The sequence below is a fragment of the Aeromonas sp. S18(2024) genome (assembly GCF_041402525.1).
In the GTDB taxonomy this organism is placed as follows: Bacteria; Pseudomonadota; Gammaproteobacteria; order Enterobacterales; family Aeromonadaceae; genus Aeromonas; species Aeromonas enteropelogenes.
Window position 1 is genome coordinate 517,504 of record NZ_JBGLQV010000001.1, and the last position, 55,030, is coordinate 572,533.

Annotated in this window: 52 protein-coding genes and 8 tRNA genes (2 of these 60 running past the window's edge); 31 read left to right on the forward strand and 29 right to left on the reverse strand. The window is 60.9% G+C overall.

Annotated elements, in window-relative coordinates; translation table 11 throughout:
- The 4 genes from ACB034_RS02205 to yjjG form a co-directional block, all read left to right on the forward strand.
- Positions 1-29, forward strand: a tRNA-Met gene (locus tag ACB034_RS02205) (it extends 48 nt beyond the left edge of the window).
- An 87-nt stretch (positions 30-116) separates the two neighbouring features.
- Positions 117-193 (forward strand) — tRNA-Met (locus tag ACB034_RS02210).
- 169 nt (positions 194-362) lie between these two features.
- Positions 363-1,862 carry a leucyl aminopeptidase family protein gene (locus ACB034_RS02215; protein WP_371172067.1) on the forward strand — a complete coding sequence of 500 codons (1,500 nt, stop codon included), beginning with the start codon at positions 363-365 and terminating at the stop codon, positions 1,860-1,862.
- 14 nt (positions 1,863-1,876) lie between these two features.
- Entirely contained in the window at positions 1,877-2,554 is a 678-nt protein-coding gene (gene yjjG / locus ACB034_RS02220; RefSeq protein ID WP_371171970.1) for a pyrimidine 5'-nucleotidase, read from the forward strand.
- Between the two features lie 182 nt (positions 2,555-2,736).
- Here yjjG and ACB034_RS02225 read toward each other — a convergent pair whose 3' ends face one another.
- Together ACB034_RS02225 and dusC are read right to left on the reverse strand one after the other, a co-directional pair.
- On the reverse strand, positions 2,737-3,105 hold the full coding sequence (locus ACB034_RS02225) for a TraR/DksA C4-type zinc finger protein (protein ID WP_026457127.1): 369 nt from the start codon (positions 3,103-3,105) through the stop codon (positions 2,737-2,739).
- 97 nt (positions 3,106-3,202) lie between these two features.
- Positions 3,203-4,147 (reverse strand): tRNA dihydrouridine(16) synthase DusC, encoded by a 945-nt coding sequence (gene dusC / locus ACB034_RS02230; protein WP_224209745.1) that lies wholly within the window; start codon positions 4,145-4,147, stop codon positions 3,203-3,205.
- A 176-nt stretch (positions 4,148-4,323) separates the two neighbouring features.
- Between dusC and ACB034_RS02235 the strand changes: the two genes are divergently transcribed.
- The 5 genes from ACB034_RS02235 (at position 4,324) to nfo (ending at position 9,743) form a co-directional block, all read left to right on the forward strand.
- Positions 4,324-4,701 (forward strand): YbaN family protein, encoded by a 378-nt coding sequence (locus ACB034_RS02235; RefSeq protein ID WP_371171971.1) that lies wholly within the window; start codon positions 4,324-4,326, stop codon positions 4,699-4,701.
- A 131-nt stretch (positions 4,702-4,832) separates the two neighbouring features.
- The gene (gene apt, locus ACB034_RS02240) at positions 4,833-5,378 is read left to right on the forward strand and encodes an adenine phosphoribosyltransferase (protein WP_042027371.1); all 546 of its coding nucleotides are present in this window, start codon (positions 4,833-4,835) and stop codon (positions 5,376-5,378) included.
- Positions 5,379-5,551: 173 nt separating this feature from the next.
- Positions 5,552-8,128 carry a DNA polymerase III subunit gamma/tau gene (gene dnaX, locus ACB034_RS02245; protein ID WP_371171972.1) on the forward strand — a complete coding sequence of 859 codons (2,577 nt, stop codon included), beginning with the start codon at positions 5,552-5,554 and terminating at the stop codon, positions 8,126-8,128.
- A 114-nt stretch (positions 8,129-8,242) separates the two neighbouring features.
- Positions 8,243-8,572, forward strand: a complete 330-nt coding sequence (locus ACB034_RS02250) for a YbaB/EbfC family nucleoid-associated protein (RefSeq protein ID WP_371171973.1) — start codon at positions 8,243-8,245, stop codon at positions 8,570-8,572.
- A 328-nt stretch (positions 8,573-8,900) separates the two neighbouring features.
- Complete coding sequence (gene nfo, locus ACB034_RS02255) at positions 8,901-9,743, forward strand: deoxyribonuclease IV (RefSeq protein ID WP_042069203.1); 843 nt, start codon at positions 8,901-8,903, stop codon at positions 9,741-9,743.
- Between the two features lie 104 nt (positions 9,744-9,847).
- On the opposite strand, the gene ACB034_RS02260 is transcribed toward nfo, so the two are convergent.
- The gene (locus ACB034_RS02260; RefSeq protein ID WP_225632566.1) at positions 9,848-10,753 is read right to left on the reverse strand and encodes a LysR substrate-binding domain-containing protein; all 906 of its coding nucleotides are present in this window, start codon (positions 10,751-10,753) and stop codon (positions 9,848-9,850) included.
- A 102-nt stretch (positions 10,754-10,855) separates the two neighbouring features.
- Here ACB034_RS02260 and ACB034_RS02265 point away from each other — a divergent pair, with 102 nt between their 5' ends.
- The 4 genes from ACB034_RS02265 (at position 10,856) to ACB034_RS02280 (ending at position 15,178) form a co-directional block, all read left to right on the forward strand.
- Positions 10,856-11,836: a TDT family transporter gene (locus tag ACB034_RS02265; protein WP_042027365.1), complete on the forward strand. Its 981-nt coding sequence runs from the start codon at positions 10,856-10,858 to the stop codon at positions 11,834-11,836.
- Between the two features lie 187 nt (positions 11,837-12,023).
- On the forward strand, positions 12,024-13,016 hold the full coding sequence (gene lpxM / locus ACB034_RS02270; protein WP_371171974.1) for a lauroyl-Kdo(2)-lipid IV(A) myristoyltransferase: 993 nt from the start codon (positions 12,024-12,026) through the stop codon (positions 13,014-13,016).
- A 153-nt stretch (positions 13,017-13,169) separates the two neighbouring features.
- Positions 13,170-14,156: a lauroyl-Kdo(2)-lipid IV(A) myristoyltransferase gene (locus tag ACB034_RS02275; RefSeq protein WP_371171975.1), complete on the forward strand. Its 987-nt coding sequence runs from the start codon at positions 13,170-13,172 to the stop codon at positions 14,154-14,156.
- Positions 14,157-14,317: 161 nt separating this feature from the next.
- Positions 14,318-15,178, forward strand: a complete 861-nt coding sequence (locus ACB034_RS02280; RefSeq protein WP_042069208.1) for a PA4780 family RIO1-like protein kinase — start codon at positions 14,318-14,320, stop codon at positions 15,176-15,178.
- 98 nt (positions 15,179-15,276) lie between these two features.
- On the opposite strand, the gene ACB034_RS02285 is transcribed toward ACB034_RS02280, so the two are convergent.
- Positions 15,277-15,768 carry a prolyl-tRNA synthetase associated domain-containing protein gene (locus ACB034_RS02285; RefSeq protein ID WP_371171976.1) on the reverse strand — a complete coding sequence of 164 codons (492 nt, stop codon included), beginning with the start codon at positions 15,766-15,768 and terminating at the stop codon, positions 15,277-15,279.
- A gap of 197 nt (positions 15,769-15,965) precedes the next feature.
- Between ACB034_RS02285 and ACB034_RS02290 the strand changes: the two genes are divergently transcribed.
- Together ACB034_RS02290 and ACB034_RS02295 are read left to right on the forward strand one after the other, a co-directional pair.
- Positions 15,966-18,395: a DNA polymerase II gene (locus tag ACB034_RS02290; protein ID WP_371171977.1), complete on the forward strand. Its 2,430-nt coding sequence runs from the start codon at positions 15,966-15,968 to the stop codon at positions 18,393-18,395.
- Positions 18,396-18,482: 87 nt separating this feature from the next.
- Positions 18,483-18,734, forward strand: a complete 252-nt coding sequence (locus tag ACB034_RS02295) for a DinI family protein (RefSeq protein WP_201939772.1) — start codon at positions 18,483-18,485, stop codon at positions 18,732-18,734.
- A 225-nt stretch (positions 18,735-18,959) separates the two neighbouring features.
- On the opposite strand, the gene ACB034_RS02300 is transcribed toward ACB034_RS02295, so the two are convergent.
- From ACB034_RS02300 to dcuC, 5 genes are all read right to left on the reverse strand, one after another.
- Positions 18,960-19,769, reverse strand: coding sequence for a DUF2927 domain-containing protein (locus ACB034_RS02300; RefSeq protein ID WP_371172068.1), 810 nt, complete (start codon positions 19,767-19,769; stop codon positions 18,960-18,962).
- A gap of 37 nt (positions 19,770-19,806) precedes the next feature.
- Positions 19,807-20,310, reverse strand: a complete 504-nt coding sequence (locus ACB034_RS02305; protein WP_225632560.1) for a M48 family metallopeptidase — start codon at positions 20,308-20,310, stop codon at positions 19,807-19,809.
- A 131-nt stretch (positions 20,311-20,441) separates the two neighbouring features.
- Positions 20,442-22,085, reverse strand: a complete 1,644-nt coding sequence (locus ACB034_RS02310; RefSeq protein WP_224209737.1) for a hypothetical protein — start codon at positions 22,083-22,085, stop codon at positions 20,442-20,444.
- Between the two features lie 147 nt (positions 22,086-22,232).
- Positions 22,233-23,888: a bifunctional UDP-sugar hydrolase/5'-nucleotidase gene (locus ACB034_RS02315; RefSeq protein ID WP_371171978.1), complete on the reverse strand. Its 1,656-nt coding sequence runs from the start codon at positions 23,886-23,888 to the stop codon at positions 22,233-22,235.
- 87 nt (positions 23,889-23,975) lie between these two features.
- Positions 23,976-25,328: an anaerobic C4-dicarboxylate transporter DcuC gene (gene dcuC, locus ACB034_RS02320; protein WP_026456207.1), complete on the reverse strand. Its 1,353-nt coding sequence runs from the start codon at positions 25,326-25,328 to the stop codon at positions 23,976-23,978.
- Positions 25,329-25,605: 277 nt separating this feature from the next.
- On the opposite strand from dcuC, the gene ACB034_RS02325 reads away from it, so the two are divergent.
- Together ACB034_RS02325 and ACB034_RS02330 are read left to right on the forward strand one after the other, a co-directional pair.
- Entirely contained in the window at positions 25,606-25,989 is a 384-nt protein-coding gene (locus tag ACB034_RS02325; protein WP_371171979.1) for a hypothetical protein, read from the forward strand.
- A 181-nt stretch (positions 25,990-26,170) separates the two neighbouring features.
- Entirely contained in the window at positions 26,171-26,770 is a 600-nt protein-coding gene (locus ACB034_RS02330) for a DUF922 domain-containing protein (protein ID WP_026456209.1), read from the forward strand.
- A gap of 70 nt (positions 26,771-26,840) precedes the next feature.
- Here ACB034_RS02330 and mnmC read toward each other — a convergent pair whose 3' ends face one another.
- Positions 26,841-28,859 (reverse strand): bifunctional tRNA (5-methylaminomethyl-2-thiouridine)(34)-methyltransferase MnmD/FAD-dependent 5-carboxymethylaminomethyl-2-thiouridine(34) oxidoreductase MnmC, encoded by a 2,019-nt coding sequence (mnmC, locus tag ACB034_RS02335; protein WP_371171980.1) that lies wholly within the window; start codon positions 28,857-28,859, stop codon positions 26,841-26,843.
- Between the two features lie 90 nt (positions 28,860-28,949).
- Here mnmC and fabB point away from each other — a divergent pair, with 90 nt between their 5' ends.
- Complete coding sequence (gene fabB / locus ACB034_RS02340; protein ID WP_224209732.1) at positions 28,950-30,161, forward strand: beta-ketoacyl-ACP synthase I; 1,212 nt, start codon at positions 28,950-28,952, stop codon at positions 30,159-30,161.
- Positions 30,162-30,415: 254 nt separating this feature from the next.
- On the opposite strand, the gene ACB034_RS02345 is transcribed toward fabB, so the two are convergent.
- Positions 30,416-32,101 carry an aspartate:alanine antiporter gene (locus ACB034_RS02345; protein ID WP_042026458.1) on the reverse strand — a complete coding sequence of 562 codons (1,686 nt, stop codon included), beginning with the start codon at positions 32,099-32,101 and terminating at the stop codon, positions 30,416-30,418.
- Between the two features lie 536 nt (positions 32,102-32,637).
- Here ACB034_RS02345 and ACB034_RS02350 point away from each other — a divergent pair.
- Positions 32,638-32,820: a hypothetical protein gene (locus ACB034_RS02350; RefSeq protein WP_371171981.1), complete on the forward strand. Its 183-nt coding sequence runs from the start codon at positions 32,638-32,640 to the stop codon at positions 32,818-32,820.
- Positions 32,821-32,874: 54 nt separating this feature from the next.
- Here the strand turns inward: ACB034_RS02350 and ACB034_RS02355 are convergent.
- A tRNA-Asn gene (locus tag ACB034_RS02355) sits at positions 32,875-32,950 on the reverse strand.
- 133 nt (positions 32,951-33,083) lie between these two features.
- On the opposite strand from ACB034_RS02355, the gene uvrB reads away from it, so the two are divergent.
- The 3 genes from uvrB to ACB034_RS02370 all read left to right on the forward strand — a co-directional run bounded on the left by uvrB (position 33,084) and on the right by ACB034_RS02370 (position 36,153).
- Positions 33,084-35,096, forward strand: coding sequence for an excinuclease ABC subunit UvrB (uvrB, locus tag ACB034_RS02360; RefSeq protein WP_371171982.1), 2,013 nt, complete (start codon positions 33,084-33,086; stop codon positions 35,094-35,096).
- Entirely contained in the window at positions 35,093-35,350 is a 258-nt protein-coding gene (locus tag ACB034_RS02365) for a YkvA family protein (protein WP_201977853.1), read from the forward strand. The genes uvrB and ACB034_RS02365 overlap by 4 nt, the downstream gene beginning before the upstream one ends.
- A gap of 152 nt (positions 35,351-35,502) precedes the next feature.
- Positions 35,503-36,153 (forward strand): DedA family protein, encoded by a 651-nt coding sequence (locus ACB034_RS02370; protein ID WP_042069224.1) that lies wholly within the window; start codon positions 35,503-35,505, stop codon positions 36,151-36,153.
- Between the two features lie 104 nt (positions 36,154-36,257).
- Here the strand turns inward: ACB034_RS02370 and dsbB are convergent, their stop codons facing one another.
- Both dsbB and nhaB read right to left on the reverse strand, forming a co-directional pair.
- Positions 36,258-36,779 (reverse strand): disulfide bond formation protein DsbB, encoded by a 522-nt coding sequence (gene dsbB, locus ACB034_RS02375; protein WP_042026041.1) that lies wholly within the window; start codon positions 36,777-36,779, stop codon positions 36,258-36,260.
- 99 nt (positions 36,780-36,878) lie between these two features.
- Positions 36,879-38,459 (reverse strand): sodium/proton antiporter NhaB, encoded by a 1,581-nt coding sequence (gene nhaB / locus ACB034_RS02380; protein ID WP_061477489.1) that lies wholly within the window; start codon positions 38,457-38,459, stop codon positions 36,879-36,881.
- A 332-nt stretch (positions 38,460-38,791) separates the two neighbouring features.
- Here nhaB and fadR point away from each other — a divergent pair, with 332 nt between their 5' ends.
- The 5 genes from fadR (at position 38,792) to ACB034_RS02405 (ending at position 43,569) form a co-directional block, all read left to right on the forward strand.
- The gene (fadR, locus tag ACB034_RS02385; RefSeq protein WP_042026044.1) at positions 38,792-39,505 is read left to right on the forward strand and encodes a fatty acid metabolism transcriptional regulator FadR; all 714 of its coding nucleotides are present in this window, start codon (positions 38,792-38,794) and stop codon (positions 39,503-39,505) included.
- A gap of 274 nt (positions 39,506-39,779) precedes the next feature.
- Entirely contained in the window at positions 39,780-39,920 is a 141-nt protein-coding gene (locus ACB034_RS02390) for a TIGR02808 family protein (RefSeq protein ID WP_082037484.1), read from the forward strand.
- 179 nt (positions 39,921-40,099) lie between these two features.
- Positions 40,100-40,657 (forward strand): YaeQ family protein, encoded by a 558-nt coding sequence (locus ACB034_RS02395; RefSeq protein WP_338609929.1) that lies wholly within the window; start codon positions 40,100-40,102, stop codon positions 40,655-40,657.
- 12 nt (positions 40,658-40,669) lie between these two features.
- Positions 40,670-41,554, forward strand: a complete 885-nt coding sequence (locus ACB034_RS02400; RefSeq protein ID WP_371171983.1) for an AEC family transporter — start codon at positions 40,670-40,672, stop codon at positions 41,552-41,554.
- Between the two features lie 179 nt (positions 41,555-41,733).
- Complete coding sequence (locus tag ACB034_RS02405; RefSeq protein WP_371171984.1) at positions 41,734-43,569, forward strand: sigma 54-interacting transcriptional regulator; 1,836 nt, start codon at positions 41,734-41,736, stop codon at positions 43,567-43,569.
- Positions 43,570-43,699: 130 nt separating this feature from the next.
- Here the strand turns inward: ACB034_RS02405 and ACB034_RS02410 are convergent.
- From ACB034_RS02410 to ACB034_RS02440, 7 genes are all read right to left on the reverse strand, one after another.
- Positions 43,700-43,776 (reverse strand) — tRNA-Val (locus ACB034_RS02410).
- Positions 43,777-43,808: 32 nt separating this feature from the next.
- Positions 43,809-43,885, reverse strand: a tRNA-Val gene (locus ACB034_RS02415).
- A 32-nt stretch (positions 43,886-43,917) separates the two neighbouring features.
- Positions 43,918-43,994: transfer RNA gene (locus ACB034_RS02420), tRNA-Val, on the reverse strand.
- Between the two features lie 17 nt (positions 43,995-44,011).
- Positions 44,012-44,088, reverse strand: a tRNA-Val gene (locus ACB034_RS02425).
- Positions 44,089-44,099: 11 nt separating this feature from the next.
- Positions 44,100-44,176 (reverse strand) — tRNA-Val (locus tag ACB034_RS02430).
- A 171-nt stretch (positions 44,177-44,347) separates the two neighbouring features.
- Positions 44,348-45,727, reverse strand: a complete 1,380-nt coding sequence (locus ACB034_RS02435) for an MATE family efflux transporter (RefSeq protein WP_201977840.1) — start codon at positions 45,725-45,727, stop codon at positions 44,348-44,350.
- Between the two features lie 154 nt (positions 45,728-45,881).
- Positions 45,882-46,088: a YaeP family protein gene (locus tag ACB034_RS02440; protein ID WP_026457486.1), complete on the reverse strand. Its 207-nt coding sequence runs from the start codon at positions 46,086-46,088 to the stop codon at positions 45,882-45,884.
- A 132-nt stretch (positions 46,089-46,220) separates the two neighbouring features.
- On the opposite strand from ACB034_RS02440, the gene ACB034_RS02445 reads away from it, so the two are divergent.
- The gene (locus tag ACB034_RS02445; RefSeq protein WP_026457487.1) at positions 46,221-46,838 is read left to right on the forward strand and encodes a riboflavin synthase; all 618 of its coding nucleotides are present in this window, start codon (positions 46,221-46,223) and stop codon (positions 46,836-46,838) included.
- Between the two features lie 144 nt (positions 46,839-46,982).
- Here the strand turns inward: ACB034_RS02445 and ACB034_RS02450 are convergent, their stop codons facing one another.
- The 4 genes from ACB034_RS02450 to ACB034_RS02465 form a co-directional block, all read right to left on the reverse strand.
- Complete coding sequence (locus ACB034_RS02450) at positions 46,983-47,186, reverse strand: CPXCG motif-containing cysteine-rich protein (RefSeq protein WP_026457488.1); 204 nt, start codon at positions 47,184-47,186, stop codon at positions 46,983-46,985.
- Between the two features lie 370 nt (positions 47,187-47,556).
- Entirely contained in the window at positions 47,557-48,216 is a 660-nt protein-coding gene (gene hxpB, locus ACB034_RS02455; RefSeq protein WP_371171985.1) for a hexitol phosphatase HxpB, read from the reverse strand.
- Between the two features lie 128 nt (positions 48,217-48,344).
- Positions 48,345-49,523, reverse strand: a complete 1,179-nt coding sequence (gene purT / locus ACB034_RS02460; RefSeq protein WP_371171986.1) for a formate-dependent phosphoribosylglycinamide formyltransferase — start codon at positions 49,521-49,523, stop codon at positions 48,345-48,347.
- An 88-nt stretch (positions 49,524-49,611) separates the two neighbouring features.
- The gene (locus ACB034_RS02465) at positions 49,612-50,499 is read right to left on the reverse strand and encodes a DMT family transporter (protein ID WP_042070002.1); all 888 of its coding nucleotides are present in this window, start codon (positions 50,497-50,499) and stop codon (positions 49,612-49,614) included.
- Positions 50,500-50,724: 225 nt separating this feature from the next.
- Between ACB034_RS02465 and ACB034_RS02470 the strand changes: the two genes are divergently transcribed.
- Entirely contained in the window at positions 50,725-51,312 is a 588-nt protein-coding gene (locus ACB034_RS02470) for an FMN-dependent NADH-azoreductase (protein WP_371171987.1), read from the forward strand.
- A gap of 137 nt (positions 51,313-51,449) precedes the next feature.
- On the opposite strand, the gene ACB034_RS02475 is transcribed toward ACB034_RS02470, so the two are convergent.
- The 4 genes from ACB034_RS02475 to ACB034_RS02490 form a co-directional block, all read right to left on the reverse strand.
- Positions 51,450-51,623, reverse strand: a complete 174-nt coding sequence (locus ACB034_RS02475) for a hypothetical protein (RefSeq protein ID WP_167335313.1) — start codon at positions 51,621-51,623, stop codon at positions 51,450-51,452.
- A gap of 169 nt (positions 51,624-51,792) precedes the next feature.
- Entirely contained in the window at positions 51,793-51,981 is a 189-nt protein-coding gene (locus ACB034_RS02480) for a DUF4250 domain-containing protein (protein WP_026458375.1), read from the reverse strand.
- A 2-nt stretch (positions 51,982-51,983) separates the two neighbouring features.
- Positions 51,984-52,448: a MarR family winged helix-turn-helix transcriptional regulator gene (locus tag ACB034_RS02485; RefSeq protein ID WP_026458376.1), complete on the reverse strand. Its 465-nt coding sequence runs from the start codon at positions 52,446-52,448 to the stop codon at positions 51,984-51,986.
- A gap of 170 nt (positions 52,449-52,618) precedes the next feature.
- Positions 52,619-53,833, reverse strand: coding sequence for a UPF0149 family protein (locus ACB034_RS02490; protein WP_371171988.1), 1,215 nt, complete (start codon positions 53,831-53,833; stop codon positions 52,619-52,621).
- 231 nt (positions 53,834-54,064) lie between these two features.
- On the opposite strand from ACB034_RS02490, the gene ACB034_RS02495 reads away from it, so the two are divergent.
- Together ACB034_RS02495 and ACB034_RS02500 are read left to right on the forward strand one after the other, a co-directional pair.
- Positions 54,065-54,919 carry a S1 RNA-binding domain-containing protein gene (locus ACB034_RS02495; protein WP_371171989.1) on the forward strand — a complete coding sequence of 285 codons (855 nt, stop codon included), beginning with the start codon at positions 54,065-54,067 and terminating at the stop codon, positions 54,917-54,919.
- Positions 54,920-55,030, forward strand: partial view of a DUF1289 domain-containing protein gene (locus tag ACB034_RS02500; protein ID WP_371171990.1) — the 5' portion only. The gene runs 201 nt beyond the window's last position; only the first 111 of its 312 coding nucleotides appear in the window; the start codon lies at positions 54,920-54,922; its stop codon lies off the right edge, out of view.

The window sequence follows — 55,030 nt, forward strand, 5'->3', positions numbered from 1 at the left end:
CGTCGGTTCAAATCCGGCCCCCGCAACCAACTTTTTCGTCGGTGTGTCGCCTGTTTAGGCAGAGATGCAGACAAAACGCCACAGACATCTGCTCGGTCTGCTGGTGACAATTCGGACGCGGGGTGGAGCAGCTCGGTAGCTCGTCGGGCTCATAACCCGAAGGTCGTCGGTTCAAATCCGGCCCCCGCAACCAACGCCTTCTTTATTTTCTTTTATCAATTCCCTCTGATGACGCAACGCCCACGATCTCGCTGTCGTGCAGGCGAATATTGTCGTTTTCGGCCGATGGTCAGGACAAAACTGGCCGCAGCCGCCCTTTGTTCGGTATCATCAGGCATCTCTTATGGATGAGGCGCCTTCCCGTGATCACTCCCTTTACCTATCTTCCTCCCGCTATCGATACCCTGGATGCCAGCCTGAGCGAAGTGCTGGCACAGCCCCGGCCGCTGCAGCTGCTGCTTCTCGCCGAGGAGCACAAGGAGTCGCTGCTGGCTCGCCCCGAACTGGCCGGTGTCGCGACCCAGCTGGCCCTTGGCAAGAAGGCCCCTTTTACCCTGATGCAGGGCGGCAGCCTGCTGCAGATCTGTTTCGTGGCCGGCAATGTGGCGCGGGATCATCGCCTGTACAAGCAGATCCGGGAGTGGACGAGCTCCTTGTCCGGACTTAAAGTCGAGCGGGTCGGCCTGCATCTGGAGGGGTTTGCTCCCGCAGAGTGCACCATGCTGGCCGAGCTGATGCTCTCGGCCCTGCTGGCCGCCAATGTCCCGCTGCCCACCAGCAAGAGCCGCAGCGAGGGGAGCTGGGCCTATCAGCAGATCCGGGTATCCCCAGCGGTGGTGCTCGATCTGGCTCGTCTTTACAGCGAGGCCGGGGGCAACGGGCTGGCGCGCCATCTGGCGGTGCTGCCGGCCTCCGAGCTGACCGCCGCCAGTTATCGTGAATTCGTCAGCCAGCTGGCCCAGGAGGAGGGGTGGCAGTGCCATCACTATGATCAGGCCCAGCTGGCCGAGCTGGGGGCGGGGGCATTTCTGGCCGTGACCCGCGGCTCGGAAGACAACCAGGGGGCCCTGGTCAAACTCAGCTATTGCCCGCCCCAACCTGTGCGGCGCCTGGCCCTGGTGGGCAAGGGAATTTGCCACGATTCCGGCGGCTACAACCTCAAGGTCTCCGGCAGCATGTATGGCATGCATCTGGACATGGGGGGCAGCGCGGTGGCGCTGGGAGCGCTCTACGCCATCAGCCGGGCCCGCCTGCCCTACGAGGTGCACTGCTGGCTGGCCATCGCCGAGAACCACATCGGCCCTCATGCCTATCGGCCGGGAGAGGTGGTGACGGCCAGCAACGGCCTCACCATCGAGGTGGTGGATACCGATGCCGAGGGGCGCATGGTGCTGGCGGATGCCCTGGCCATGGCGGTGCAGGATACCCCGGATCTGCTCATTGACTACGCCACCCTGACCGGTGCCTGCAAGCGGGCACTCGGCAGCCGTTACAGCGGCGTTTTCACCAACCGCAGCGAATGGCTGACGCCGCTGATCGGCCTGGGGCAGCACAGTGGCGAGCGGGTCTGGCCCTTCCCGCTGGATGAGGACTATGACGACAACATAGAGAGCGAGTGGGCGGATCTGCTGCAGTGTGCCCCCGGCAGCTCGCCGGATCACATTGATGCGGCCCGTTTCCTCGCCCATTTCGTGCCCGAGCAGACTCCCTGGGTACACCTGGATCTGAGCGGTTTTCGCAGCAAGGGGGGCAATGGCGTGGTCGCCAGCGAAGTAACCGGGTTTGGCGTGCGCCTGACCCTGGATCTGCTGGCAAGCCCCCTCGGCAGGGCACAGGCCCGCGCCGCCACACAACCTGAATGATGACAAGGATCCCCGTGAAACAACCAAGTTATGACTGGGTGCTGTTCGATCTGGATGAAACCCTGCTCGATTTCCCGGTGGCCAAGGCGCTGGAGCAGACCCTCCAGCACTATGGCGTTGCCCCCGATGCGACCGATATGGCCCGCTATCACGAACTGAACCATGCCCTCTGGCAGCAGTACAACAGCGGCGAGATTGATGCGGCGACCCTGCAGCAGACCCGTTTTTCCCTGTTCGCCGGGCAGGTGGCGGTTGACCCCATGGCGATGAACAACACCTTCCTGACCCGGATCATCGCCCTGAGCGCCCCCCTGGATGGGGTGGTCGAGACCTTGCTGCAACTCAAGGATCGGGTCCGGATGGGGATCATCACCAATGGTTTCAGCGTGCCCCAGCGCGGTCGCCTGGACAAACTGGGCTGGGATCAGTGGTTCGAACCGCTGGTGATCTCCGATGAAATTCAGGTGACCAAGCCGGCTCCTGCCATCTTCCAGCACACCCTGTCCCTGATGGGGCAGCCGGATCCGTCGCGGGTCTTGATGGTGGGCGACAATCCCAAGACGGATATTGCAGGAGCGGCGGCGCAGGGGCTGGCGACCTGCTGGTACAACCCGGCCAAAGCGTCGCATCCGTGCGAGGCAACCCACGAAATTCACCATTTCTCCCATCTCTCCCGCATCGTGCTGGGGTAACCCGGGCGGACAACCAGCAAGCGGGGAGGCCAGAGGCTCTCCCCGTTTTTTTCGGGTGTCAGCGAGCCCGGCCAGCCATGCGAGATGACAGCAGGGGTGTTCCTACGCAGGACGAGGCGAGCGGAATGGATTGGGGATGGGATCGCGATGGCGGTCGTGAAGGTGCACCCTGGGTGCATCCCTCACAGTTCGTGGGCGTGGAATCCCTTGCGATAGCGGGCTTCACAGCGGGGACAGCGCTGCAGGGTCGGATCCTGCTCCAGCTGTTCGATGGCCAGAGGTTCTTCGCAGTCGGAGCAGAGACCATAGAGGCCGAGATCCATCTGGCAAAGCGCCGCATCGATCCGCTTGAGGCGCAGTACGCTCTGTTCCACCTTGGGCAGATCCAGCCGGCTGGTGAGTTCGACCAGCTGATCCTGTTCGCAGTGATCGACCCGTTCTGCCCAGTCGTCACGGCGCGAGGCTTTGAGCTGAGCGATCAGCGTTTCACGTTCTTGAGCCCAGTCGGACAGCAGGCGATTACGCCAGACAGCCAACTGTGCTTGCGTCATTTCACACACATTATCCCCCACAGGACATACCACAGATGCGAGGCAGTATAGGGAACGGATAAAGCTATCAAGATGACATGCGTCAAGTTAAACGTGGTTAGCCGTGGGTTTTGGCCGCTTGCAGCAAGGCATCGCGAATGGGAGCGGTCTCTTTCAGCACCCGGATATCACGAAACAGCAGATCGGCCTGCGGGTATTCTCGCTTGAGGTAGCTGAACCACTGCTTGATGCGGCTGGGATAGTAGTCGGCCTTGTCGCTGGCCAGATCCTGCTCGGTGTAGCTCACCATCAGCTGCAACACTTCGCCCCAGCTCATGTGGGCGCATCCCGTCTTCATCACGTTGGCGAGGTTGGGCAATGAGATGGCGCCGCGGCCCACCATGAGGGCATCACAGCCGGAGACCCGGGCGCAGGTCAGGGCATCATCATGGTTCCAAATCTCGCCGTTGGCAGTGACGGGGATGGGCAGGGCGCGGCGAATGTCGTCCACATATTCCCAGTGGGCGGGGGCCTTGTAACCTTCGCGCTTGGTGCGGGCGTGGACCGCGAGCTCGTCGGCGCCAGCCTGATGAACCGCCCGGGCATTGTCCAGATAGAGCTCCTTGTCATCGTAACCGAGGCGGATCTTGGCGCTGACCGGCAGATGAGCGGGCACCGCCTCTCGTACCGCCTTGACGATGCGATAGATGGTCTCGGGTTCTTTCAACAGCACGGCGCCCCCCTTGCTCTTGTTGACCGTGGGGGCGGGGCAGCCGAAGTTGAGATCCACCCCGGGGGAGCCGAGCTCAATGGCGCGCAGCGCATTTTCGGCCAGCCATTCGGGGTGCTGTCCCAGCAACTGCACCCGCACCGGGGTGCCGGCGCGGGTCTTGCCATCCTGCAACAGCTCCGGACAGAGGCGGTAGAACACCTTGGCAGGCAGCAGCTGATCCACGACCCGGATAAATTCACTGACACACAGGTCGTAATCATTGACGGAGGTGAGCACCTCCCGCATCAGGTGATCCAGCACCCCCTGCATGGGGGCCAAAATAACGCGCATAACCGGTTCCGAAGGCAAGAATAAAAAAGAGCGCAGATTGTAGTGGGAATGGGGGGCGCTGTCAGCCGTTGGCCGGCGAGAAAACCCGCACCTGCATCGCGAGGCGCAGGCAATTGTGCCAGCCGTGAGTCAAACTCTGTTAGGCTTGCACCAGGCAATAGATATGAGGGGTTTGCATGAAACGTTGGTGTCTGATGGCATTGGGCTGGCTGGCATTTGTGACCGGTATCGTCGGCATCGTCTTGCCGTTGCTGCCGACCACCCCCTTCATGCTGCTGGCTGCGGCCCTGTTTGCCCGCTCATCGCCGCGCTTTCATCACTGGTTGCTGACCCACCCCTGGTTTGGCCCGCCCATCGTCGACTGGCAGCAGTATCGCGCCATTCGCCGGCACGCCCGGCGGCGGGCCGTGCTGTTTATCCTGCTCACCTTCTCGGTCTCCCTCGCCGTGGTGCCTCTGCTGTGGGTCAAGGGGCTCCTGCTGGCCATCATGGCTGTCCTGCTTACCTGGTTAATGCGCCTGCCGGTGCTGGAGCCAGTTGCAATGGCGAAGTGAAGTCCCTAAGCTATTGCGGCAATAATGCTTGGAGTCGGCCCGTCATTTTTGCATGACGGGCCTTTTTATTTTCCCGCAGACGGGAACTGAGAAACGGCCACTCCTGGGTCAAAAAAATAAGCGGTCAACAAATGAATCCGGAAACTCTGAAATTTATCGAAGCGAGCATCAAGACCATCCCCGACTATCCGAAGCCGGGCATCATGTTTCGCGACATCACCAGCCTGGTAGAAAACGCCGAGGCGTTCAAGGCCACCATCGATCTGCTGGTCGAGCACTACCGTGATCAAGGTTTCACCAAGGTTGTCGGTACCGAAGCGCGCGGTTTCATCTTCGGCGCGCCGGTTGCCTGTGCGCTGGGCGTCGGTTTCGTGCCGGTCCGCAAGCCGGGCAAGCTGCCTCGCGAGGTGATGGAAGAGTCCTACGAGCTCGAATACGGCACCGATACCCTGCAGATGCACACCGATGCCATCGTGGCCGGTGACAAGGTGCTGGTGGTGGACGATCTGCTGGCCACCGGCGGTACCGTCGATGCGGCCGTCAAGCTGATCCGCCGCGCCGGCGGTGAAGTGACCGATGCTGCCTTCGTTATCTCCCTGCCTGCGCTGGGTGGCGATGCCCGCCTGACCGCCGCCGGCGTCAAGGTGCTCTCTCTAGTCGAATTCGACGGCGAGTAACCTCTCTTCGGGCCCAACCTGCCGGTTCGGGCCCGGTTGCAAACCGGTGCCTTGGTGGCATCGGTTTGAAAATCAAGCGATCCCTCCCGCCTCGGCCGATAGCCGATACAGCAGGCCCCGCATTTGTGTTAGCATCCGGCCTCAATGCCCTGTCTTCCCAGCATGATGGATTTATGAGCTATCAGGTTCTGGCGCGTAAATGGCGCCCCCATACGTTTGAACAAGTGGTAGGCCAGCAACATGTGCTGACCGCCTTGACCAACGCCCTGGATCAGGGACGACTGCATCACGCCTATCTGCTGAGCGGTACCCGCGGGGTCGGCAAGACTACCATCGCCCGCATCCTGGCCAAGAGCCTCAACTGCGAGCAGGGGATCAGCAGCCACCCGTGCGGCGTGTGCGACACCTGCCGCGAGATCGATCAGGGCAACTTCGTCGACCTGCTGGAGATCGACGCGGCCTCGCGTACCAAGGTGGAAGATACCCGCGAGCTGCTGGACAACGTGCAGTACCGTCCGGCCCGTGGCCGCTTCAAGGTCTATCTCATCGACGAAGTGCACATGTTGTCGCGCCACAGCTTCAACGCCCTGCTCAAGACTTTGGAAGAGCCGCCCCCCTATGTGAAGTTTCTGCTGGCCACCACGGATCCCCAGAAGCTGCCCATCACCATCTTGTCGCGCTGCCTGCAGTTTCATCTCAAGAGTCTGGATCAGACCCAGATCGCCAAGCAGCTCGAATGGGTGCTGGATCAGGAGGGACAACCCTTCGAGCCGCGCGCCCTGCTGGCCCTGGCCAAGGCGGCGGACGGCAGCATGCGCGATGCCCTGAGCCTGACCGATCAGGCGCTGGCCCACGGCAACGGCAGCGTGCGTCTGGATAGCGTACTGGCCATGCTGGGGACCCTGGATCACCGTCATCTGCACCAGTTGCTGGAGGCGATCCTGCGCCAGGACGCGCCGGCCACCATGGCCAAGATCACCGAAATCGCCACCCTGGGCCCCGATTTTGATCAGCTCCACGCCGAGCTGGAAGGGCTGCTGCACCGCATCGCCATGGCCCAGCTGCTGCCTGCCAGCGTGCAGGAGCAGGGAGCGGATGCCGATGCCCTGCTGCAACTGGCCAAGGCCATGAGCCCGGAAGAGGTGCAGCTCTGCTACCAGATCGTGCTGGGGGGGCGCAAGGACTTGCCCTGGGCCCCCGATGGCCGCACCGCGCTGGAGATGACTTGTCTGCGGATGCTCGCCTTCTCGCCCCGGCGCGAGGTGCTGCATCCTGCCAGCCTGAGCGCCTTGCCTCCCTCCATGGCGCCCGCGCCAGTGGCTGAGATGGGAACCCTGCCGGGAAAGCTTCCGGCCGCTGAGCATGGGGCGCTGCCAGCCGCCAGCGAAGCGGCGAGCGTTGCTGCACCCAACCCGCAGGCTGCGGCACCGGTTGTCGAACCTGCTGAGGTCGCGAGCTTTGAGGAAGAGGCTCAGGCCGCCGAGCTCTTCAGCCAGCAGGATGAGTTATTGCGCGAAGCGGCCGGAATGGGGTATCAGCCGGATGCAACTCTGGCGGATGACGCCGTTTCTTCGGGCGAACTTCAGGCTCCGGCTCACGGGGATAACCCGGGGGAAGGGATGGATCCTTTGGCAAGCGGCCCTGCCGGACAGGCGCCAGCCATGGTTGTACCTGTGGCCTCGATGGCTTCCCAGGTTGAGGCCGAACCGGCCCCGGTGTCGATGGTTTCGAGCATGCAGAGCCTGCTTGGCAAGCGCAACATGCTGCGCAGTCGCCAGCGGGGTCAGGATCCGGTCGTGACGACGCCCGCGCCACGAGCGGTGCCCGTGGCCCCGGCTCGCTCAGCCGCCGCGATGCCTGCCGCGCCAGCCATCCCGCCGTCGCAGCCTGCGCCTCAACCTTCACCTCAATCCCAAAGCCGTCAGTCGGCCGCTCAGAGGACGCCCGCCATGGGTCAGTATGGGGAGCTGCCGCCGGTGGATCTCTATGTCGATGGCTATGACGAGGGGGGCGATAACGGGGACTATGAAGAGTATCTGAGCCAGAGCTTTATGGCCTCGCCCATGCCGACGCCTTCCGCGGCTCCTGCCGGTGGAAACGCTGCCGCTCAGGTCAGTCAGTCAGCCCAGGCGAGCGATCTGCCCCCCTGGGATCTGGAGGGGCAGCCAAGCTATCAGCCGGGTGTGCAGGCCGCACCTGCCGCCGCCGAGGTGCCGCCGTCTGCAATAGCCACGCCGGCATCGGTGGCCGACAGCGAACCGGCCCAGCCAGTTATGGAGACCATCGACTGGGATGAGCTCGAGAGCGACGACATTCCGCAAGAGGGGGAGGCGAGCCGCCTTATCCCTTCCTCCCTGCTGAGCAATTGCGGCGACCCTTGGGCCGAGCTGATTGCCCACACGCAAGTGGGTGGACGGCTACGCCAGCTTGCCATCAACTCAGTGATGACCCGGGAGGGGGACAGGGTGCTACTGACCCTGAAGCCCGAGCAGCGCCACCTGGTCAGCGACAAGGCGCGCGCCGATCTGGCCGAGATCATCGGCCCCGCCCTCGGCCAGCCCGTGCAGGTGGAGGTGACCCTGGGCGTGGTGCCTGAGCAGGAGACGCCTCTTGAGATCGAGCATCGCCTCTATCTGGGGGTACGCGAACAGGTAACCCGGGATCTCGAGCAGGATCCCAATATCCAGTTTCTGATCCAGCGGTTTGGGGCCGAGCTTCACAGAGAGAGCATCGAGCCCCTCAACCGCTAACTTCCATGGCCGGGAGCCTGCTCCCGGTTGAAAAGCCGCTTGGCTGTCCCCATCTAGGACAGACAAGCCCACAGCCCGGCGCTGGATGCCGGATTTCAAGACGAGAGACGACATATGTTTGGTAAAGGTGGAATGGGGAACCTGATGAAACAGGCCCAGCAGATGCAAGAGCGCATGCAGAAGATGCAGGAGCAGCTCGCCCAGATGGAAGTGATCGGCGAAGCCGGTGCAGGCATGGTCAAGGTCACCATGACCGGCAGCCACAGCGTGCGTCGCATCGAGATCGATCCCTCCCTGATGGAAGATGACAAGGAGCTGCTGGAAGATCTGGTCGCCGCTGCCTGCAACGATGCCGTGCGTCGTGTAGAAGAGCAGAACAAGACCAAGATGGGCGAACTGACCGGTGGCATGCAATTGCCGCCAGGCTTCAAGATGCCGTTTTAAGGCGCTTCTCGCCACGCATTCCCGCTCCCCGTCGTGACAAGCTGAAGTTTGACTGCCTGGTTTGACAGCATAGGGGGAGATGGCCGAGAAGAGAGGAACGCAGCCACCGCCGCGCAAGCGACAAGGCTGCGTTTTTTTATGCCCGCTCACCGTATCTGGCCGCCGCCACCGCAGTCCAACCTGCATTGCCGATGTCGGCTATCGGATATCCCGGTTTGGCGAGGGCGGACGGGATCGGCATAATGGCGCCTTATCAGAGAGGCCCCATCCTCCCCATGCCCGTTTGCAGGCGCAAGAGAGGATGGACAGCCACCCCAGAGGAGATCCCATGAAATATATCGGAGCCCATGTCAGCGCCAGCGGCGGGGTGGAGAACACCATTGCCCGCGCCCAGGCCATCGGCGCCAACGCCTTCGCCCTGTTTACCAAAAACCAGCGCCAATGGCAGGCTGCCCCCCTGTCCGAGGCGAGCATTCGAGCCTTCAAGGCGGCGTGCGAGAAGGGCGGTTTTCTCCCCGAGCAGATCCTGCCCCACGACAGCTACCTCATCAATCTGGGTCACCCCGACCCCGACGCGCTGGCCAAGTCCCGCGATGCGTTTCTCGACGAGATGAAGCGTTGCGAGCAGTTGGGCCTTTGCTACCTCAACTTTCATCCCGGCAGCCACCTCAAGCAGATCCCCGAGGCCGTGAGTCTGCGGCTCGTGAGCGAATCCATCAACTGGGCGCTGGAGCGCAGCCAGGGGGTGACGGCGGTGATCGAGAACACCGCGGGGCAGGGCACCAACCTCGGCTGGTCGTTCGAGCACCTCGCCACCATCATCGAGGGGGTGGAAGACAAGAGCCGGGTCGGAGTCTGTTTCGATACCTGTCACGCCTTCGCCGCCGGTTACGATCTGCGCACGCCAGAATCTTGCGCCGAGGTCTTTGCCGAGTTTGAGCGGACGGTCGGCTTTCGGTATCTCAAGGGGATGCATATCAATGGCGCCAAGTGCACCTTTGGCAGCCGGGTCGACCGCCATCACAGCCTGCGTGAGGGTAATCTCGGCGAGGCGGTGTTCCATCACATCATGAATGACGATCGCTTCGATCGCATTCCGCTGATCCTCGAGACCATCGACGAGTCCATCTGGGGTGAGGAGATCAGCTGGCTGCGCAGTCTGGCGAAGTGATAATCAGCGAGAGCGAATCAACGAGAGGGAGCCACGGCTCCCTCTCTGCTTTTTGCGTTTTTGCCATTAGCGTGTTGGTTTGCCACCAGAGCTCTGGTCGAGCGTTACTCCGCGCGGATCACCTCGGCATCGTTCACCTGAGTCCGGCAGAAGTGGATAAAGTGGCGCAGGGAGGCGGAATGGTATTTCTGCTTGTGCCAGATGAGGGAGAGCTGGCGCGGGAAACGCTGCTCGAGGGGCAGTACCACCAGACGCCCCGCCTGCAACCGATCCGAAACCGCGAGGCGAGAGATGAAGGAGATCCCGAGCCCCTTTTCCACCGCCAGCATCACAGCCTCCAGGGTGTTGAGTTCGAGCCCGGCCTGCCAGCGGGGCAGGGCAGGCTGGATCTGCTGGATAAACTGTTCGCGGCTGCCCGATTGCAGCTCCCGCAGCACCCAGGTTTCGTCAGCCAGCCGGGGCAGGGTGAGGGTACCCTGGTTGGCGAGGGGGTGATCCGGATGGGCCACTACCAGCATCTCGTCCTGCAGCCAGGGTTCGGCGATGAGATCCGGATGATGGTTCTCCCCCTCGATCAGCGCCAGATCCAACTCGAAGTTGGCCAACGCATGGCAGAGTTTGTGGGTATTGGTGATAGTCACCTTGGGCGGCAGCCCCAGCTCCTGCTTGCGGTTCGCCAGCAGGGTAGGCAGCAGGTAGTTGCCAATGGTCTGGCTGGCACCAAGGCGCAACTGGCCGCTCGGTTCGGCATCCGGGCTGAACAGGTTTTCGATATCCTGCATCCGGGTCAGCAGCTCTTCGGCGGCGGGTTGCAGCAGACGTCCCTCGTTGTTGAGCTGCAACCCGGGGTGGATGCGATCAAACAGCGGGGTACCCAGCTGGCGTTCCAGCTCCTGCAACGACTGGGAGACGGCGCCCTTGCTCAGGCAGAGTTCGTTGGCGGCGAGTCCCAGGTTGCCGTAACGGGCGATGGTGGCGAAGACCTTGAGTTGTTGCAGGGTCAGCTTCATGGCGTTTGATCTTCCTGAACATATGATTCAATTCATTTGGATATCCTAAACGACATGTGGCCATTATCCTATCGCCATCGTCTGATAGAGAAAGGTGTCGTCATGATCGCAAGAACCCGTAAATCCTTAGGCAAAGCTCCGACCCCCATGGCGGGTCTGGCGCTTGGCATCGCCAGTCTCGGTTGGTGTTGGGAAAATGCCGGTCAGTTCGATGGGCGCATGCAGCTGCTGGGTGCCGCTGTGGCCGCCGTGCTGCTGCTGATCCTGACCTTCAAGTTTTTGCTTCATCCCCGTCTCTTGTGGCAAGACCTGGCTCACCCCGTGGTGGGTAGCGTGGTGCCTACCTACGCCATGGGGACCATGGTAGTGTCAAAAGCGCTGGGGATGATGGCGCCGCAAGCGGGTGAGGCGCTCTGGCTGTTTGCCGTGGCCATTCACCTGATCTTCCTGGCCACCTTTATCTGGCACCGTGCCAAAGAGTTCGAAATTCACCACATGGTGCCGAGCTGGTTCGTGCCGCCGGTGGGCATTATCGTGGCCGATGTCGCCTTCCCGGGTGGCCAGTTTGCCGCGCTGGCGAACGGGTTGCTCTGGTTTGGCATCATCTGCTACGGCCTGATGCTGCCGCTGATGCTCTATCGCCTCATCTTCAGTCATGAAGTACCGGACGCAGCCAAGCCGACCATCGCCATTCTGGCGGCCCCTGCCAGTCTCTCCCTGGCCGGTTACCTGACCGTCAGCCAGGATCCCTCCCTGCTGCTGGTGGCCGTGCTGCTGGGGATCGCCATCCTGATGACCGGCATCATCTATCTGGCCTTCATCAAGTTGCTGCGCTTGCCGTTTTCCCCCGGCTATGCAGCCTTCACCTTCCCGATGGTGATCGGCGCCACCGCCTTGTTCAAGGTGGCCAACCTGGTCAGTGGCTGGCCGCAGGCAGCACACTATGTGGAGCAGATCAGATTGCTTGCCCACGTCGAGCTGGGAATTGCGACCGTGATCGTCGGTTATGTGGCTCTGCGTTATCTGATGTTCTTCCTGCCGCAGCGGGAGCCCGCAGTCGAGGGAGGCATGGCGCATCGCTAACCCCGTTTGATGCTCTGCCGCCCCTGATGAAAAAATCGTCAACATGCCCCGCCAAGCGGGGCATTTTTCATTATTTTGTCGCAGATTAATGAATTCACGGCACTTTTATTCGTTTGTCTGAGAATTCACTGGTATTACCTGTCAGGCCAACTACAATGCCTCACCACTTTTCGCTTGACTCCAATCGATGACCGTCCAAGAAGACCCCGTATTTCACGCCTCTTTCAAACCCAGTTTGTTGCATCCCCGTTACTGGTTGAGCTGGCTGGCGCTGGCGATCTTGATGGTGCTGGCCTTTGTGCCGGTTCGTCTGCGGGATCGCCTGGCTGAAGCTCTGACGCCCCTAGTGTTCCGATTTTCCAAAAAACAGATCTATATCGCCAGAACCAACCTAGCTATCTGTTTTCCCGAGAAGAGTGCGGCCGAGCGGGATGCCATTGCGATGACCTCCATCCGGGTCGGTTTCAAGAGTCTGCTGGGATTTGGCGAGTTCACCGTGCGCAGCCCCCGTTACCTGATGAAGCGGATCCAGGTCAGCGGCTGGGAACATATCGAGGCCGAGCGTCAGGCCGGCCGTCCGGTGATCCTGGTGGTACCCCATACCTGGCCGGTGGATGCGGCCGGTTACTGCTTCACCCAGCGTGGCGTGCCCATGTGCACCATGATGAAGCGTGCCCGCAATCCGGTGTTTGACTGGCACCTCAACCGGGCCAGGGCCAAGAATGGCTGCCGGGTCTACGAGCGCAGCGCCGGGATCAAGGCGGTGATCAGAACCATCAAGGGGGGGCATAGCTTCTTCTACCTGCCGGATCAGGATCACGGGCGCGAGAAGAGCATCTTCGTTCCCTTCTTCAACTATCCCAAGGCGACCCTGCCCGCCCTGCCACGACTGGTGCAGGTGAGTGGTGCCAAGGCCGTGCCGCTGCTAGCGGGCTACGATGAAGCCGCTCACTGTTACCGTCTGGAGATAGAAGCACCGTTTGACAACTATCCCACCGAGGATGTGATAGCGGATACCCGGCGGATGAACGACATGGTGCAACAGCAGCTCACCCGCCATCCCGGCCAGTACATGTGGTTTCTCAAGATCTTCGATACCCGCGAACACCAGGAGGGGCCGGACGGCCTCTATGAGGCGGGGATCCAGCGGATCCGCAAGGGGTTGTCACCCCAGCCCTGATTTACTTCGTTGCAAAAATGGCCCCATGTGGGCCATTTTTAATTATTACTAGTCCGATCAGTGCCTTGCCATCGGCGATGGGGTGCCCCCGGAGTAGAAAAAAATGTCAGGATAACTACAATAACCGTTTGTTTTTATGAACCGAGGGCAGGTATGTCCGCATCCGATCCGGTATTTGATACCTCATTCCAAACCCGCCTGCTGCACCCCAAATGGTGGGGCAGCTGGTGTGCCCTGGGACTGCTCTCCCTGCTGGCCTTCATCCCTGCCAGATGGCGGGATCGCTTCGCCGATCTGGTCGCGCCGACCCTGCTGCGGGTCTCGAAAAAACAGGCCTACATCGCCGATACCAACCTCAAGATCTGCTTTCCCGAGCTGGACGTGGCCGGGCGCCAGGCGCTGCTGCTCAAGTCTATTCGGGTCGGCCTCAAGACCTTCATGGGCTTTGGCGAGCTGACATGGCGCAGCCGTGCCAGGTTGACCCGCCGCATCAAGGTGAGCGGCTGGGAACATGTTGCAGCCGAGCAGGCGGCAGGCCGGCCGATGATCCTGGTGGTGCCCCATACCTGGGCGGTGGACATGATTGGCCGCTACTTTTCCCTGATGGGGATAGAGATGTGCACCATGATGAAGAGCCCCAAGGATGCGGTATTTGACTGGTACATCAACCGCGAGCGGACCAAGGGGGGCAAGGTGTACGAGCGTAGCGTCGGCATCAAGCCCGCCATCAAGGCGATCCGCAGCGGGGCCAGCTTCTTCTACCTGCCGGATCAGGATCATGGTCGCGAGGCGAGCGTGTTCGTTCCCTTCTTCGGTCACCCCAAGGCGACCCTGCCGGCCCTGCCCAAGCTGGTGAAACTGGCCGGCGCCAAGGCCGTGCCCATCTTTGCCAGCTATGACGAGGATGCCGGTTGCTACCTGCTCGAAATTGAGCCACCGTTCGACCCTTATCCCGGCGACGATCTGCTGGCTGACGTCAACACCATGAACCGGATGGTCGAGCAACAGGTGGTGCGCCATCCCGAGCAGTACATGTGGTTTCTCAAGATCTTCGAAACCCTGGAACACCAGGAGGGGCCCGATGGCCTCTATGAGGCGGGGATCCGGCGCATTCGTGAAGGCTTGCCGCCCGACCCTTGATCCCATGGCCCGGTTGCGGGCCATTTTTGTGGCCAAAGGTGTGCGCCGCAGTGGACAGCAAAGGGTCAAACAGGGGATAACTGTGGCCCACGAACAAACAAGGAGCGGGGAAAGAGGCGAGATGCTCTCTTTCGGCGCGCAAATAGGGTGAAAGGGCGGTCATGAAAATTCCGAATCGAATCCAGCCCCTGGTGGATGATGGCCTGGTGGACGAGGTCGTCAGCCGGCTGATGAGCGGCAAAGAGGCCGATGTTTATGTGGTGCGTTGCGGCGACGAGATCCGTTGCGCCAAAGTCTATAAAGAGGCGTCCAAGCGCAGCTTCAAGCAGGCTGTGGTCTATCAGGAGGGGCGCCGGGTGCGCAACAGCCGCAATGCCCGGGCCATGGAGAAGGGCTCAAAATACGGTCGCAAACAGCACGAGGAGGTGTGGCAGAACACCGAGGTTGACGCCCTGTTCAAGTTGGCGGCCGCGGGTGTGCGGGTACCCAGACCTTATGTCTGCCTTGATGGCGTCTTGCTGATGGAGCTGGTGACCGACGCCGACGGCAATGTCGCCCCCCGTCTCAACGATGTGGCCCTCTCCCGCGAGCAGGCACTCATCGATCACGGCAAGGTGATCCGCTACGTGGTGCGCATGCTCTGCGCCGGCCTCATTCACGGGGACCTCTCCGAATTCAACGTGCTGGTGGACGAGCAGGGCCCCGTCATCATCGATCTGCCCCAGGTGGTGGATGCCGCCGCCAACAACCAGGCCAGGGCCATGCTGGAGCGCGACGTCAACAACATGCGCAACTACTACGGCATGTATGCCCCCGAGCTTCTCAAGACCCGGTACGCCGCCGAGATGTGGGCGCTGTTTGAAGAGGGAAAATTGACTCCGGATAGCGAGCTGACCGGCCTGTTTGAAGAGAGCACGGCTGCAGTCGATCTCGATGCCGTGCTGCACGAAATCGAGAGCGCTGAGGAGGAGGCGCTGGCCCGCCAGGCGCGGATGCGAGCCGAACAAGAGGGGAGTTACTGACCCCTGCCTTGTCACCTAAAAGAGCGCCATCAGGCGCTCTTTTTGTCGGGCGGGTCACGGGCAATTGACGTCTAGACAAGATCACATTGCGAAGTGTGTCAGTCAGCCCGTTCGGGCAGTGCCATGACATTCGCCTGACGCCCCAGATGAGCCAGCAGGTGGCGCACATCGTCGAGCTTGAGGATCAGGGTAGCGGTATTGACCAGCGGATGGCACTGCACCTGCTCGGCCTGCCAGATGGTCTCGTCCACCACCAGCTCCACCGCTTGTGCCGTGTCGCGCACCACGGCCAGCAGGGTCACCGATCCCGGGGTGAGGCCGAGGGCGGCTTCCAGTCGCTCGGGGGAGCCAAAACTCAGGCGCTTGACCCCGAGGCGAGCGGCCAGCGCCTTCAGATCGACCCGGATCGCCTCCGGGGCCACCACCAGAAACAGCCGCTCGCTTTTCGGATCGCGCAGGAAGAGATTCTTGGTCTTGGCGGCGGGCAGGTCGGGCAGCAGGTCGCTTGCTTCCTCGCAGGTGAAGACGGGAGCATGGTCGAAACGCTGGTAGGGGATGGCCAGCCGATCCAGCAGGGCATAGAGGGCCACAATGATCTCCTTGTGTTGAGGGTACCGATAGCTGAGTACCAAAGCCGGGCAGGGGGACGCAGGCAACCGTGCCGGCGTCGCAGGCGAAAGACCAGCTTACCAGCTCGCCCCTTCGCGTGCAGCCGCTCTGGCGATTGCGGGCCGATACTGTATGAACGTACAATACTCCCATTCCAGGACAGACCCCGTTAGCTTGCATGACCGAGTTCCAGCCCACGCCCCCGGCGATGCCCCCCCAGGAAGGTTTTATCCTGACCCGTCACGGGCGGGATGTACGTGGGCGCGGCGCGCAAGGGGAGCGCACCGAAATCGTGATGTGGCTCTGGAGCGAGCAGGGGCCGGTGCGGCTGGTGGTGCCGGGGCAGGAGCCGGTCTTCTTTCTGCCGCAAAGCCATATGGAAGAGGCCGCCGAGCTCTTCAAGGGGGCCGGAGTGAGCGGGCGGTTTCGCCGCCTGCCGATGCACACCTTCGATGGTCGCGCCGTAGTGGGCTGCTACTTTGCCACCCTGAGCGCCTTTCACCGCGCCATCGAACTGCTGCTTATTCGCGGGCTGGAGCACTTCGAGGCGGATATCCGCTTGCCTGAGCGTTTTCTCATGGAGCGCTTTATCACCGCCGGGGTGCGCTTTGGTGGCAAGGCGGTGAGAAAAGGGAGTAAACAGGGTTACTGGGAGGTGCAGGAGGCGCGCTGCGCCCCTCAAGCGGTGACGCCCGCCCTCTCCTGGGTGTCGCTGGATGTGGAGTGCGCCATGGACGGGGCGCTCTTCTCGGTGGGGCTTTACAGCCCCGAGGATGCACGGGTCATCATGATAGGAGCCCCCGAGGCCGGTGCCGAGGAGTGGGAGACCCGGATCGAATGGGTGGTGGATGAGGATGCTTTGCTCAGCGCCCTGGAGGGGTGGTTCAGCCGCCACGATCCGGATCTGGTTATCGGCTGGAACGTGGTCAACTTCGACTTTCGCCTGCTGCTGCGCCGGGCCGAGCTCAACAAACGGCGGTTGCGGCTTGGGCGCGGGCGTGAGCTCTGCTTCTGGCGCTCCTCCCGCAGCGATCCCCAGACCGGCAACGTCATCATCCCGGGGCGCATGGTGCTGGACGGCATCGATACCCTGAAAAGTGCCACCTGGCAGTTTGCCAGCTACAGCCTGGATGCGGTGGCGAGCGAACTGCTCGGCCGCGGCAAGGACATCGAGGATGTGGCCAACCGGGGGGAGAAGATCACCGAGCTGTTTCACTCCGACAAGGAGGCGCTCGCCCGCTACAACCTGGAAGATTGCAAGCTGGTGTGGGAGATCTTCGATTTCTGCCACCTCATCCCCTTCGCCATCGCGCGCGCCTCCCTCACCGGCCTCGAGCTGGACAGGGTCGGGGGCTCGGTGGCGGCGTTTACCAATCTCTACCTGCCGCGACTGCATCGCGGCGGCTACGTTGCCCCCAATCTGCCCGCCGACGGGGGGCTCGCGAGCCCTGGCGGCTATGTCATGGACTCCAAACCGGGCCTCTATCGTCACGTGCTGGTGCTCGATTTCAAGAGCCTATATCCCAGCATCATCCGCACCTTCTGCATCGATCCCATGGGGCTGGTGGAGGGGTTGCAACACCCAGACCACGCCATTCCGGGTTTTCGCGGCGCCCTGTTTTCCCGCGAGCGGCACTTCCTGCCGGATCTTATCGCCACCCTGTGGGCGGCGCGGGATCGGGCCAAGGCGGCCAGCAACAAGGCGCTTTCCCAGGCCATCAAGATCATCATGAACTCCTTCTACGGGGTACTGGGCTCGGGGGGCTGTCGCTTCTACGATCCGCGCCTTGCCTCTTCAATCACCTTGCGCGGTCACAGCATCATGCAGCAGACCCGGGAGTGGATAGAGGGGCAGGGGTTCGAGGTGATCTATGGCGACACCGACTCCACCTTCGTCCATCTGGGGCGCGAGACCAGCGCCGAGCAGGCGGACGAGATCGGCCGACAGCTTGCCCGGATGATCAACGACAACTGGACGGTGCTGATCAGGCGCGAGTTCGATTTGCCTAGCCATCTCGAGATCGAGTACGAGACCCACTACCGCCGTTTTCTGATGCCCACCATTCGCGGGCTGGAGAAGGGCAGCAAGAAGCGCTACGCCGGCCTGGTGGCGGCGTCAGGAGGTCAAGAGGCTGAACGTCTGGTGTTCAAGGGGCTCGAATCGGTGCGCACCGACTGGACGGCGCTCGCCAAGCAGTTCCAGACCCGCCTCTATGAGATGGTGTTTCACGATGAGGATCCCGGCAGCTATGTGCGAACCATGGTGGACGAGACCCGGGCTGGCCGGCATGACGATCTGCTGGTTTATCGCAAGCGGCTGCGGCAAAAACTCGAGGAGTATCAGAAAAACGTGCCACCCCATGTGCGGGCGGCGCGCCTTGCTGATGAAGAAAACCTGCGCCGCGGTCTGCCCCAGCGCTACCAGCACAGGGGCACCATCGCCTACCTGATGACCCTTAATGGCCCCGAGCCGCTCGAATACCGGCGCAGCGCCATCGACTACGAGCACTACATCGACAAGCAGCTCAGGCCCATTGCCGACGCCATCCTGCCCTTTATCGGCGAGTCATTCGAGCGGATCTGCGGCCAGCAGCTGGACCTTTTCTAGGGGGCATTTGCCCCTTTCTCTAGCAGGCTCTTTACTTTCCAAGGATACTGTATAAAAATACAGTCAATCATCATGGAGAAGTATCCTATGCGTCTGGAAATCATCATCGACAAGAAACATCAGATCCCGACCTCCACCATGGAAGCGCTGCGCCAGGAGTTGCTCAAGCAGCTGGGGGAGAAGTTCCCGGATCTGCATGTACGGGTTGCCTCGGGCAGCACCATGTCCCTGACCGTCAGCCGCGCCAGCAAGGAAGAGAAAGAGCTGGCCGAAGCCATGGTGCAAGAGGTGTGGGAGAACGCCGACAGCTGGATGCCGGAGGAGAGCCTCGCCTCCTGAGCGGGCAAACGGCCTGGCTGATGCAGGGGCTGCATGGAGCTGAGATCAAAGCGTAAACAGAGGAAAGCACAACGAACGGAGACGCCTGCGGGGCGGTCGGTGTTGTCATACGGATTTCTCGCACCCGAGGGCACCCCTGAGACGACATCCCTGAAACAAAATAACGCAGCCATGGGCTGCGTTATTGTTTTGAGCGGATGGGGCAGGACACGGGTTGATGGTGACTCAGAGTCCGGCCCAGCTTTTCAGGCTTTGCTGCTGTACCCGGCGGTTGGCCTCGCTTATCTCCCCCTGGGTGCGCAGCGCTTTGATTGCCACGGGCAGGGCGGCTCTGACTTCCTCGCGGTTCATTCCCGCCTTGAGCGCCGGGTGGTAGGCAAGCTTGAGCAGCACATAGTCAAGGCCGGTCAGGAAGCTGTCGACACTGTGGTCGTTGAAGATGGAGGGAAATACCTTGTCGGAGTCGTTGGGCAGCCCCATCACCTGGGTGAACTCCTCCACCACGCAATCGAGAAAGCGGCCCTTGGCCCGGCTGTAGTCCACCGGAATGATGATGGTGGCACGGCTGATCTCGTGCTGCTTGTTGGTGGCGAAGTTGGCCAGGCAGAGCCCCTCCTTGAGGGCCATGTTGACAGACGGATCTCCGCCCATGGTGCGGTTTGCCCAGCTTCTCATCCGTTGGTAATCGGTCATGATCAGGGTCAGGTTGGGATTGTCGCTGACCAGGGTGATGGGGTGGCCTGTGATGCGGGCCAGATGGGCGGCTTGTACCTTGACCACTTCCGCCTGCAGCGGTTTGTCACCCGATTCGTTGACAAGCTTGAGGCGCACCGGTTGTTGCCAGCGGGCGAAGCGGGTCTGTTTTGCCTCGCCATACTCCCGCTCCATGGCGATGGTCATGAAGCTCTCGATAAGGTAACTGTCGCTTTGCCAGCGCTCGGCGGCACTCACGTGGGGCCAAGACAAGGAAAGCAGCAGGGCGAACCTGCGCCACCCTCCATGGGGAAGGGTCATCACTCGTTTTACAATGCACATCAATGCCATGATCTCCCCCAGCCCTCTGCCTGGCCGATCAGCGCCCGGCCCGCTCCAGATCCCGCCAGGTGAGCCAGAGCCTCAAATCAAACTCCAGTTGATGATAGTCCGGCTCCATGTGCTGGCAGAGCTGGTAGAAGCCCTTGTTGTGATCTTTCTCTTTGAGATGAGCCAGCTCGTGCACCACTATCATCTTCAGGAAGGCGGGGTGCGCCTCCTTGAACAGGGCGGCGATGCGGATCTCGTTTTTGGCCTTGAGCTTGCTGCCCTGCACCCGGCTGACATAGGTGTGCAGGCCGAGGGCATCCTTGATGACGTTGATCTTGCCATCGAACACCACCTTGGCCAGCGGCGCCGAGCTCTTGAGGTAGCGATTTTTCAGATCCATGGTGTAGGCCAGCAGCGCCTTGTCGCTCTGGATCTGATGACTGTCCGGATAGCGCTTGGCCAACATTTCCCCGAGTTTGCCCGCCGCGATCAGCTGCTGCACCTGGGCCTTGAGAGGCTCGGGATAGCCCCCCAGATAGGTCAGTTCCACCATGTGTGTCACCCGTTACATCCAAAAAGAGCGCCATTGTAGTCATCGCGAGCCGGCTTGCCTACCGCCGGCAGGCCGCGAAACGCAATGAAAAGGGCGGCCATCATGGCCGCCCTGGTTGTATCTGAGAGCCGTCAGCGTCTGCGATAGAGCCCCGGATCCACCTCTTCATACCGGCTTGTCAGGTACTGATAGAAGGCGAGGTGGGAGGGGGAGGTGGGCTTTTTCAGCTCCTCGCTCACCCGTTCCGGCTTGGCGATGATGAACTTGGGTTGCTGGCGCTGGATATCGGCCAGCACCCGCTCGCGCACGTCATAGGGCGGGTTGACGTTGGCGAAGAAGAGGTAGGCGGACGCCGGTTGGCGATCGGTCCAGAGATAATATTGCGGCTGGATACCGTCGACCCAGATCTTGTCGCTCGGGGTTGTTTCGGCTTTGATCCGATCGACCCGCACCTGAGCCGGTGGATTGAAGGGGCGCCCCTTCTGGGTGCCTTCCCAGGCGTTGTTGATCATCAGCATCAACATGGCCAGGGTGGCGAGCCAGGGGGTGGTGCTGCGCACATCCCAGGCACGCCACAGGGGCACCAGGATCAGCACAGGCAGCGCCCACAGCAAGCTGTTGCCGAGCACTTCGTTTACCCGCGCAAGGGACCACTCCTTGGTGCTCCAGCCATAGCCGAGCTGCTGGGCCAGCAGCCAGCTGGCGGTGAGCACCACAAGCGAGATGCACAGCAGTCCCATGGCATCTGCCTGCTGTTCGCTGCGATCCAGCAGCACCGCCAGCGGCAGCAGACCCAGCTGCAGGTAGAGCACATCGTAGTGATCGAACACGTGGCCGGAGACCGAGTTGGCGATCAGGGTGAACAGCACGCCAAACAGGGTGACCAGTAGCACGGGGAGGTACCACTCCTGGCGGCGGCCCAGCATCAGCAGGATGAAGGGGGGCAGCAACATGATGAGGCCGGTGCGAAACAGCCCGACGGCCCCGACGGCGGGGGAGACGCCGTTGCCGTAGCTCCCCTCGAAGAAGATGTCGAAGGCGTAGTATTTGAATGCTGCCAGCAGATCGTGCTGCTGGAAGTAGGCGTAGAGCGGGCCGCCGATGAGCGCCAGCCCCAGCAGGCTGGAGAGCAGCAGCAAGAGGGCGTCACGCCACTTCTCGTGCAGGCACCAGTGGCAGAACAGTACCAGATACCAGCCACCCCAGAAGGCGCCATTGTTGGTGCGCATCCAGGCGACGATGGCGAAGGTCAGTGCCGCCACCAGGGCAGGCCACCACTCGAAGCGCTTGTCCAGCAGCAAGGTGATGAAGGCCCACTGGGCGATGAGGGCCAGATGAAAGGTCCAGTCCTCGGTCATGTTGCCGTAGTAGTAACGGGTGCCGTAAAGCGCCAACACCGCCAGCATGGAGCCGAGGCGCGCCCGAAACGACAACCCCAGCTGGGCAAAGGCCTGCCAGCTTGCCAATAGCCCAAGCCAGCAGAGCACCCACTCCAGCGCCCAGATCCCGACGAAGCCGCCGAGGCGGTAGCCCAGCGCATCGAGGGCGAAGATCATCGGCCCCTTGATGTCGATCATGTCCCGGTAGAGTACGCCCCCCTCGCTCCACATCTTGCCCATGACGGCAAACAGCGAGGCGTCAAATCCTGGCGCCATGGCGTAAAACAGGGGGTTGCGCAAACTGAAGAGCAGCGCCAGCAGGGCAGTCATGAGCACCACGACGGGTTTGACGCCCGGGTTGACGCGAGGGGGAGTGAAACGAATGGAGTGAGTCATGAAGTCGCCTGCTCCTGCAGCTGGTCTTGAAAGCGGGCCTATCTTGCCGAGGCCGCGAGTCCGATGCAATGGGGCAGGCCCATGCAGGGCAAATATTCTCGTAAATGGCCTGATCCAACGGCGGATCAGGCCATGGCTCCCCGGTTGTCAGGGTGTAGCTGTATGGTATTCGACCAGCGGTGGCTGGATGGCGAGGGTCGACAGGTGACGGGCCCAGCGGATGAAGGCGTCCGCCAGGGTGATGCCCAGCTCCTGATTGTGCTGGGTCAGGGTACGGGCCAGCGCCGTGTAGCCCTCCTTGCCGGAGGCGGTATAGGCGCTCGATACTCCGCGATAGACCTCATCGGCCTCGACTGGCAGCCAGTTGCCGGGGGAATGCTCCCACTCCAACCGGGTGATGCGCGCCCCCTTGGGCCGCTCGGCCCGGTAACAGAAGCGCACCCCGGCAGTGTAGGGGAAGCTGCCGCTGCCATTGCCGGTCACACCGTTGTTGGTGGCGTTGTCAATCGCCCCCTCCAGTGCCTCCGCCAGCTCGTGACCATGGACCCGATAGAGGGTGAGGGGGATGGCGAAGGGGAGCAGACGCCCGGCGATATCGGCCTCGCTAAGGGGGCCCTGCTCCAGCGAGCAGCGCACGCCCCCTGCATTGTGCAGGGCAAAATCCACCTGACCGACCTGCTCGCGCGCCGCTGCCAGCATGGCCCGGGCGACCAGTGGCGCCACCTGGCTGCCGTTTGGCAGCAGGGCATCCGGCAGGCGCTGATGCAGCAAAGGAGTGTCGAGGTGGGTGACGATGCGTTGGGTCATGGTCTCGATCTCCGGCCGGTAGCGTCTGGCCAGATGCTGTTCCACCCTGGCATCCGGCTCGCAAAAGACCAACCCGGCGGGGACGTCACCCGCAAACGGCCAGGGCTGCCAGGGCAGCCACTCCAGTTGCCCTTGACTTTGCACCACGCGGCCCGCCTCGTCGAAGGTCAGCTCGCACACCCCGAGACAGAGGGCGCTGTGCCCCGCATGCAGGATGGCGACCCCGTTTTGCATCAGGGGATACTCCCCTTCGCTTGGCAGTCCCAGCGGCGCCAGATCCCCCAGCAGGCTGTGGGTGTGGCCGCCGATGATGAGGCTGAGCTGGGGGAAGCGTTCAGCCAGCTGTTTGTCCTGCTCCAGCCCGAGATGGCTCAGCAGCACGATATGATGGATCCCCTCTTCCTTTATCTCGCGCAGCACCCGGGTGAGGGTGTCGGCCACGGCACGAAAGCGGGTGTGGGGATCCGGGTTGGCGATGGCAGCCATCTGGGGCAGGGTGATGCCGAGCAGGGCAAACGGCACGCCGCCCAGTTCACGGCGATGCCAGGGCTGGTGCGCATCATAAAGGTGGGGCAGATCCCAGAGCCCGAGGGGCGTGTCGTCGGGCTCCTGGCTGTTGTCCAGGTTGGCAGCCAGCACGGGAAAATCGAGTTGGCGCAAAAACTCCACCAGGGGGCCATTACCCAGATCGAACTCGTGGTTGCCGATCACCATGGCATCGGGTTGCAACATGGCGATCAGGTCGGCGTTGGCGCGACCTTTGAAGCGGTTGAAATAGAGTGAGCCCTGAAAGGTATCGCCACCATGCAAGAAGAGGCTGGCCTGGCCTTGGCTGGCGGCCTTGGCACGCAGTTGGGTGAGCCGGGTCAGGATCCGTGCATAACCGCCGCACTGGGTGCGCCACTGGGGGTGACCGACGGGAGAGAAGCTGATCGGTGCGCCGTCGAAATGGGAGTGGCAATCACTGAAGTGGGCAAGTTGAACCGTAATACTCATCTCGGTCCTCCTTAGGGAAAGAGGCACCGAGTCTACTGCAACAGGGGGGCAAGATACCAGCCCGGCAGGCGCCGGGCTGGTGGGGGATCAGGCGGGGACCATGATCTGGGTGGCGAGGATCACCACCAGCAGGCCGACGGCGACCGGCATGCTGGTGCGTTTGACCACCTCGAACGGGGAGAGCTTGCCCATCCCCGCACAGGCGACCACCACGCCGGAGACCGGCGAGATGGTGCGGCCCAGGTTGGATGCCTGCAGCATGGGGATCACCAGGTACGCCGGGTTGATGCCCAGGCTGCTGGCCAGGTTGGGAATAAGCTCCACGAAGGCGTAGAAGGGGGCATTGCCCGAGCCGGTGGTGAAGGCCGCCAGGGTGGTGATCACCACCAGGGAGAGCATCATGATCAGGCCGCCCGAGCCCAGATCCTGGGCATGGGTCAGCAGGGTGTCGATGAAGCCGATGGTCATCAGACCCTGGGCGAAGACGCCGGCACCCACCAGCAGCATGACCACGCCGGCGAAGGCATCCGCCATGTTGCGCCAGCACACCTGCAGGCCGTCCAGCAGCTCCTTGCCGTTGCGCACGCGGATCAGCTCCAGCAGGCTGGCCAGCACCATGCACATGACGATGATGGTGACGATATCCAGCTGCGGTCCCCATTTGCCGTCAAACACCAGCACCCCGATGATGGGAGTGAAGGGGAGGATGGCGTAGAAGGCGGGAGCCGAGGTGATCAGATCACCCGGTGCCACAGGTTCGTTGTGTTCGCCGGATTTCTGATCGAGGTAGCGCTGCCAGAAGAAGTGGGTCACCGCCATGCAGGCGATGGCCACCAGCGAGATGGGCAGGGTCAGCTTGAAGGCAAAGTCCAGCAGCGGCATGTTGGCGGCCTGGGCCGCCATTACCACGTCACCGGAGGTGGGGGCCAGAATGATGGCGGCCGGGGAGGCGCAGACGGCCGCCGCGGCGCCACGGGAGATCCCCATGTTGACCATCAGCGGGAACAGGGTCGCCATCAGCAATACCCCGAGACCGGTGGCCGAGCTGACCGCCAGGGACATGGCGCAGGCGACCAGATAGGCGGCGACCAGCAGGATATAGGGTGACTTGATGAAGCCGAGGGGCTTGCTGGCCAGCTTGACCAGTATGGTGTTGGCGCCAATATGGCTCATGTAGCCGGCAAAACCGCACAGCACCATGATCAGCATCCCCAGTCCACCCCCACGGTCATTGAGCAGGAAGCGGACGTATTCGAAGATGTCGGTCGCCAGGTAGCCGGTGCTGGCGACCTTGCTTGGCAGGACGGGTTTGCCCATCAGGGCGGTGACCAGCAGCAATAGCAGGCCACCGCTGAGCAGCACGCCGGTGGCGGAGTATCCCTTGAAGATGGCACGGCCCACCACCAGGGTGACCAGGGTGCCGATAACGAGTTCCAGCATATATAGCCTTATTGGGTAGGTGAAAGTGGCATAAGTCTATTCCTATGGGGGTAATCCCGCGACAACAAGCCGGTAGTAGTTTGCTCCACATCAACATTTCCCAGTGGAAACAGCATTTTAAAAGGATAATAGCACTTTACCTGGTGGTTATGACTGCCTAATCTGACTATCATTGTGTGGTTTTTGGGGTTTATGTATTTTGAAGTTGCAATTTTTCAGAATTAAACTCTGTTTAATTTGTGCTTGTTTGATGTTTATGCCAAATCGAGTGTTGGCAATGAACAACGACGGTTTTCACCAGACGGGTCCTTGTCAGGCGATCGCCATGCGACACCTGACGGCAGCCCGCGCCTACGGCGTGCTGATGGTCGCCGTGGGAGGGGGTCCCCGTTTCGCGGCCCTGATCACCGGCATGACGAGTGATGATTGTCTTTCCCGGCAGGCCATGCGAGTGGATGGGGTGGTGCTGTTGACCATCCCCCAATTTTATCCCCGGCGAGGTAAGCTTGGACTTTGCGAGTTGTGGTTAAGAGATCGGGCAGATCGCCGCTTTTTTGCCAACCGCATTGAAAATGATCATTTCATTCAGATAGATGGTCATGACATCAATGTGAAAAATTATCACCTTAGCTGGCGCAGAATAGCCGGATCCAGGCGATAAAATTGTCAATTTCACCCTTGGCGCCCAGGTGACTCACGGAACCTGTGAGCGGGCTCAGATTTCTGAACAATCATGGTATTGCGCAGCATCCTGGTCGCACATAGGCTATAGCGTTATCTATGTGGCACCCGTTTCGGCGCGGTTGCCGTTTCGCCCGTGCAATCAAGGAAGGTAGTCTGGCATGGTCAGCAAGTTTCATAACATGGTGGTAGGGATCGGGTTGTTGTTGCTGCCGCTGGCGAGCCAGGCGCAAACAGTCAGGCCGCAGGTGGTGCCCGAATCCCGCATCAATGTGCGCTTTTATGACGTCAATGCAACCAGCCCGGACCAACTGGCCAGCGCCATCGTTCAAAGTGCCCCCAGGGTGAATGGCAAGGTGGTACTGGGCAAGGCAAGTTATCAGGTGGATTGGCAGCTCGAGACGGAGCAGCTGCCGGGGCGCTGCCAGCTTACTCAGGTCACTGTCCTGACCCAGGCGACCGTGCTGCTGCCCCGCTGGAGCCAGAGCCGCAACAGCACGGGATCTGCCCGCGACGACTGGGCCAGGGTACTCTCCAGCATGTTCGAGTATGAGTCCCGCTTCAAGGAGATGGTGCAGCGGGGCAGCAGCCTGGTGGGCGGTGCCATCGCGGCCCTGCCGAGCCACGGCGATTGCCAGGCCTTGCGCTATGCCGCCTGGGCGGCGGGCAGCAAAGAGATGGAGAAGATCCGGGAGCGCATCGATGCGTTTCAGGAACAGACCGGTTATGGCGAGCGTTTTGGCGTGCGCTGGCCCAATTAATGGATTGATACCGACGACAACAAGGCCGCCCATTGGGCGGCCTTGTTGTTTATGGCTGGTAGTGAGGGATTCAGGCCAGCGACTTGCCCTTGAGCAGCTTGCGCACCCAGTAACGAGCCGGGTGGAGCGCCTCCAGCAGATCGGCTGCCAGGGGGAGGGGATCGCCGCAGATCTCGCTGGCCAGCAACTCGCCGCATAGCGGTGCTGAGCACAGGCCCCGGGAGCCGAGGGCGCCCAGTACATAGAGACCCGGGTAAAGTGGCAGCGGCGAGGCATCTTGTCGATCCCCATGCAGCCCGGCGTAGTGATCCGCCAGCCCCTGCAATCTGGCCACGGGGCCGACCACGGGCAGGTGATCCCGGCTGGCGCAGCGTACCCCGACCCGCGCCTCGTTACCGCTTACGTCTACCTCATCGGGCCAGGGCTGGCCAGGCAAGCAAGCTTGCAATCTGCTCCGGTTCTGGGCCTGCTCATCAGCGCGAAATTCGAGGCTGGTCTGGTTGCGACCATAGCTGGCCCCGATACAGTGATGCGCGTTGTGGGCCGGTGTGAGATAGCCATCGTAGCAGAGCACGGTCTTGAGCTGACCGAGTGCTGGGCTGGTCGGAATATGGCTTACCTGACCGCGCACCGGATAGAGCGGCAGTTCGGCAAAGGGGAGCAGGGCGGGCAACTGGTGGCCGGCGGCTACCACCAGATTGGGGGCCTGCCAGTGGCGACCGTCATGACTCATCACTTGCCAGCCGTCGCTTTGCTCGCCGATGCTAACCACCCGAGCGCCGTATTCCACCTGCAGCAGACCGCTTGCCTGGGCCTCCTCGATGGCGGCGCGGGTCAGATCGGCCGGGCAGAGCCAGCCTCCCAGCGGATAGCTGACCCCGGCATGGCCTGAGGGCAAACCGCAGACGGCCTCGCACTGTGCCGCAGAGAGCGGGTGCATCAGCTCGGGCGGAAAGGGGCCCTGGCTCATCTTGGCCAGCTTGGCAGCGGATTTGTCGTCATAACCGAGCTGGGTCACGCCGCACAGATCAAAGGCGATGGGGTGACGTTCGGCCAGGGCCAGCAGCCGGTTTCTGGCATGGCCAAAGGCGAGCGAATAGAAGCGCGACAACGCGTCGTGCTCGCCGTTAAGAAGCGGATACAAGGCCCCTTGCCGGTTGCCGGAGGCGCCGCAGGCCAGCTCACTATCTTCGCACAGCAGCCGAACCTTGCGGCCCCGCTCCACCAGGGAGAGCGCTGTCATTGCCGAGGCGATGCCGCCGCCTATCATCAGCACGTCCCCCTCCCGCCCGGCCGGGCGGGCATACCAGGGAGCTATGGTCTGCTGTGGCTGCTTGTCTATCCGCTCGCCGGCCAGCATCTCCCGCTTGCTGCCGTGGCCCTTCACCTTTTTCATGGCAAAGCCGGCGGCGATGAGTCCCCGGCGCACGAAACCGGCGCAGGTAAAGGTCGAGAGGGTGGCGTTGGGGCGGGCGAGGCGGGCAAGGCCGTCGAACAGATCCTGAGTCCACATTTCCGGGTTTTTAGCCGGCGAGAAGCCGTCGAGATACCAGGCATCTACCAGACCGTCGGCCTGATGGGGCACCTGCGGCAACATGTCCTTGATATCGCCGAACCAGAGATCGAGGCGGATGCGGCCGCTGGCAAAGTTCAGGCGGTGGCAGCCGGATACCGGCAGGGGCCACTGTTTGACGAGATCCTGGCTGAAGTGTGCCAGCTCGGGCCAGGCATCCAGGGCCTTGCGCAGATCGTCCCGGGTCAGGGGGTATTTTTCGAAACTGATGAAGTGAAGACGCAAGGCGTTACCGGATTGGGACGTCTGTTCCAGGAAGGCTTTCATTGTCGCCAGAAAGTTAAGACCTGTACCGAAACCTGTTTCACCGATCACGAAAGTGTCACCATCATGGTGCGAAAATCGCGCTGGCAGCTGATTTTGCTGCAAAAAGACGTAGCGGGTTTCACTTAGACCGTTATCATTGGAAAAGTACACATCCCCGAAGTCACTGGAGACTGGAGTACCCGCCTCGTTCCAGTCCAATCGGGCATGATGTAAGGATGTTTGACTCACGTTTTCCTCGGCTCGCGTCACAAAATCGCGGGCATTCTACGTGAAAGCAGACCAGTTTGGCAGCCGAAAGCGGGTAGACTTGGCGCCAGTTTTTCCAGACGAGATGAATTAATGAGAAGAGCAGTGATCACCGGTATCGGCGTCATCTCCAGTATCGGCAACAACAAGGAAGAAGTGCTGGCCTCCCTGAAAGCAGGCAAATCCGGCATCACCTATTCCGAGCAGTTCGAGCAACACAACCTGCGCAGCCGTGTCTGGGGTAACATCAAACTCGATCCGTCTGAACTGATCGACCGTAAAGTCATGCGTTTCATGGGTGACGCTGCGGCCTACGCCTATCTCTCCATGCAGCAGGCCATCGAAGATGCCGGCCTGCCGGAAGATCAGGTCTCCAACGAGCGCACCGGCATCGTGACCGGCTCCGGCGGCGCCTCCGGCAAGAACACCTCCGAGTCTTGCGACATCGCCCGTGAGAAAGGAGTCAAGCGCGTGGGTCCCTACATGGTGCCGCGCACCATGTCCTCCACCACCTCCGCTTGCTTGGCTACGCCGTTCAAGATCAAGGGTGTCAACTACACCATCAGCTCCGCCTGCGCGACCTCTGCCCACTGCATCGGCCACGCTCTGGAACTGATCCAGCTTGGCAAACAGGATATCGTCTTCGCCGGTGGCGGCGAGGAGCTGGACTGGTCCTCCACCATCCAGTTTGACGCCATGGGCGCGCTGTCTACCAAATACAACGACTCCCCGGAAAAAGCGTCCCGTACCTATGATGCGGATCGCGACGGTTTCGTTATCTCCGGTGGCGGCGGCATCCTGGTGGTCGAGGAGTTGGAACACGCCCTGGCCCGTGGTGCCCACATCTATGCCGAGATCACCGGTTACGGTGCGACCTCCGATGGTTACGACATGGTGGCCCCGAGCGGCGAAGGCGCTGTGCGTTGCATGAAGATGGCGATGCAGAGTGTCGGCAAGGTGGACTATATCAACACCCACGGTACCTCTACCCCGGTCGGTGACACCAAGGAGCTGGAAGCCATCCAGACCCTGTTTGGCAGCAACGCGCCCAAGCTTTCCGCCACCAAGGCGATGACCGGCCATGCGCTGGGTGCCGCCGGTGTGCACGAGGCCGTCTACTCTCTGCTGATGCTGCAACATGGCTTTATCGCCCCCAGCATCAACATCGAGAACCTGGACGAGAAGGCCGAAGGGCTGCCCATCGTGCGCGAGTACGAAGAGGCTGACCTCGACACCGTGATGTCCAACAGCTTCGGCTTTGGCGGTACCAACGCCTCCCTGGTGTTCAGCAAGTTCAAAGCCTGATCATCCGGTTGATATAAAAAAAGCGCCTCAGGGCGCTTTTTTTTTTGTGGCTGCGATTTGTTTGGCTGTTGCAGAGCAAGCAGAGCAAGCAGAGCAAGCAGAGCTTGTCATATGCCGGTCTGGGCGGGGGGGTTATGCGGTGAGTGGTCTTGCTCAGGGCGGCATCACCCCAGTGTAGGGGGGACGATGACAAGAAGGGGAGCCACTGGCTCCCCTTCATACGCTAATTGGTTGTAATGACAAGATAAGGGCGGCTAGAACCAGAAGCCGATGATAAAGGAGCCCGCCAGGGTCAGCATCACGTTGGCCACCGCATAGGTGCCGGCGTAGCCGAGCGCTGGAATGGAGCTGTTGGCCGCTTCGTTGACCACATCCATGGCCGGAGCGCAAGTACGGGCCCCCGTGATGGCGCCGAGCAGCAGCGCCGGGTTCATCTTCAGCACCCAGACCCCGAACAGATAGCCCACCAGCACCGGCAGGGTGGTCACCAGCATGCCGGATAAGAGCACCACGCCACCGACTTCGCTCAGGTGGTCCAGAATGCCACCACCGGCCTTGAGACCCGTGCTCACCATAAAGACGGCGAGGCCGAGATCCTTGGCGAGGCGCAGGGCGCCCGGCGGCACATAGCCGACCGTGGGGTGGTTGGCTCGCAGATACCCCATCAGGATCCCGGCCAGCAGCAGGCCGACGGCGTTGCCGAGGCCAAACTCGATCTGGCCGAATACCAGGGAGACGGAGCCTATCAGCAGCCCCAGCACGAAGAAGGTGGTAAAGGCCACCAGATCCGTGGTCTGGCTGTGGATGCTGATAAAGCCGATCTTGTTGGCCAGGAGCTTGACCCGCTGCTTCTCGCCGCTGATCTGCAGCACGTCGCCTTTTTGCAGCATGATGTTGCGATCGAACGGCATCTCGATCTGGGAGCGCACCACCCGGTTGAGGAAGCACCCCTTCTCGGTGAGATTCAGCTCCACCAGATGGCGACCCACCACGGCGTCGTTCTTCACCACTATCTCTTCAGTGACGATTTGGAGATCAAGCAGGTTGCGGTCAAACACCTCCTTGCCGTTGCGGTAGTTGACGTCGAGCTTTTCGTGGCTCTCGGGGTAGCCCACCAGGGCGATCTCGTCCCCTTCCTGAATGACGGCATCACCGTCGGGACTGGCTAGGATGCCGTTGCGGCGGATCCGCTCCACATAGCAACCGGTGTGGGGATAGATGCCGGTTTCCCGCAGGGTGCGACCGCCGATCCAGGCGGCGAGCTCGGGGCCGACCCGATAGGCGCGGATGATGGGCAGATAGGTCTTGCGATTGTCGCTGTCTGAGAGGCCCCGTTCACGGGCAATCTTCTGCGCCTCGGTATTGAGATCGAGTCGCGCCAGCGAGGGGAGATAGCGCACCACCAGCATCAGGCCCACCAGCCCCACTAGATAGGTCAGGGCGTAACCGATGCCCATGTTGTCGAGCACCGACTGCATGTCGGTCTGGTGAGGGAGGTTGAGCAGGCCGCTGCGCAGGGCATCCTGGGCACCGACCAGCGCCGGGGTTGAGGTGAGCGAGCCCGCCAGGATGCCGGCAGCCATGCCTGGCCCCAGATTGAAGAATTTGGCCAGCCCCACGGTCAGCAGCAGGGCGCTCAGCAAGATCACCAGGGTCAGGGTGATGTAGTGGATGCCGTCGCGCAGGAAGACGCTGAAGAAGTGGGGTCCGGCCTCGATACCCACACAGAAGATGAACAGCATGAAGCCGACGTTTTCGGTGGAGGTGGAGAACTGGAAGCCCATCTGGCCAAACAGCAGGGCGGTGAAGAGCACCCCAATGGTGTTGCCAATCTGGAAGTTGCCGAGGCGCACCTTGCCCAGCAGCAGGCCGAAGGCCAGCACCACGAACAGGAGCAGGGAGTCGCTTTGATGTAGCAGTGTCACGAAATCTATGGTCATGCCCGGAAAAACCGAGGAAAAAAGTGGGGCGGACATTGTGCCGGATCTGTCACCAATAAAGAAGCGCAAGGAACCGATTAATCAACAGTTACGAGGGGCTGTGACGGCTTGCCAGAGAGGGATCGGGAGCGTATCGGTGCAAAGGTGGCGATTTTTGCTGTTCAGACCCGTGTCAATGAGTGAAAAATGCTGACGCAAGGGGGAGCTGGACAGTGAGGAGGATAACTTTAGATTCTGCTGTTGGCCCGCTTTGGAAGGAGCGGTTTCAGCAGATTCAACCGGTAGCGAAACAGGGTGATATGGGAAGCAAACGACCATCATGTTGGCTGCTCGCCCAGCACTGCTGGGGTAGACAAAAGATATCTGCAAAAAGGAACAAAAGTGTCGTTTGGGCAGGGGGGAGGGGGGCATGTACAAAACAGCATAAAATCAGGTTGCCCCTCGGAGCATGGTCCGAAAAGCCGTGATAACGGGTGAACCCGCATCGGGACAGGGTTTGCTGCAGTTACCCACAGAATCTGTGGATAACCCTGTTTATGAATCCTGTTCATCGGCCCGAAAGCCGCGCCAATACTGGGCTGCAAGGGCTGTACAAAAAATACCGCATGAAAAATGTTTACATTAAAATCAAATACTTAGATGCAACAGAAGAAAACTCTGAAGAGCCGCGCGCGGTGAAAAAAGGGATCGTCAGCAGCAAGAAGGATCTTGTGCATTAAAATTGGCAGAAGAGAGCACTAAAGTGGATAACTTGCACCGAGATGGTGAGGAATTGGCTCCCCCGACTGGACTCGAACCAGTGACATACGGATTAACAGTCCGCCGTTCTACCGACTGAACTACGGGGGAACATCAGGCAAGGAGGAGCATCATACAGAAGGTGTCTTCACCGGTCAAGCCACCGACGGCATCATGGTGCGGGTGTACCGGTGCGGATCACTCGGTTACACTGCTCTCTTGCTGTTTCGTGTCGGGAGTCTCCATGAGCAAGTTGTTCAAATTAGCCAGCCAGTTTCAACCCGCCGGGGATCAACCCAAGGCCATTGCCCAGTTGCTCGACGGTATCGTGTCCGGCCTTGCCCATCAGACCCTGCTCGGGGTGACCGGTTCGGGCAAGACCTTCACCATGGCCAATGTGATCGCGACTCTCAACCGCCCGACCATGATCTTGGCTCCCAATAAGACTTTGGCTGCCCAGCTCTACGGCGAGATGAAGGAGTTCTTCCCCGACAATGCGGTGGAGTACTTCGTCTCCTACTACGACTACTACCAGCCCGAGGCCTATGTGCCGACCACGGACACCTTCATCGAGAAGGATGCCTCCATCAACGATCACATCGAGCAGATGCGGCTGTCGGCCACCAAGGCCCTGCTGGAGCGGCGTGATGTGGTGATTGTCGCCTCGGTGTCGGCCATCTATGGTTTGGGGGATCCTCAGGCCTACCTCAGCATGATGCTGCACCTCAAAGTGGGGGACGTGATCAACCAGCGGGATATCCTGCGCCGCCTCGCCGAGCTGCAATACACCCGTAACGACATGGCCTTCCAGCGCGGCACCTTCCGGGTGCGGGGGGAGGTGATCGACATCTACCCCGCCGAATCGGACAAGCTGGCCCTGCGGGTGGAGCTGTTTGACGAGGAGGTGGAGCGCCTCTCCCTGTTCGACCCGCTGACCGGCGCCATCGAGCAGACGGTAGTGCGCTACACCATCTACCCCAAGACCCACTACGCCACTCCGCGCGAAACCATCCTCGGTGCCATTGAACATATCAAGGAGGAGCTTAAAAGCCGTCGTGAGCAGCTGTTGTCGCTCAACAAGCTGGTGGAGGAGCAACGGATCAGCCAGCGCACCCAGTTCGACATGGAGATGATGCAGGAGCTGGGCTATTGCTCGGGCATCGAGAACTACAGCCGCTACCTCTCCGGTCGTGCGCCGGGGGAGCCACCGCCCACCCTGTTTGACTACCTGCCGGGGGATGGTCTGCTCATCATCGACGAATCCCACGTCACGGTGCCGCAGATCGGCGCCATGTTCAAAGGGGACAGATCCCGTAAGGAGACCCTGGTGGAGTACGGTTTCCGGCTCCCTTCCGCGCTCGACAACCGCCCCCTCAAGTTCGATGAATTCGAGGCGCTGATGCCGCAGACGGTGTTTGTCTCGGCAACCCCCGGTCCCTACGAACTGGAGAAATCCGGCGGTGATGTAGTGCAGCAGGTGGTACGTCCCACCGGTCTGCTCGATCCCGAAGTGGAAGTACGCCCGGTGACCACCCAGGTGGACGACCTGCTCTCCGAGATCCGCCAGCGGGTAGCGGTGGCGGAGCGGGTGCTGGTGACGACGCTCACCAAGCGGATGGCCGAAGATCTGACCGAATATCTGGCGGAGCACGGCGTCAAGGTGCGCTACCTGCACTCGGACATCGACACCGTGGAGCGGGTGGAGATCATTCGCGATCTGCGTCTCGGCACTTTCGATGTGCTGGTGGGGATCAACCTGCTGCGCGAAGGCCTCGACATGCCGGAGGTGTCCCTGGTGGCCATCCTGGACGCGGACAAGGAGGGTTTCCTGCGCTCCACCCGCTCCCTGATCCAGACCATAGGGCGTGCGGCGCGCAACCTCAACGGCAAGGTCATTCTCTATGGGGATACCATCACCAATTCCATGAAGGTGGCCATCGAAGAGACCGAGCGGCGCCGCGCCCTGCAGCACGCCTACAACCTCGAACATGGCATCACCCCCAAGGGGCTCAACAAGGCCATCGGCGATGTGATGGACATGGGAGGCAGCCGCAGCGCTGGCAAGGGCGGCAAGGGGAGTCGCAAGGCGGCCGAACCGCAAGGGGAGTACCATGCCCGCTCCGCCAGCGAGATCGCCAAGGAGATCAAGCGGATGGAGGAGCAGATGTTCCAGCATGCCCGGGATCTGGAGTTCGAACAGGCGGCGGCACTGCGGGATCAGATCCAGCAACTGCGCGGCGAGCTGATCGAATCATGAGTACTCGACGCTGGCTCATCTGGCGGCGCGTGCGCCGCCTCTACCTCGGTTTTCGCCACCCGGCCACCCCCTGGTGGGCCAGGGGGCTGGTGATCCTCATCCTGCTCTATGGCTTGAGTCCGGTTGATCTGGTGCCGGATCTGGTACCGCTGGTTGGCTGGCTCGACGATGCGACCCTGCTGCTGCTCCTGTTGTGGGGCTGGGAACGCTGCTTGCCGGCCTCGGTACGTGATGGTCTGGAGGAGGGCTCCTGAGGGGCTTGTAACCCGCATCAACGCGGCTTGGGAGCCGAAAACGGTTTTGTCTGGCTTTTTTGCGAAAGGGGAAGAATGAGACCTGTCTCGTGATTGTGACCCTGCATGGGTTGGCGTAGACTCCACGCCGTTCACTTCACGAGTATCAAAAAATGGATCTGATCCTGTTTGCTATCGACTTTATCCTGCACGTCGACGTTCATCTGAAAGAGCTGTTTGAAAACTATGGCATCTGGGTATATGCCATCCTGTTCCTGATCATCTTCTGCGAGACCGGACTGGTAGTGACGCCGTTTCTGCCCGGCGATTCCCTGCTGTTTGCCGCTGGCGCCCTCACCGTCGACAGCGTGCTGGATGTGCACACCCTGGCTGGTGTGCTGACTCTCGCCGCCGTGCTCGGCAATGTGGTCAACTACACCATTGGTCACTTCTTCGGCGAGCAGCTGTTTCGCAAGCCTGATTCGAAAATCTTCAGGCGGGACTATCTGGAGAAGACCCGGGGCTTCTATGCCAAACATGGCGGCAAGACCATCATCATCACCCGTTTCCTGCCGATTGTGCGTACCTTTGCCCCCTTCGTGGCAGGCATGGGGGCCATGACCTATCCGCGCTTCCTGGCATTCAATCTGGTGGGCGGACTGCTGTGGGTGTTGTCGTTTGTCTATGCGGGCCACCTCTTTGGCAACCTGCCGCTGGTGCGCCACAACTTTACCCTGCTGATTTTTGGCATCATAGGCATCTCCCTGCTGCCCATGGTGGTCGGGGTTATCCGCGCGAAAATGAGTCCGGTGCAGGTGAGCTGAGTCGCCTCATCATAGTGCCTGGGCCAGCAAGACAAACAAAATAGGGGAGCCATAAAGGCTCCCCTATTTCTGTGGTACTTGCTCTGGCGCGCAGGCCGGATGCCTCAACTACAGCAGCGACCCTTCACCAGATTGCCGATGGCCACTACGGTAAACACCAGCAGGTAGGCGGCGAAGATGGCCACCAGCCACTGGGGCATGGAGAAGCTCAAGAACTGCCAGGTGATCTCGCCGCAATCCCCATCCGGGAAGAAGAGCCAGGGGATCCATTGATCGAGCGGCGCCCAGCTCGGGAAGTCGGCATAAGGGCTGCAGACGTTGAACGGGGAGGGGTTGACCTGATAGTCGACATGTTGCAGCGCCAGCTGGAGACCGCGAAAGGCGCTGTAACCCCATAGCAGCATGGCGCTCCAGCGCAGGTACCACTTCTCGGGGGCAATCATGCCGAGCAGGCCGGCGCAAAGGACACCCAGTGTCGCAAGCCGTTCGTAGACACACATCACGCAGGGATGCAGTCCAAGTATGTGCTGGAAGAAAAGCGCACACAGTTCGAGGAACAGGGCGGAGGCCGCCAGCAGTCCCCAGGCCAGGCGGTTGCTGGCCAAGCGGCGGAGAAACGCGATCATCTCATTGATCTCACAGAAGAAACAGTGGCTGAATTAGAGCAGAGCAGGGGACAAAAGAAAAGGGCCCTGGCGGGCCCTTGTCATTGGAGTACGACAGGATCAGTGTAGCGCCGGGGCGACTACGGCAGCCCCCTGCGGGACAATCAGCCAGCCCTGCTGGTAAAACCACTCGGTCAGGGGCGTCAACACGGTTTCCACTGCGGCGAAACCGACCAGACCCAGCACCAGGGTGTAGGGCAATGCCATCCACACCATGCGGCCATAGGAGAGGCGAAGCAGGGGGGCCAGCGCCGAAGTCAGCATGAACAGGAAAGCAGCCTGACCGTTCGGGGTGGCCACAGATGGCAGGTTGGTGCCCGTGTTGATAGCCACCGCCAGCAGATCGAACTGTTCGCGGCTGATGGCTCCATTGAGCAGGGCCGTTTTCACTTCGTTGATGTAGACGGTGCCGACGAAGACGTTGTCACTGACCATGGAGAGCAGGCCATTGGCCATATAGAAGAGCGCCAGCTGGTGATCCGGATCTGCCGAGAGCACCCACTGGATCACCGGCTTGAACAGCTCCTGATCGATGATCACGGCCACTATGCTGAAGAAGACGGCGAGCAGGGCGGTGAAGGGGAGCGCCTCTTCAAACGCCTTGCCGAGGGCATGCTCTTCGGTGATGCCGGTCAGGGAAGTGGCCAGCACGATGACGGTGAGACCGATAAGGCCCACGGCCGCCAGGTGGAGCGCCAGACCGACGATCAGCCAGACAGCGATCACCGTCTGGGCGATGAGCTTGGCTCTGTCCTGCTGGCTGCGTTTTGCCTCTTCATAACGGTTGTACTCTTCCATGATCTTGCGCACGTTGACGGGCAGGCGGGTGCCGTAGCCAAACAGGCGGAAGTGCTCGACCAGCACACAGGTGAGCAGACCACAGATGAAGACCGGCAGCGATACCGGCGCCATGCGGATGGCAAATTCGCCGAAGTGCCAGCCGGCCTGTTCGCCGATGATGAGGTTCTGCGGCTCACCCACCAGGGTGCAGACGCCCCCCAGTGCCGTACCGACGGCGGCATGCATCATCAGGCTGCGCAGGAAGGCGCGAAAATCGTCGAGATCCTGGCGGTTGAGTTCAGCCACTTCCTGATCATCGGTATGGTCGTGGTGATGACCAAACTCCTTGCCGGAGGAGACCTTGTGGTAGATGGCGTAGAAACCGGTGGCCACGCTGATCACCACGGCAATGACCGTCAGGGCGTCGAGGAAAGCAGAGAGGAAGGCAGATACCAGGCAGAAGGAGAGGGAGAGCAGTATCTTGGAGCGCACACCGATCAGCAGCTTGGTAAACACGTAGAGCAGCAACTGTTTCATGAAGTAGATGCCCGCCACCATGAATACCAGCAGCAGCAGTACCTCTATGTTCGCGACCAGCTCATGCTTGACCTGGTCAGCTGATGTCATGCCGATCAGCACGGCCTCGATGGCCAGCAGACCGCCCGGTTGCAGGGGATAACACTTGAGGGCCATGGCCAGGGTGAAGATGAACTCGACAACCAGCAACCAGCCTGCAATGAAGGGGTCGAAATGGAAGGCGATGGGGTTGATGATCAGAAACAGCAGGATGGCTTGTTTATACCACTGTGGCGCATTGCCCAAGAAGTTCTTGGCAAATGCCTGCCCTAGGCTTATTGGCATGATGATGGGTCTCAGCGTTGTTGTTAGGATCTGCGTCTATGCAGTCAAGGGTACTTGACCTGTACGTCCGGATGTTGGCCCGTATCTATATAATTACACGTGATTTTAATCAAAAAGCGGAACGATTATATACAAAGGTTGGGCCAAGATCTTGGAAGTGATGGTTTTATCACCACATAACCAGCGCTGACTGGCACCGCTATCGATTTTTAACACAAATTAATAACATTTTCTTTGCCATATGTGAGCAGAGGACTGACCTTCTGCTTGCCAGCCTTCCTTGCTTTGATATGATTCGTGGGCCTTTTTACGTATTACAACAGAGTCATTTCATGGTCATAAAAGCGCAGAGCCCTGCAGGGTTTGCCGAGGAATACATCATCGAGTCCATCTGGAACAATCGCTTTCCTCCCGGATCCATTCTGCCTGCAGAGCGTGAATTGTCCGAGCTGATCGGGGTGACACGCACAACCCTGCGGGAAGTGTTGCAGCGTCTGGCCCGTGACGGCTGGTTGACCATACAGCATGGCAAACCGACCAAGGTAAACAACTTCTGGGAAACCTCCGGTCTCAATATTTTGGAGACCCTGGCCCGTCTGGATCAGGACAAGGTGCCGGATCTGGTCGCCCAGTTGCTGTCGGCACGCACGAACATCTGCACCATCTTCATTCGTGGTGCCATCCGTAACAATCCGGAGCAAGCCGCCGAGATCCTGCGCGGCGCCGCCGAAGTGGAGAACACGGCCGAGGCCTATGCCGAGTTCGACTATCGTCTCCATCACCAGCTGTCGTTTGCCTCCGGCAATCCCATCTATGCCCTGATCCTCAACGGATTCAAGGGGCTGTATAGCCGGGTAGGGCGTTACTACTTCTCCGACAAGCAGGCGCGCGAAACTGCGGACACCTATTACAAGACCTTGCTGAACCTGGCCGAGACCCACGATCACGAAGCAGTCTTCATGACGGTGCGCCAGTACGGCATCGAATCCGGCAAGCTCTGGACGCGCCTGCGTCAGGACATGCCGATCGACCTGTGTGACAACTGAGTCACCTCGTCATCCTCTCAAGAACGCGCCTTTGGCGCGTTTTTTATGCCCGTTTCCGGTTTCCGTCTTCTTGTCAGGGCTGTCAATGGCAACTAATCCCTTGAGTTGAAAGGAAATACACCCTAAAAATTGATCTAGCGCAAATATACCCCGCATTTATTACTTTGGTGGCATAGGACTCAGCAACGGGTTAGGGTCAAATAGACTTATCAAGAGCGGAGATACTATCCGCCGAAAAAGGAACACGCATTTCACAGGACGAAAGGACCACATTATGAGTCTGCTTGAACACACTATCTGGACCGTATTGGGATATGGGGTCATGCCCTTTATCTTCCTGAGTGGGTTTGTAGCCGTGGCAGTCACCTGCTGTGTGCTGCTCAACGCCTTCGGGGTCGAGTCCGCCGAGAAGTGAGTCGCTTCTGCAATGCCGCCAAATGCCAGTCTTCGGACTGGCATTTGTTTTTTCAGCTTCTTTCGAAGCCGGTGTGGCCAAATCTTTGATTTCTGTGGTCGAACCCTGTCGCCAATTTGATTACACTGGCGCCCGTATCTCCATTCACGTGTCTCTTACCCAGGTTTTCAAGGTTTTTTATGGCTCTCAAGGCAACCGTATTCAAGGCCCAGATCAGCTTGTCTGACATGGATCGCAATCTGTATCAGGACTTCTCCCTCACCCTGGCGCGCCACCCTTCCGAAACGGACGAGCGGATGATGATCCGGCTGGCGGCGTTTGCCTGGCATGCCGCAGAGCGACTGGAATTTACCAAGGGTCTGAGCGCCGACGATGAACCCGAACTCTGGGAAAAGAATTACTCGGACGAGATTGAGCTCTGGATTGAACTGGGACAGCCCGACGAGAAGCGCCTCAAGAAGGCCTGCAACCGCTCGCGCCAGGTCGTGCTCTATCTCTACGGCGGGCGTGGCACCAGCGTCTGGTGGAAGCAAAACCAGGGCAAACTGAGCCTGCATGACAACCTGAGCATCATCGAACTTGCGGAGAGCCAGACCCTGGCGCTCACCGCCATGGTCGAGCGTACCATGCAGCTCACCTGTACCATCTCCGACAGCCAGCTCTGGATCAGCAATGGCGCCCGGGAAGTGACCCTGGATCCGCTGCTGCTGATGGGCAAGCCGGCCCGCGAACTGTAACGGAATCCGCTCGTGTTCAGCGCCCTGCTCAATATCGTCATTCCCGTGTTCGGTGTGATCGTGCTCGGCGCCCTCTATGGCAGACTGCGACCGGGCGGGGCGCTTGGCTATGTCAACCTGGCCAACATAGAGTTGTTTACTCCGGCGCTGGTCTTCTCGGCACTGGTCAAGTACCCGCTGGTGCTGGGGGACAATCTGCCGCTGATCGGGGCAGGGGCCCTGGTGATCCTGCTGCCCGGGCTGCTGCTCGCTATGCTCAGGCTGGACGGCGTCGAGCGGGCGGCCCTCATTTTGCCCGCCATGTTTCGCAACACCGGAAATTTGGGTATCCCCCTGATGGTGCTGGCCTTTGGTGAACAGCAGTTGGGGGCCATCGTCATCCTCTTTGTGCTCTCCAACCTGCTTCACTTCTCGGTCGGCATGTTTATCCTGTCGGCCAATACCTCCCGCTGGCTCTGGCTGCGCAGCCCCGTGCTCTGGGCGGCCCTGGCTGGCTTGCTGGTGGCCAACCTGCAGATCCCACTGCCTGAATATCTGGTGACGACGGTGTCGATGCTCGGCCAGATCTCGGTGCCGCTGATGTTGTTTGCCCTCGGGATCCGCCTGATGGAGGGGGAGCTGGATCACCTGGGGCTGGCCCTGCGCTGCAACCTGCTCTATCTGCTGGCCGGTGGCCTGTCGCTCTTGCTCGCCATCTGGCTGTTGCCCCTCAAAGCTGAATGGATCCCGCTGCTGATGCTGTCGGTTTCCCTGCCCCCAGCGGTGCTTAATTACATGCTGTGCGAGCAGTACCGCTGCCAGCCGGAGAAGGTGGCCAGTATCGTGCTGGGGGGGAATCTGCTCTCCTTGCTGGTGATCCCGCTCTCGGTCTGGCTGGCGCTGCACTTGCCATCATAAGCAGAATACAATTCTGATAATTCACCACTTTGTCGATTTTATGGCTGTTTTTTAGGCGCAAGTTCGGCCCCTCGATTTTACTTTTCGTGATCCCCTCCCAAGTTGTGTCCGTTGAAATCCCTTAGTATCTGGCCAGCATGACTCCCTTTAGGGGGAGATAATTAAAAAGGGAGCAATGGATGCGCATCGTGAATACCCCCTGTCTGCTGATGCAGATCCAGCCAACCATCTTGCGCTTTGCCAAGATGCTGGCCAGCGTGCTGCAACTGGAAGTCGAGATTGTCGACGACAATCTGGTACGGGTGGCCGGAACCGGCCCCTATGGCAAATTCTTCGGCCGCCAGCTGGAGGGCGACTCCAGGCTGCTGCGCTACGTGATTGAGAACCAGCGGGAAAAAATCGTCACCCATACCAGTGACGACCCCGTGTGTGATGGCTGCAGCTGCAAGGAGAGTTGCCGGGAGCGGGCATTCCTCGGCATCCCCATCATGGTGGAGGAGCGCTGCATCGGGGTGATCAGCCTGGTGGCCTTCAATCCCGAACAGCAGGAGCGACTCAGCAACAACCTGCAGGATGTGTGCGACTACGTGCGCCACATCTCCGCCATCTTCGTGGCCAAGCTGTTCGACTCCCATGGCCTGTCGGACGGGGTCAACAAGGTGTTTCTCGATCTGATGGCCAACATGGATCAAGGCTGCCTGCTGCTCGATGACAAGAGTCAGGTGCGCTATGCCAACGAGGTGGCGCTCAAGCAGCTGGGCTGCAAGCAGGAACAGTTGCTGGGGCGCGAGCTCGGCATCCGGCCGCTCACCTTCGCCCAGCACGGGCGAAACGGCCATCTGCAGCACATTATCACCCTGGAGGATCGCCAGGAGCTGATCATCGGTCAGTTGCACCATGTGCAGGGGCAGCAGCTGTTCCTGATGGCGTTTCACCAGTCCCACTCCGGCCAGGTGCGCGAGCCGGATGCCGATCACTGTATCGAGCAGCTGATCGGCGAGAGCAAGCCAATGCGCACCCTCAAGCGGCTGCTGCACCGGATCGCTCAGAGTCCCTCCAGCGTGTTGATCTGCGGGGAAAGCGGGACCGGCAAGGAGGTGGTGGCGCGTGCCGTGCATCGGCTCAGTCCGCGCAATGGCAAGCCCTTTATCGCCATCAACTGTGCCGCCATCCCCGAACAGCTGCTGGAAAGTGAATTGTTTGGCTATGTGAAGGGGTCCTTTACCGGTGCCGCCAGCGGGGGCAAGCAGGGGCTGATCCAGGCCGCACATCAGGGCACCCTGTTTCTCGACGAGATAGGGGACATGCCCCTCACCATGCAGGCCAAGTTGCTGCGGGTGCTGGAGCTGCGGGAGGTGACCCCCATCGGGGCCAGTCGCCCGGTGCCGGTGGATATCCGCATCATCGCCGCCACTCACCAGCATCTCGATCAATACATCGCCGAAGGCAAATTTCGCGAGGATCTCTACTACCGGATCAACGTGATCCCGCTCAATCTGCCGCCACTGCGGGAGCGGGAAGGAGATGTAGAGCTGCTGACCCACTATTTCCTCAACCTGCACACCAGCCGGATAGGTATCGTCTACCCGGGGCTGACCCCCGAGGTGATGGCCCTGCTCAAGGGCTATCGCTGGCCGGGCAACGTGCGTGAATTGAGCAACCTGATGGAGTATCTGGTCAACGTCACCCAGCCGGGGGAGGTGATCGATGCTACCCTGTTGCCCCCCAACATCATCCGTAACCAGCTGGGGTCGCTCCCGGCCGAAGAGGGGCATATCTCCGTCACCGTGGTGAGCCCGTCGTCCGCCAGTCTGCTGATGTCGACGAGCGTGGATGCGGCATCAGTGGCTGCCCCGCAGCCTGCGGAGAATGGCCTTGAGAACATGGAGAAGCAGATGATCGAGGAGACCCTGCTGCGTCTTGGCAACAAGAAGCTGGCCGCCCAGGCCTTGGGGATAGGGATTGCCACCCTGTATCGCAAGATAAAGAAGTACGAGATCACCGTGCAGGCCTGATGGTCAGGCACGGTGCAACGGGCCCGCGTCATGATATGGATGGCGCGGGCTTTTTCTTGGGTACACGAATGACGCAATGGAAGGGCAGGGAATGCAAAAAGCCCGCTCGATGAGCGGGCTTTTCAGAAAATGGTGCGTCCTAGTGGATTCGAACCACCGACCCCCACCATGTCAAGGTGGTGCTCTAACCAGCTGAGCTAAGGACGCAGAGTGCGCAAGGCGACTTTTTTGCAGGAGAGTGGTGGGTTTAATTGGATTCGAACCAACGACCCCTACCATGTCAAGGTAGTGCTCTAACCAACTGAGCTATAAACCCACATCTGAGTCTGCAAACCTCTCAAACTGTTATGGTGCGTCCTAGTGGATTCGAACCACCGACCCCCACCATGTCAAGGTGATGCTCTAACCAGCTGAGCTAAGGACGCATAACAGTGTTTCATGATGGTGCGTCCTAGTGGATTCGAACCACCGACCCCCACCATGTCAAGGTGGTGCTCTAACCAGCTGAGCTAAGGACGCATCATGAAAAGTGGTGGGTTTAATTGGATTCGAACCAACGACCCCTACCATGTCAAGGTAGTGCTCTAACCAACTGAGCTATAAACCCACTTTGCGAACCGGGTCAGGAACCCGTTTCACCACGCCAGCACTGCTGGCGTGGTCGGCATACTACCCATGCCCCCCAAGGCTGTCAACAGGCCGCACTCACAAAGGAGACTGTTTGCCCAGTTCTTGCGCAGCCTGTTGATTTTGCAGGCGAGTTTCGCCTTATCCTCCCTTATTGCGCTCGGGACAGGCTGGTGCAGGCCTCCGGGGTGGCAAAGCGCCCGTAGATGTAACGCAGCCTTGTTCCCAGCATCAGGGCTGCGCTGGTGAGGCCGACAATAAAGCCAATCCAGAAACCCTGCGGCCCCATCTTGGGCACTACCCAGTCAGTCAGCCCCAGGATCATGCCGGTGGGCAGCCCAAGTCCCCAGTAGGCGACGATGGTGACGTAGAAGATGGCCTTGGTGTCCTTGTAACCGCGCAGCGCGGCGGCGGCCACTACCTGCACCGAATCGGAGACCTGATAGATGGCAGCGAAGAACAGCAGGGTGGCCGCCAGGGTGATCACCTGCAGATCCTCGGTGTAGATGCCGGCAATGGGTTCGCGCAGCAGCACAGTGAGGGCGGCGGTGGCGGCGGCAACGCTCATGCCCAGCAGCAGACCGGTGCGGGCGGCGACCCGGGCGTGTTCCGGCAGGCCTTCTCCTATGCTGTGACCGACCCGGATGGTGACACCCACGCCAATCGACAACGGCAGCATGAAGACCAGGCTGGAGAAATTCAGGGCGATCTGGTGACTTGCCACTATCTCGGCCCCGAAGGGTGCCAGCATCAGGGCCACCACGGTGAACAGGGTCACTTCGCAGAAGATGGCCATGGCGATGGGGAACCCGAGCCGGAACAGGCGCCAGATCCGGCTGCCATTGGGGGCGCACAACTGGGAGAAGAGGCGGATTTCGGCGAAGTGACGGGAGAGCTTCACATAGAGGATCATCGCCAGCAGCATGGCCCACAGCACGATGGCGGTGGCGACGCCGCAGCCGACCCCGCCGAGGGCCGGCATGCCCAGATGGCCGTAAATGAAGACGTAGTTGGCGGGAATATTGACTGCCAGCCCGACGAAGCCGATCACCATGGTCGGCATGGTGTGGGAGAGCCCCTCGCTGAAGTTGCGCAGCACCTGGAACATCACGAAGGCGGGCAGACCCCAGAGGATGGCGTGCAGGTAACCTGTGGTCTTGGCCGCCATCACGGGATCCACGTCCATGAACTGCAGCGCCAGCGGGCTGAAGTAGAGTGCCACCATGGCGACGGGGGTCACCATCAGGGCCAGCCAGAAGCCTTGATGCACCGCCGGGCGCACCTCGTCCCGTTTGCGGGCCCCGTTGAGCTGGGAGACGATGGGGGTGAGCGCCATGATGATCCCCTGTACCAGCAGGATGATCGGCAGCCAGAAGCTGGAGGCAACCGAGACGGCCGCGAGATCCACGGCGCTGACCTGTCCCGCCATGACGGTATCGACAAAGTTCATGGCGATCTGGGCCACCTGGGCGACCAGAATGGGGCTGGCTAGACGAACGAGTTGCTTCGCCTCGGACCAATAACGTTGCACTGACACCTCCGGGTGGATCAGAAATAAAAGGGAAAGAACGGGTATCGGAAAGGGCCCCTGCATACCTGGACGCGGCATGCAGAGGGAAAGAGGGTCATTCTAGCCTGAAATCGGGCGTCGGAGAAACGTTTGGCGCTCCGGCTTGACGGGCAGATCAGGCGTCTTCGTGATCGCTGATCAACAGATTGGCGGCAGCATAGGCGGCTTGCTCACGCAGCTCGGCCGGTACCCGCTCATCGGAGGCGACGGCGTCGAGGGCCCGGATGGCGGCGGCGATGGCCTTGGGCACATAACCCTGTTCGCCGGAACCTATCTGGTTGTAGGCGATGCGGATAGCCTCACAGCATTGATATACCTGCATAAATTTTCCTTGTTGAGCCTGGGATGAATGGCCGCCACTATAGCGAGCCCGGGCCGCCTTGTCAGCCGGTGCGCTTGTCTGGCGACCAACACGAGGTTACCCTGCCATTTTTGTTGTAGCAGGAGACGAGACATGTTCACCGGCATAGTGCAGGGGACCGCCGAACTGGTGGCCATCGACGCCCAGCCCAACTTTCGCACCCATGTGATCCGCATGCCGGACCCGGACTGGGGGGAAGGGCTGGCGCTGGGGGCATCCGTGGCCCACAACGGCTGCTGCCTCACCGTGACCCGGGTGGAGGGGGAACTGGTCAGCTTCGATCTGATGCAGGAGACCCTGCGCCTGACCAATCTTGGCGCCTTGCAGGTAGGGGACAAGGTCAACGTGGAGCGGGCGGCCCGCTTCGGCGACGAGATCGGCGGTCATGCCATGTCCGGCCACATCATGGGCATGGCGGAGGTCACCTCGGTGATCGACACCCCCAACAACCGCCAGGTGTGGTATCGCCTTGATCCCGCGCTCATGAAATACGTGTTGACCAAGGGCTATATCGGCATCGACGGCATCAGCCTGACCGTGGGCGAGGTGAGGGGCAACGAGTTCTGCGTCCACCTCATCCCCGAGACCCTGGCCCGCACCAACCTCGGCTGGGTCAAGGCGGGTTGGCGCACCAATATCGAGATCGATCCCCAGACCCAGGCCATCGTCGATACGGTGGAGCGGGTGCTGGCGGCCCGCGAAGGCCAATGAAGAGCGTGTTGCCACTGCAATGAAGAAGGGCCTGCATGATGCAGGCCCTTCTTGTTGGTATTCATTTCTGACAAATCTTGGCGGACAGGGCCTGCGCCGCGCCGTCGGTTGATACAACGGCAGCGTCCTTGGCGTCACAGCCAATCAGAACAGCTGTTCGTCGTCGGCATCCACAAACAGTTGCAGGCAGTTGCGCGCCTCATCCCGGTGCAGCCGCAGATGGATGGGGTTGCAGCAGGCCATGCAATCTTCATAGAACTCCTGATCCCCCTGGCTGGCATCCAGCTCGACCCGGGTGTGATGACCACAGTGGGGGCAGACGATGCGCTTGCTGGTGTACTCGATCATGATGACCTCCTCAGGCCCGTGGGCCGCCTCTTCTTGAGTTGATTCTAGCCCTCCGGGAGGGCGTTGACCGCGAGCAAGCGCACGTTTATGACAGGGATCAAACACAGGTGAGGGGTCTGCTCAGCAGAGGCGAAAGAGAGGGGAAGTCTGGTCAGTTAAGGCCCTTTCTTTGGAAGCGAAGGGGCGGGAAAACGCGCTTGTGAGCGTATGCCACTCAGCTGGCCAGCACCCCTTTGTGACTTATTTGACCCAGCGGGCCAGCATGTCGGCATCCAGTTCGGTGAGAGAGCGCTGCTAATGGTCGGCGATGGTCAGACGCGGATCCCCCATCAGGGCCGGGCCGATGAACGATCAGGGCCTTGTTTGTGACTTACTTGATCCAGCGGGCCAGCATATCGGCATCCAGCTCGGTGAGAGAGCGCAACTGATGGTCGGCGATGGCCAGACGCGGATCGCCCACTAAAGCCGGATCCGGCACGATCAGCGCCTTCATGGAGGCCGCCTTGGCCGCCAGCAGACCGGTGAAGCTGTCTTCGATGGCGAGACAGTGCACCGGCTCCACTCCCAGTTTCTCGGCGGCGTGGATATAGACATCCGGGTGCGGTTTGCCAAAACGCTCCACCTCGGCGGAGTGAACCGCCAGGAAGCGATCGCGGATACCGAGCTTGCCGAGCACGGCCTCTACCATGGCAAAGGGCGAGGAGGTGGCAAGACCCACTTTAAGCCCTTGCGCCTCAATAAGATCGAGCGCTGCCAGCACGCCGGCCTTGGCCTGGCCTTCGCTCAGGATCAGGGCGTTGACCTTGTCCAGGATGCGCTGCACCACCTCTTCCTGGCTGGGGCCGCTCCAGGGACGCAGCCGATACCAGTGGGCCACCAGCTGATCGATGCGCACGCCTATGGTCGATTCGCAATCCTCGACCGAGTGGGGATGACCCAGCTCGGAGAAGACGGCCATCTGGGCCCGTTGCCAAAAGGGTTCCGAGTCGATCAGAACACCATCCATATCGAAGATCACGGCAGCTAACATCTTGTACTCCAGACAAAGGTGAAGGGGGGATTATAAGGCGGACTCGCAAATGAAAAAGGGGCATCGTCATGCCCCTTGCGCTGGATCATGCTGGCAAACGTTTGATTTCGTGTGCCAAAAAAGTGGGCTTAGAACAGCACCTCAACTCCGGCCGCGACTGCTTTGGCTTGTTCTACCGCCTCGCTGCACTGTTTGGCACGCGCCAGTGCCACCCCGAGGCGACGGCGACCGGCGATCTCCGGTTTGCCGAAGAGGCGCAGCTGGGCACCCGGCACCAGAGCCAGCGCCTCGCCGATCCCCTGATAACGGATATCCTGGCTATGGCCTTCGCGCAGCACCACGGCGGAGGCGCTCGGTCCGTACTGGGTGATGGTACCGATGGGCAGCCCCAGGATGGCGCGCACGTGCAGGGCGAACTCGGAGAGATCCTGGGAGATCAGGGTCACCATGCCGGTGTCGTGGGGGCGGGGGGAGACTTCGCTGAACCACACCTCGTCGCCCCTGATGAAGAGCTCGACCCCGAACAGGCCATAACCGCCGAGGGCCTCGACCACCTTGGCCGCTACCTCTTTGGATCTGGCCAGCGCCAGTTCGCTCATCTGCTGGGGCTGCCAGGATTCACGGTAGTCGCCATCCTCCTGACGGTGACCGATGGGATCGCAGAAGTGAATCCCGTCCACGGCGCGTACCGTGAGCAGGGTGATCTCGTACTCGAAGGGCACGAAACCTTCGACGATCACCTTGCCTCGCCCGGCGCGGCCCCCCTCCTGGGCATAGGTCCAGCTCTCCTCCAGCCTGGCGAGATCGCGCAGCACGCTCTGGCCCTTGCCAGACGAGCTCATCACGGGCTTGACCACGCAGGGCAGACCGATGGCGTGCACCGCGGCGTCAAACTCTTCCCGGCTCTGGGCAAAGCGGTAGGGAGAGGTGGGCAGACCCAACTCTTCGGCGGCGAGCCGGCGGATCCCCTCCCGGTTCATGGTGAGCTGGGTGGCGCGGGCATTCGGTACCACCTTGACCCCTTCCTGCTCCAGCAAAGCCAGGGTATCGGTGGCGATGGCCTCGATCTCGGGGATGATGAGGTCGGGCTTTACCTCGGCGACCAGGTCGCGCAGGGCGGCGCCATCCAGCATGTCCAGCACGCGGGCATGGTGGGCCACCTGCATGGCGGGGGCATTGGCATAGCGGTCGGCGGCGATCACTTCGATCCCGAACCGCTGCAACTCGATGGCGACTTCCTTGCCCAGTTCGCCGGAGCCCAGCAGCAGGGCACGGGTGGCGCCGGGGCGGGTTGCGGTTCCAAACATACGATCTCTCCTGATGTCGATGGTCACATTGTTGCGGTCACTATTGGCGGCCAATAGCGGACAAAAAAAGAGGCACGCATGGCGTACCTCAGGAAACGGATTTGCTGGCGCGCTGCTCCAGATGAGTCAGCAGCGTGACGGCACCAATGATGATGGCGGCGCCGAGCCACAGTCGGCCCGGAGGGGCCCAGCCAAATACCAGCCAGCCGGCCAGCACGTTCATGGGCAGCTTGGCAAAGTCGAAGGGCTGCACGAAGGAGGCCTCCGCCACGCTGTAGGCGCGGGCGATGGACATCTGGGCCAGCGCCGACAGCACTCCGGCCAGGGCGACCAGTTGCCATTGATCGGCCGTGGGCCATTGCCATTCCGGCAGAGCCAGCATGGCATTGAAGGGGGTGCTGAAGATAAGCAGGTAGACCACTATGGTGTGGGACGACTCGCTCGCCGCCTGATAGCGCACCAGCAGGGAGTAACCGGCCCAGAACAGGGCGGCGGCCACCGGCAGCAGGGAGGCCCAGCTGAAATCGTCGGTCCAGGGGGCCAGGATCACCATGGCCCCGGCAAACCCCGCCAGGGTCGCCAGAATGCGGGCCCGGCTCACCTGCTCCTTGAGCAGCAGGGCCGACCCCAGGGTGGCAAACAGGGGAGAGGTCATCAGCAGCGCTATGCCCTGCCAGATGGGGACGGGCACGGCCAGCGCCCACAGCCAGAACTGGATGCCGATCACCGCCAGGGCGACACGCAACAGGTGCAGCCGGAACTGGTTGGTCATCAGGGACTGGCGCAAGCCGTGGCGAACCAGCCAGGGCAGCAGGCAGATCAGGGCGATCAGATACTGGTGAAAGGCGACCTGGGTGGAGGCGAGGCCGAGTTTGAAGCTGACATACTGGCTCAGGCTGTTGACGGCGGCGAAACAGAGGCCAGCCACCATCATCCAGACTGCACCGGCAATGGGAGAGTGCCGTGAGGGTGCCATGGGATCCGGGTCACTGAAAAAAGTGCGGCGGATCATAACGGCAATCGTTTGTTATGCCAAGGCGTGCGGCCCGGGAAGTGCGCTCTTTGGCGAGGAAGTGGACCAATATCAAAAATTTTGAACAAGTTGAGCATCTATTTTCGCTATCTGTATAGAAGCCCAATGTTTAGAGTGACCTCCATCGACAGCCACACTGTTCAACTGACAAGCAAACGGAGCGTCATCATGGCCAACATCCTCGTACTCAAATCCAGCATCCTGGGTCAATACTCCCAATCCAACGCCCTGATCGACGGCTTCCTCGCCGATCATCAGGATGATACCGTCACAGTGCGCGATCTGGCGGCCCTGAACCTGCCGGTGCTGGATGGTGAGCTGGCCTCCGGCCTGCGTGGTGGCGAGAACCTGAACGAGCGTCAACTGACTGTGCTGGCCCAGTCCGATGAGCTGATCGCCGAATTGAAAGCAAGCGATCTGGTGGTGATTGCCGCCCCCATGTACAACTTCAACATCCCGACCCAGCTGAAGAACTGGATTGACCTGGTGGCTCGTGCCGGTGTGACTTTCCGCTACACCGAGACCGGCCCGGTCGGTCTGGTGGAAAACACCCGGGCCCTGGTGATCAGCCCCCGTGGCGGCATGCACGTCGGCAGCGCCACCGATCTGGTGACCCCCTACATGCGCACCGTGCTGGGTTTCATCGGCATCAAGGAGGTGGACTTCATCTACGCCGAGGGGATGGGGATGGGGCCGGAAGCCCAGAGCAAGGGGATGGAAGCGGCCAAGGCGCAGCTGGAGAGCCTTGCCGTCTAAGCCGACCTGCCCGTCGCGATGTTCGGATAATGACCAACGCAGCCATCTGGCTGCGTTTGTTTTTTAAAGGAGGCGGGTTACAAAGGGTTGGGAGAGAAGAAAAGCCCTTTAACGCCAGAGGCAAGAGAGTCGGGCCCTCAATCCATGATAAAGCGGCGACAGCCGCGGATCAGCACCAGGAATACGGCCACCAGCAGGGCGCAGAGCAGGGTGGTGAGCCACTGTTCACCATCTTGCGGCAAGTAGGGAATAAACAGGCTGATCATCAACAAGGCGGCGAGGCTGATCAGCAGGTTCTGTCGGGTCATCATCTTGGGTCATCCTTGGTTTGCTTGCCTGAAACGAATCTAATGCCCTCTTGTGACAGCCTGATGTATCCATCCATCAAACCGTCGGGGCGTCCCTCTGTTGTGGGTCCTCCGACCATATCAGGTTTTGGCCATGGAGCCAGCGCCGCGGCCGGCTCTGTGATCCCGATCCCTATCTGAACTGCTTCTGATCAGGCTGGTAGTGGAAATCGCCGCTGGCGAGCCTGGCCTCCAGAGCCGCTTTATCGAGATCCTGCGCCTTGCAGAGATCATCCAGATCATCATAGCGATCGCGCAGCTGCATATTGATCAGGCTCAGCAGCATGTTGACGTCCATGGTGGCGAATTTTTTCAAATCCATGGTTATTGCTCCTTGTCCAGGGATTGCAGCTGCTCGATGGCGGCACTGACGGTGTGCAGATGCTGGCGGATCGCCTCGCGAGATTCGCTGGGCAGGTAATCGGTCAGGGTGTGCTGCCAGCTTCCCGCCTCGCTCTTGAGCTGCTGGAAGAGGGAGAGGCCCGCATTGGTGAGGGAGACCAGGCTGATGCGTTTGTCCTGCTCGCTGCTCTCGGTAAAGATGATCCCCTTCTCGGCCAGACGGCGGATCTCGCGAGAGATGCGCACCTTGTCCATGCCACTCGCCTCCACCAGCTCTTTTTGGCTGATGGGGTAGTGGGGGCCGAGCACCATCATCAGGCGCCACTGGGGCACGGTCAGTTGATAGCGCTGTTCGTAAAACTGCTCGAAGGTATCCCGTAGCATCTCGGCGGCGTGAACCAACTGATAGGGCGGGTAGTGGGCGAGTAAAGCGATGATTTTTGACATATTACACCCTGCTGTGACAGCTGCATCTGGTGCAGTTTCTTTTGATACTTTGACAATGATGATACGAGACTAACGCGGATTTGTCTGACCCGGCAGCAATGAAATGTGCGGTGGCGCACGACATCCTGCGAAAGCCGGGTCAGTCAGGCGGGTTTTTAATCCGGGTTTGTTCAGCCTTTGCGCAACCAGAGCAGGGCCTGGTGCTTGAGCCAGGCATCGCGGGTATAGAGGGCGTAGAGCGCCGCTTCGTCACGGCTGCCCGCCTGCCAGCTGCCGGGCTCCTGCTTTGGCAGCTTGCGCTGACCGAGCAGGCAGGCCGGGATGTGCGGGTTGGCATTGATGGCCGCCAGCAAATGCTCCCTGGCCGCCTCGACGCCTTTTGTGGCAAACACCATCAGTGCCTTGTTGTAGAGCAGCCAGCTGGAGGCTTCGTCAAAGCGCACCAGCAATCCGGCCAGCGCCTGCCAGTCTCCCTGGCGGGCATAGAGGGTGGAGAGGTGATAGCGGCAACCGGGCTCATCGGCCTGGCAGAGGGTGAGCAGAGTCAGGTATTCGGCCCTGGCCTCAGCCAACTGGCCCAACTGCAGCAGGCAGTCGGCGCGGCCGGCTCTGGCCGCCAGCAGCGGCCGGGCTTCGTGTGAACTCCAGGCGTGTCCGGCGATCTGTTGCCAGAAGGCATCGTCAAACAACGGGCTGGCATCGGCGATGATCTTGTCGAACCAGCCCAGACGCACCCTGTGATCCCGGCTGGCATCGGCCAGGGCGAACCACTTTTGCCACTGCTCGGCCTGCTCGCTGTCCAGTGCCACCTCGGCGCTGGGGGCAGCCTGGTATTGATCCAGATTGAGCAACTGGTTGAGGGCGGTCTTCATGTGCTGGCGCTGGCGTTTGCAGAATTCGGCAAACGGCAGATCGCTGGCGGCAGCGCTATAGAGCATCTGCGCCATGGGCTTGTCACGAAACAGACAGAGCTCGGCCGCGAGGCTGAATCTGTGCTGGGTGGTGAGATCGTTCAAATCCTTTGGCTTGGGCCAGGTGGCAAACCCCTGGCTGAACCCGTAACACCACTGCCCGAGGGGGTGCTGCTTGTCGAATACCTGCTCGGGATCGTCACTGGGCAGGCGACACTGGCTGGGCAGGGCCAGCTGCTCTTCATCGGCCAGGCTCTCCAGCTCCGCGATCAGATGGTGCAGGGCTTCGGCGCACTTCTCATCCAGCTCGGCATCCTGCTCCAGCAAACCGGCCAGCGGCTGCTGCCAGTCGGGCTGCTCCGGCCCCACCAGGCGGGCGCACAAAAAGCCGTGCAGGGCAGGGTAGGTCATGTCCTGTGCGCTGTGTTGCTGGATCCATTGATTAAGATGGCGGGTACGAGTGGATGGGTTCATCGACAGCTCCTCTGGATTTGAACAGCCGCGAAGTCTACCTAAATGTGGGGTTATTTGCAGTAAAAGCCCGCCTGCATGGCGATTTTATCGCCTGTCTGGTGGCGAAATGCACCAAAGACGAGGCTCTGCGTTGCGATGGGGACTAGGCCGGATCGCCGGTTTTGGGGTAACATGCGCGGCCATCAGGGCCCTGATCCAGCTGGCCCATCCGGTAAAGAAAAAGAGAGCACCATGATACAGATTGGCAAGATGAACACCCTCAACGTCGTTGAACTCGAAGACCGTGGCGCCTGGCTCGCGGCCGGGGAGTACGGTGAACTGCTGCTGCCCAGGCGCCAGCTGCCGGAAGGGATCAAGGAGGGGGACGATGTGCAGGTGTTCCTCTATCTGGATGCTGACTGCGAGCCGGTGATCACCACTGACAAGCCGTTTGCCATGGTGGATGAATTTGCCGGCCTCAAGGTGGTCAACGCCAACAAGATTGGCGCCTTCCTCGACTGGGGCATGAAAAAGGATCTGTTCGTGCCAAGCCGCGAGCAGAACAAGCCGATGCAGGTGGGGCATACCTATCTGGTGCGCCTAATGCTCGATCACGAAGGGCGCATGGTGGGCACCAGCCGTCTGGAGCGTTTCCTCAGCACCGCTAAACCGCCCTTCAAGGCGGGTGATGAGGTGACCGCCCTGCCAGGTGAACACTCTCCCTTGGGCATCAAGGTGATCGTCAACGGCCAGTACCCGGGCATGCTGTTTCGCAACGAGATCTTCGGCCGGGTGATGACGGGGCGTCCCCAGACTGCCTGGGTCAAGCAGGTGCGCGAGGATGGCAAGCTGGATCTGACTCTGCAAAAGCCGGGGATGGCCAAGGTGGATGACGCCGGCGAACGCATCCTGGCGCGAATGAAAAAGCAGGGCGGCAGCCTGGCGGTGGGCGACAAGAGCGAGCCCGAGCTCATCTACAAGCTGTTTGCCATGAGCAAGGGCACCTTCAAGAAGGCCATCGGCGGCCTCTACAAGCAGGGCAAGATCGTCATCGAAGACAACTGCATTACCCTGACTGACGCCGCCCAGGGTGGGGAGCAAGAGTAAGTGCCGAGCCCCTGCATCGGTGCGTGCCGGGCGAAAGATGGCCTCTGTCTCGGCTGTGGTCGTACCCTCACCGAGATAGGTCACTGGTCGGCGATGGAGAGCGAGACCCAG

Excerpts from the sequence above, each read along its gene's own strand:
- ACB034_RS02225 (WP_026457127.1), bottom strand. The coding sequence starts at position 3,105 with ATGACGCAAGCACAGTTGGCTGTCTGGCGTAATCGCCTGCTGTCCGAC.
- dusC (WP_224209745.1), bottom strand. The coding sequence starts at position 4,147 with ATGCGCGTTATTTTGGCCCCCATGCAGGGGGTGCTGGATCACCTGATG.
- ACB034_RS02235 (WP_371171971.1), top strand. The coding sequence starts at position 4,324 with ATGAAACGTTGGTGTCTGATGGCATTGGGCTGGCTGGCATTTGTGACC.
- apt (WP_042027371.1), top strand. The coding sequence starts at position 4,833 with ATGAATCCGGAAACTCTGAAATTTATCGAAGCGAGCATCAAGACCATC.
- dnaX (WP_371171972.1), top strand. The coding sequence starts at position 5,552 with ATGAGCTATCAGGTTCTGGCGCGTAAATGGCGCCCCCATACGTTTGAA.
- ACB034_RS02250 (WP_371171973.1), top strand. The coding sequence starts at position 8,243 with ATGTTTGGTAAAGGTGGAATGGGGAACCTGATGAAACAGGCCCAGCAG.
- nfo (WP_042069203.1), top strand. The coding sequence starts at position 8,901 with ATGAAATATATCGGAGCCCATGTCAGCGCCAGCGGCGGGGTGGAGAAC.
- ACB034_RS02260 (WP_225632566.1), bottom strand. The coding sequence starts at position 10,753 with ATGAAGCTGACCCTGCAACAACTCAAGGTCTTCGCCACCATCGCCCGT.
- ACB034_RS02265 (WP_042027365.1), top strand. The coding sequence starts at position 10,856 with ATGATCGCAAGAACCCGTAAATCCTTAGGCAAAGCTCCGACCCCCATG.
- lpxM (WP_371171974.1), top strand. The coding sequence starts at position 12,024 with ATGACCGTCCAAGAAGACCCCGTATTTCACGCCTCTTTCAAACCCAGT.
- ACB034_RS02275 (WP_371171975.1), top strand. The coding sequence starts at position 13,170 with ATGTCCGCATCCGATCCGGTATTTGATACCTCATTCCAAACCCGCCTG.
- ACB034_RS02280 (WP_042069208.1), top strand. The coding sequence starts at position 14,318 with ATGAAAATTCCGAATCGAATCCAGCCCCTGGTGGATGATGGCCTGGTG.
- ACB034_RS02290 (WP_371171977.1), top strand. The coding sequence starts at position 15,966 with ATGACCGAGTTCCAGCCCACGCCCCCGGCGATGCCCCCCCAGGAAGGT.
- ACB034_RS02295 (WP_201939772.1), top strand. The coding sequence starts at position 18,483 with ATGCGTCTGGAAATCATCATCGACAAGAAACATCAGATCCCGACCTCC.
- ACB034_RS02300 (WP_371172068.1), bottom strand. The coding sequence starts at position 19,769 with ATGTGCATTGTAAAACGAGTGATGACCCTTCCCCATGGAGGGTGGCGC.
- ACB034_RS02305 (WP_225632560.1), bottom strand. The coding sequence starts at position 20,310 with ATGGTGGAACTGACCTATCTGGGGGGCTATCCCGAGCCTCTCAAGGCC.
- ACB034_RS02310 (WP_224209737.1), bottom strand. The coding sequence starts at position 22,085 with ATGACTCACTCCATTCGTTTCACTCCCCCTCGCGTCAACCCGGGCGTC.
- ACB034_RS02315 (WP_371171978.1), bottom strand. The coding sequence starts at position 23,888 with ATGAGTATTACGGTTCAACTTGCCCACTTCAGTGATTGCCACTCCCAT.
- dcuC (WP_026456207.1), bottom strand. The coding sequence starts at position 25,328 with ATGCTGGAACTCGTTATCGGCACCCTGGTCACCCTGGTGGTGGGCCGT.
- ACB034_RS02325 (WP_371171979.1), top strand. The coding sequence starts at position 25,606 with ATGAACAACGACGGTTTTCACCAGACGGGTCCTTGTCAGGCGATCGCC.
- ACB034_RS02330 (WP_026456209.1), top strand. The coding sequence starts at position 26,171 with ATGGTCAGCAAGTTTCATAACATGGTGGTAGGGATCGGGTTGTTGTTG.
- fabB (WP_224209732.1), top strand. The coding sequence starts at position 28,950 with ATGAGAAGAGCAGTGATCACCGGTATCGGCGTCATCTCCAGTATCGGC.
- ACB034_RS02345 (WP_042026458.1), bottom strand. The coding sequence starts at position 32,101 with ATGACCATAGATTTCGTGACACTGCTACATCAAAGCGACTCCCTGCTC.
- ACB034_RS02350 (WP_371171981.1), top strand. The coding sequence starts at position 32,638 with ATGAATCCTGTTCATCGGCCCGAAAGCCGCGCCAATACTGGGCTGCAA.
- uvrB (WP_371171982.1), top strand. The coding sequence starts at position 33,084 with ATGAGCAAGTTGTTCAAATTAGCCAGCCAGTTTCAACCCGCCGGGGAT.
- ACB034_RS02365 (WP_201977853.1), top strand. The coding sequence starts at position 35,093 with ATGAGTACTCGACGCTGGCTCATCTGGCGGCGCGTGCGCCGCCTCTAC.
- ACB034_RS02370 (WP_042069224.1), top strand. The coding sequence starts at position 35,503 with ATGGATCTGATCCTGTTTGCTATCGACTTTATCCTGCACGTCGACGTT.
- dsbB (WP_042026041.1), bottom strand. The coding sequence starts at position 36,779 with ATGATCGCGTTTCTCCGCCGCTTGGCCAGCAACCGCCTGGCCTGGGGA.
- nhaB (WP_061477489.1), bottom strand. The coding sequence starts at position 38,459 with ATGCCAATAAGCCTAGGGCAGGCATTTGCCAAGAACTTCTTGGGCAAT.
- fadR (WP_042026044.1), top strand. The coding sequence starts at position 38,792 with ATGGTCATAAAAGCGCAGAGCCCTGCAGGGTTTGCCGAGGAATACATC.
- ACB034_RS02390 (WP_082037484.1), top strand. The coding sequence starts at position 39,780 with ATGAGTCTGCTTGAACACACTATCTGGACCGTATTGGGATATGGGGTC.
- ACB034_RS02395 (WP_338609929.1), top strand. The coding sequence starts at position 40,100 with ATGGCTCTCAAGGCAACCGTATTCAAGGCCCAGATCAGCTTGTCTGAC.
- ACB034_RS02405 (WP_371171984.1), top strand. The coding sequence starts at position 41,734 with ATGCGCATCGTGAATACCCCCTGTCTGCTGATGCAGATCCAGCCAACC.
- ACB034_RS02440 (WP_026457486.1), bottom strand. The coding sequence starts at position 46,088 with ATGCAGGTATATCAATGCTGTGAGGCTATCCGCATCGCCTACAACCAG.
- ACB034_RS02445 (WP_026457487.1), top strand. The coding sequence starts at position 46,221 with ATGTTCACCGGCATAGTGCAGGGGACCGCCGAACTGGTGGCCATCGAC.
- ACB034_RS02450 (WP_026457488.1), bottom strand. The coding sequence starts at position 47,186 with ATGATCGAGTACACCAGCAAGCGCATCGTCTGCCCCCACTGTGGTCAT.
- hxpB (WP_371171985.1), bottom strand. The coding sequence starts at position 48,216 with ATGTTAGCTGCCGTGATCTTCGATATGGATGGTGTTCTGATCGACTCG.
- purT (WP_371171986.1), bottom strand. The coding sequence starts at position 49,523 with ATGTTTGGAACCGCAACCCGCCCCGGCGCCACCCGTGCCCTGCTGCTG.
- ACB034_RS02465 (WP_042070002.1), bottom strand. The coding sequence starts at position 50,499 with ATGGCACCCTCACGGCACTCTCCCATTGCCGGTGCAGTCTGGATGATG.
- ACB034_RS02470 (WP_371171987.1), top strand. The coding sequence starts at position 50,725 with ATGGCCAACATCCTCGTACTCAAATCCAGCATCCTGGGTCAATACTCC.
- ACB034_RS02475 (WP_167335313.1), bottom strand. The coding sequence starts at position 51,623 with ATGATGACCCGACAGAACCTGCTGATCAGCCTCGCCGCCTTGTTGATG.
- ACB034_RS02480 (WP_026458375.1), bottom strand. The coding sequence starts at position 51,981 with ATGGATTTGAAAAAATTCGCCACCATGGACGTCAACATGCTGCTGAGC.
- ACB034_RS02485 (WP_026458376.1), bottom strand. The coding sequence starts at position 52,448 with ATGTCAAAAATCATCGCTTTACTCGCCCACTACCCGCCCTATCAGTTG.
- ACB034_RS02490 (WP_371171988.1), bottom strand. The coding sequence starts at position 53,833 with ATGAACCCATCCACTCGTACCCGCCATCTTAATCAATGGATCCAGCAA.
- ACB034_RS02495 (WP_371171989.1), top strand. The coding sequence starts at position 54,065 with ATGATACAGATTGGCAAGATGAACACCCTCAACGTCGTTGAACTCGAA.